Genomic DNA, 57,671 nt, shown 5'->3' on the forward strand with positions numbered 1-57,671 from the left:
TAACACAATCAGGCTTAATAGAAGAAACCCAATTGTTCGATATCTATTCTTTCTTTAAATCGAGGCTTACCGCTACGTTTTCCATTTTATCTCCCTTGATATAACGACTAAAAGCTAGATCGACTCGTTTGACCATATCTTGCAAAACATGAGCATGGATGTCTTTATACCAAGGTCGCTCTTGTTTTAATTGAACAAGGGATCTTTTTTGTTTATAGTATTCTGGTTGTTCTCTAGGTTCAGCAATACTACAAACTAAAGGACAAGAATTAACGTAATTTCTGTTGTTTTCCCACCAATCAAATCTATCAGCTAACAAATAATTGTACTGACACCTTAATTTTTCTAGCCAACTGTTGAGACGACAACGTTGTTCGTAATTAGGTTTTAAACGATATTGGTAAGAAATTATCATGGTAAACCTCGACCTGTTACAATGACTGTAACATAAAACAGGCACGGTGACAACATGAAAGATGATTTTGTCTCTAGCGGGAGAGCAATATCAGACTTAAAAGCCCACTTGGTTTTGACAACTAAGTATCGACGTAAAGTGTTTACAGGAGCTATAATAGAGCGACTTCAAACCATCATATGGGAACGCCGTAAATGGGATTGTCAGATGATTGAAGTTAATGGGGAAACAGACCACATTCATTTGCTTTTCCAATATTACCCACAATTAGAATTACCTAAGTTTGTAGGTAACTTAAAATCTATAACCAGTCGTCGTTTAAGAACTGAATTTCCAGAATTAGCTGATGTTTATAGAAAGTCAGTTTTATGGAATGAATCATATTTTATTGCTAGTTGCGGAGGTGTAACTGTTTCACAATTAAAAGAATATGTTGAGAATCAAAAAACTCCTAATTGACAAAATTTCGGACATCGAGTCCTTAATTTGTCGGGCTATCCTTCCCGACGTTCATCTTCGATAGAACGCGGGGCTGTCGCCATTAGCTCAACTACAACTCAACTCTAAAAGGAGAAAATCTCATGGCTTCTGAAAGCATCAAAATCAATAAAACCATGTCTGGCAGCCACGTTGCAAAAGACTCTAAAGGCAACAAAGGCTTCGGAAAAACTCCAGAAACAGCGACTCAAGCGCTGAAAATGGCTCAAGACAAGAAGAAGTAGCCGACAAAGTGAGAATCTAGCCTGTATTCTACCACAGGCCTGATTCTTCTCCTACTCTGATCAGATGGATGGGGCGAGGATTCTGACTTCTTGCCCACATCCCTATTATGCCAAGGCGTAGCTGTCCAATCAATTTATCAGAAAGATTAAATCTAATCAATAATCACCTGATCGCGCTTCAGGAAAAAACTGGCAATAATTATCCCAAAAATCGCCAACAAACCCATCGGATAAAAGGCATAAGTATAGCTTCCAAACCAATCGCGAATTTGTCCGGCGATCAGCGTTCCCAACAGCGCCCCGACGCCGTAAGCGGTAAACACAATCCCGTAATTTTGGGCGTAATTGTCGGGGTTAAAAAATCTCAAAGTTGTTGTCGGTGCGATCGCCAACCATCCCCCCAAACAAAACCAAAATAGACAAAACGCGATCAAATAAGTTGCAACTTGTCCCTCGCCCGCATTCACCATCAAAACACAAGCAATCAAAATCAATACATAAGTAGTAATCGCCACATACCGGGGGGAAAAACGGTCGCTCAACCAACCAAACAGGGGCCGACTCATCCCGTTAAACAGGGCAAATAAAGAAACACTGCTGGCGGCTAATGCCGGATCGATTTGAATAATTTCTTCACCAACCGGGCTAGAAATTCCAATCGCACTTAAGCCGACAAAAGTACCAATAGTGTAGCACACCCACAACCCATAAAACGAGCGACTTTTCAACAGATTTGCGGGGTAAATAACCTCTGTTTTAGATACCGTTTGAGAGGAGATTGGTTGTTGAGGATGCCAGTCTTTTGGGGGCAATTTTAGGGTGATGGAAATCGCGAGAATAATCACCGTAAACGCGATCCCCAAAATTAACAAAGTCGGTCTAACACTGTAAGCATCAATCAAAGTTTTTCCCAGAGGGGCGGTAATTAATGGAGACAGTCCAAAACCAATAATGGTTAACCCAACTGCCAATCCTTTTCTATCAGGAAACCACCGGGCAACCACCGCCATCGGTACCCCGTAAGTAATACCAACTCCCGTCCCGGCAATTACCCCGTAGGTGAGAGTCAGGGCTAAAATATTGCTGGCAAAGCTAGAAAGAATGTAGCCCAAACCGACAATAACCCCCCCGATAGCCGTCATTTTTCGGGTGCCTATTTTGGGGATATAAAACCCGGCGATGGGCATCAAGGTGGCATAAAAAACGAGGGCAATTGTATAAGGTAAAAGACTTTCGGTGGCACCAATATTAAGTTCAGCTTGTAGGGGTTTTCTAAAGATACTCCAAGCGTAAACCGTCCCCAGACAGAGTAAAACAATTATTCCCAGAGGAATCAGCAACCATCTTCCCTGATCGGGAGGTAATCCAAATATTTTTAACTGTGAACTTTGATTTGTGCTAGCCATTAATTACAACTCCTTTAACGAAATTCTCGCCCGAAGGGGAATAAAGCCATTGGAATTAGTTTAAAATGTTGTTGAGCAAAGGGAATACCAATAATTGTAATTAATAAAATTAGACCATGAATTAAATGAGAAAGGGCAATTTCCCAGCCAAAAAATATTACCCAAATCACATTAAAAATTAGGGTCAATGGACTAGAAAAACTATCTAACACTATATTTTGCTTTCCAAAAGGAGTCATCGTTGCAAAACCGAGTTTAATCGCTTGTATTCCAAAAGGTATCCCAATAATCGTTAAACAAGTTGCCAGCCCACCGACAATATATCCTAAACCCGAAATAAAACCGCCAAAAATCAACCAGATAATATTTCCGATCAAACTCATTTGTTATTCTCCTCAACAAGCAAAATTAACGGCATCTTACACCCATTCTCGTAACGTTTGATGCACCACAGCCAGATGCCACATATAATCCTCTAACGGATATTCAGATGCGGCTTTCATAATAAACTCTTTGGCTAGGGCTTCATTCTCTTGAGCTTCATAATACAATCCTACATAAAGGTGAGCATAAAATTCTCCTTGCTTTCCTAATTTTGTCCCCGTATTGATGACATCTTCGGGCTGACAATTTCCTGCAAAAAGTTCATAAACCTGTCGCATCACCTTGCGGGGATCATTTCTAACCGATAATAGACAATCTTTCGCCGCTTCATCTCCTAAAAGTTGAGCCATACAAAGATATCGCCAAATCGTTTCTTCTAAATCTTGTGCATTGACGACTAAATCCAGTTCAAATTGATTCGCTCCGGCTTGAAATTGTCGAGCATAATAGTAAGATAACCCCCGTTGCCACAAATAAGGCTGAAGGGTAGGTTCAAGTTTTTCGGCTTGATCAAAATCTTGAATAGATTCTTCGATTTGAGCCAATTTAAAATGAACCATCCCTCGCTGAACATAAGCTTTGGGATCAAAGGGTCGAGAAGCAATTTCATCGTTCCAATGAGCCAATTGATTTTGAAGAAAGTCTTGACGATCCATATAAAAAAACAGTTACGAGTCACTCAACACCCTAAACTTAGTCTCCCAAACAAATTCCCATACTACGAGCCGTTTTCACCAAAATATCATTGGGATCAATCGCCCGATATTGAGTGATCGCCTCAGCAATGGGGACACTATCGACCTCACGATTCTGCCAAATCACCATACGATCATATTTTTCTTCGGCAATTAAATCAACTGCGGCTACCCCAAAAGCCGAACCAATGACTCGATCTGTCATTGTTGGCGTTCCGCCCCGTTGAACATGACCCAAAACCGTGACTCGCGTTTCCGCCCCACTACAAGCTGCAATTTGATCCGCTAAATATTGACCAATTCCTCGCAGTCGAGATTCTCCATGAAAGTCTGTAATAGTGAGAGCATCTCCGCTTTCTGTACGAACAGCCTCCGCAACGACAATTAAACTATAGTTTTTACCCTGTTTTTGCCGATCGCGAATTCGGTCACAAATCTTTTCCAAACTGTAGGGAATTTCTGGGATTAAAATCACATCCGCCCCCCCTGCAATTCCTGATCGCAAAGCAATATGTCCGGCATCGCGTCCCATGACTTCCACAATCATTGCCCGACTATGACTGGCTGCTGTAAAATGTAAGCGATCAATTGCTTCTGTGGCAATCGTGGCTGCGGTGTGATATCCAATTGATAATTCCGTACTACCGACATCATTATCAATGGTTTTAGGAATACCGACCAGATTAAGATTTCCTTGTTGGGCAAGTTTTCGCAAGATGGCTAAACTCCCATCTCCACCAATCCCAATTAACGCATCTAGTTGAAGCAGACGATAGCCTTCTATGATTTCATTGGAGCGATCTTGTATACTTCCATCTGGCATCGGAAAAGCAAATGGATCGCCTTTATTTGTCGTTCCCAAGATCGTTCCGCCATAGGTCAGAATGGGTTCGACTTTCTCAATGTTTAAATTGATCACATTGGGTGGACGAGACATCAAACCATGAGTAGCTTGACGAATTCCCAACACTTCCCAACCGTAAGTTCCCACTGCTCGATAAACGACCGCTCGAATCGCTGCATTCAAGCCTGCACAGTCTCCCCCACTGGTTAAGATGCCGATGCGTTTGTGTTCTTTCATGGTTCACATCCTGCATTCATTCTATTTTAAGATTAAGTCTTCTTGGTTTCTATACCGCGAAATTTTCTTCTGACTTAATCTTTTGTAGATTAGTATCCAGTGGTTATAACCCAGCTTTCAGATTTTAACAGCAAATGGTCGTTCTGACGAGGAACTGATTTAAAAGTTTATAATCAATGGGAAATCCGGTAAATCTAATACTCTGAATCATTTGATCATCGCTTTATTCAACTTTTTTAAATCAAAGTCAATAAAAAGAGCAGACAAAACCTGATCAATACTGGCTTTATCTGCTGTTTATTGGTTTTCTGGATTAAGAGGTTAGAGTTGAGTGAATCTTAGAACGGACAGCTTACGGGTGGGAATTGAGTCCCTGCATTGATGCGGTTGTAGCCATTCAGGTCAAAAATTACACTCTTATAAACCACTTTTTTTCCTTCTTTTCTACCCCGACGAACGCGCAGAGAACCCGCCACATCCCAAACCACAAAATCTTCTCCACAATTTCTCAGAATTGCTTCATCAAAAGGTTCAGACAATTCTACCGCAGCACCTGTGATCGTATTACCATTAACTTGACCGCTAATACAAATGCTATTGGAACTATTCGCTTGACTCAATTGACCTATAATATTATTTCCTTTCTTCCGGAATAAAAAGATTAAAGATTCAGTTTGAGCCAGTTCTGCGTCAGTAATTGGAGTGCTAGCGGTTACATAGCGATAGTTACCATCCGGTAAGCTAGAAACTTTGGTTTGAGTTTGAGTTTTAGGTTGAAATTGTACCATGGTTAAAGCTCTTTTTTGGGTTAACTTGTTTACTTCATTACAATCTAACTTCTCAAGTTTCAGGATAACAGTCACTTTTTTGAGTGACATTAGAGTTGGATAGTCTTTATGAGCGAATTTTTTTAACTTTTAAGACCCGATCTCGCAGACTGTAGTTTTGGCTGTTCGTTAGGATTTTCTTGAATTAATTCGACTTTTAGAGATTTGAAATTCTCCCGAATTTCTTCGAGATCATCTTCAGCTTCTACCTCAAATTCAAGATCGCTGCGTAAATTATCCGCCTTTACTAAAACTCGTTCATAGAGAGAAACTTTCTTACTCATTGGAACAGAAGCAATCCAACCATTTATAGTTACGGCTAAAGTTCCTAAAGGTGCTACTAATCCTTGTATTTTCTCCTCCTGGGAAGAACCACAAATAGTCGTTGCTGCGGTTAATACCAGTGCGATTCCAATCGACCAACGATTTAACTGTTTTGCCCTGGTCAACTCTTGTGCTTTTTCAGCTTTATAAGTAATAAGTTCCTTAACCAATTTCTCTTTTTTATTGACTAAATTATTACTAATATTCTGATTTGGAAAGGTTTTTTCTAAATGAAGAATAGGAGTAGAAGACTGAGTTGATTTTTTCGGTTCGGTGTGCTTTTCAACTGAGGTAGACTGCATTGGAAATTCCTCCTATATCAATCGCTTAAGGGTTAACTGAACTGTTATTTCTAATCTAACGTTTGGGTTTATCTGTGAACAGTCGCTTATTTGAGTGAAGTGAGTCGTTACTTCCTATACCTGACTTTTTTCAATACTTTGCATCGCTAATCGAGCGACACCATAAGCGGCGGCGGTATGTCTCGGCTGAACCATTGGTACTTTGAGATAACGTCCTCGAATTGTGGTCCAAACTGAATTTTTTGCCCCACCTCCGGCTGTATAAATGTGAGTCAGGGGTGTCGCGCCTAACTCTTGTAGTCGTTGATAACCTTTGGCTTCAATCCGAGCAATACTTTCGAGCAAACCGTGTAGAAATTCGACTGAATTATCGGGACGAGGTTCAAGACGGGGGAGAAGTTCGGGATCATTAATCGGAAAGCGATCGCCTTTTTTTAATAAGGGATAATAATCTAGGGGACTGTTAATATTGGGATTAATGTGCTGACTGAGCGTTTCTAATTCCTTATCGCTAAAAAATGCTCGCAACACCGCCCCTCCTGTGTTTGACGCACCTCCAGTCAGCCACAAATTCCCGAGGCGATGGCTGTAAACCCCGGAGTGAGCATCATTAACCGGGGTATGGCTGAGAAGCTTTAACACCAAAGTTGAACCCAAGGATGTCACCGCTTCACCGGGAGAAGTGGCACCACTGGCGAGAAAAGCGGCTATACTATCGGTGGTTCCGGCACAGACAACACATTGTTTTGGTAAGTTTAATTGTTTTGCTATTTCTGAGGTAATGGGGCTGATTGGGGTTCCCGGTGTAACGACTTTGGGTAATTGTAACTTCAGCGGGTTTGACTCACGATTAACTGCATTTGTCAACCAACTTGGGTAACAGAAATCAGTAACATCGTAGCCAAGTTTCAGAGTGTTATGATAGTCGCTAATACCTAGTTTTCCATGTAGCAAAAACCCTAACCAGTCCGCTTGATGCAGGAAATAAAGGGGCTGAGAAGGGATGTTTAATTCATTGTGATGATGTTGCCACCACAGCAGTTTTGCTAAACTAGAGGTTGCACTGAGAACGAGATGATTTGTTGGGGCGATCGCTTTGATTTTTTCGATCATTTCTACCCCTCGTCCATCGTTGTAAAGCAAAGGGGATGTAATCGGTTTTCCCTGTCGATCGCACAACAGCGTGGTTCCTGATGTACCATCAATAGCGATCGCGCCCGTTTGACGACGAAGTTCTACAGGAATTTGAACAATTAAATCAAATAAAGTTGTTTGCCAAGCAATAGGCCATTCATTAGGAGAAGAAGATTCTGGAAATTGAGATTCAACCTCTTGATGGATATCACCCTTTTGATCGAGGATGGCCAGTCGTGCGCCTGAAGTTCCGAAATCAATTCCGATATAAAAGTTCATGCTAATTCAACCTAAAACTATTGTCAATTTGCGATTTTATAGTATGATTAAGAGTTGGAGATTAATTTTCAAAACAGAGCCTGTATTAACTTTTTATAAAAAGTGTGCAATTTAGGTCTATTAACTCTAGACGTTTAGTTCATTTATAGTTATAAAGTAAAAGATACAGGGGAAATCCTCAAGGATTAACCCCTGAGGAAATGCTTCGAGGAGTTTGCAGAGGATTTTATGGATACACTCGCTTATAATCATTTAGTCTCCGCTTTTGAATCTCCGCGTCAGTCCAATGTTGATGGCAGCTTAGTTCTATTCCGGGGTATGAACTGGAACCAGATGTCAGGCGCTTGCTTATTACCGATTGTCTCCGTTGCAATTGGTGCAGCTATTTTAAGTGCAGGTAAACCCGCTCAAGCCTCACTGTACTATGGTGATTATGGTTCTGACGTTAAAGATGTTCAGCACAAGCTGGCTTATTATGGCTACTTCAGCTATAACGCCACTGGCTACTACGGCAAAGTCACCAAGCACGCGGTTAAAGCATTTCAACGGGACTACGGTTTACACGTTGATGGTGTAGTTGGCCCGAGTACAGCTTCCGCTATGGGCTTAAAGTGCTATGGTAGCTCCTGCTACAAGTCTAGCTCTCACAAGTCCCACTACAGTAAGCACCATTACCAGAAAGCTAGCTACCACAAGAAGTCTCACGGCTCTGGCCTCAGTCATGGTTCTAGCGGCTACAAAGTGACTAAGTTACAAGATCAGTTAGCTAACTATGGCTACTTCCATGCCAACTCTACGGGCTACTACGGTAAAATCACCAAGCACGCTGTTAAAGCCTTCCAATATGACTATGGCTTACACGCTGATGGTATTGCTGGCCCGAAAACCCTTCGTGCAATGGGTCTATATTAATTAGTAGGATATTTTTAAAGAGTTCAACTCTTAACAATTTCCTATAAATTTACCTGCATAACTATTAGGCAGATCTTCGCTTAATAGCCATGCAGGTTATTTTGAGTTAAAATAAGTTCTCAAAAACGTTTCACGAGAACTACTTTTTCATGTCCCGAGCCATTTTGCGGAACTCGTCTAAGTTCGTATCCGGACGACGCCGTTCTGTTTTGGGAGCTGAGAAAGAAGATGAAGGTGCAGAAGAAAAGGAGGATGCCGAAGAACCATTAGAAGACGGTTTGGACATCTCCATCGCGGCTTTAGCCACAGAGTCAGGGATATTCACAGGCTTTCCACCTGCCATTTTCGGGAAGCTTTTCTTCACCTGCTGTTGTTTACGCATAAACTCTACGTCACCCAAGCTTTGGGCATCGTCTGAGCCGAGGTAGAATGCACTAGATTCAGGATTTTCAGACTTTTTACCAAATAAACCAAATAGTCCTGCCATGTATTACTCCGAATAGCTGTGTGAGAATTTTTCATCGTTATGTAACATATTATCAAAATTTATGTTGAAATGAGTACAATATTAATTTTTGTCGGTTAGCTTCTGCTTTTAACCCAAGAGTTGCAAAAAGCCGATATAGGTTTAAAATCACTTAATTGATGGCGATTTCAGCCTAAACAGCATCGTAATATCTGCACAGAAGCCAACAGAACAGACCAACAAAAAATGAGAAAAATTAACAGATGATCAAATTATGATTAATATTTGGATTCAACATATCGCCTGGGGACTCGGTACCGTACTCGGAGTTGAACTCGTTCGAGATCTTTACCATGTCCTTTCCCACGTTTGGCAACCGTTATATCGCTGGCACGTCTGGCATCATCGAGTCTTTCGTCAAGACTTTAGCGTGGTTAGCGATCAGATTTATCGTCAGGGAAACTGGTATCACGATGTCCCCGAAGCGATCGCCATGTTAATATTTAGTTTAATCTTTGGAATCATCGCCCATTATTTCGCCCCTGAACATCAATGGTTTGCTCTTGTGGGTTGTGTATATACACTATTGTTTTTAGTTCCCGCAATTGCCCGAGGACTCGGTATTCCCAAAGTCGATCAACTCACAGATATTACTCATCTTCCCGGCGAATTTTCTCAGCCGCCCTCTCACTGGTTTGTTAACCGTCCTTATCACTGGCGACATCATTTTGACAACCAAAACGCTTATTTTTGTGGTACGCTCACCTTCGTCGATAAACTGATGGGAACAGCACTTTCTCTCAAAGGTAAAACAGTTGCAGTCACAGGCGCATCTGGAACATTAGGGCAAAGTCTTTTATTGCAACTTCATCAAGCCGAAGCAAAAGTTATCGCCCTCACTTCTAAAGATCAAACCGTTAGTATTAATCTCAATGGAGAAGAATATCCCGTCAAAACCATCACCTGGAAAGTTGGTGAAGAAGAGCAACTCACTCAGTTATTGAAAAAAGTTGATATTCTGATTTTAAATCATGGCATTAATGTTCATGGAGAACGCACCCCCGAAGCAATCACTAACTCTTATGAAATAAATGCGTTTTCAAGTTTGCGGTTGCTCGAATTATTTCTGTCAACCGTAGAAACAAACACAGATATTGCTCGCAAAGAAGTCTGGGTGAATACCAGTGAGGCTGAAGTCAGTCCGGCGTTGAGTCCGTTGTATGAACTTAGTAAACGAACTTTAGGAGATTTAATTACCCTCAGACGTTTAGATGCGCCCTGTGTAATTCGGAAATTAATTTTAGGGCCGTTTAAGAGTAACCTAAATCCGATTGGTGTGATGTCACCTGACTGGGTTGCCAAACAAATTATCAAACAAGCCTGTTCAGATATGAGAACAATTATTGTAACGATTAACCCGATTACTTTTATTGCTTTTCCGGTGAAAGAATTTTTTGTTTCCCTCTATTTCAAACTCTTTACTCACAAATCAACCCCGACTGTCTTCGAGTCTAAAGATTCTTATAAACGAAATTTTTTATAGAGCCAATGGGGGTTAACCTTAAGCTTTAATAGGAAGCGTGATCTCAAACTCAGTCCCTTGACCCAAAGTTGATTGAACTGCTATTGAACCCTGATGTTTTTCGACGACAATTTGATTGGCGATCGCCAACCCTAACCCCGTACCTTTTCCTACACCTTTAGTTGTAAATAAGTGGTCAAAAATCTTTTGTTTGACTTCTTCATTCATACCTTTGCCATTATCAGCAATGGTAATTTTTACCTTTTCATTTTCTAATAATGTTTGAATGATAATGCGGTTAGGACTAACCCGAAGTTCGGCAAAACTGCGGCCGATATTGGATTCATCTAAGGCATCAATAGCATTGGCTATAATATTCATAAACACCTGATTTAATTGACCAGGGAAGCAATTAATCGCGGGGATATTACCGTAGTTGGTCACAACTTCAATCGCCGGACGTTTTTCATTTGCCTTGAGACGATGTTTGAGAATTAACAGAGTGCTATCAATCCCTTCATGGATGTTAAATGGCACTTTGTAATCTTTGTCAGCACGGGAAAAAATACGAAGACTGGTACTGATATTTTGAAGGTGATCGCAAGCTATGATCATAGAATTAATCATCTTGGGCAAGTCTTCTAAGCTATAATCTAAGTCAATTTCTTCGCGATGTTCGATGATTTCATCACTTTTATTGGGGAAACTTTCTTGATAGAGTTTTAGGTGTTCAATAATATCTGCAATAATGGGTTTAGTTTGTTGGAGCGTAGCAGAAATAAAGCCCAAAGGATTATTCATTTCATGGCCAACTCCCGCCACTAAATTACCCAAAGCCGACATTTTTTCACTTTGAACGATTTGGAGTTGGGCATTTTGTAAGTTGTATAATGCCTGTTCTAATTGGTGGGCATATTGCTGAGATCGCTCATAAAGTCGAGCATTTTCTAGGGAAATAGCAGCTTGAGCGCAAAGTAAATTCAGGAGTTCCACGCGATCGCGCGTAAACACTCCCCTGGCTAAATTATTTTCTAGATATAAAATGCCCAGTAACTTACCTTGATGTAAAATCGGGCTACACAAAATACTTTTAGGCTGCTGACGGATAATATAAGGGTCATTTGCTAAACTCAGCTCGTGACTCGCATCAAATAACACAATAGTTTGCTTGTCATGTTTCACTTGATCAATTAGCTTCAAAGGAATCTCTTGACTCTCCTCAATGGGAAGGCGTTGTAACACGACTGGCTCTGTTCCCACAGTAATTAACCCTTTGATCAACAGGCGTTTCTCTTTTGTTTCTGCTAGCGAATCATCTTGAAAAAGCATTAACACGCATTTATCAGCCCCCGCATTTTCAATCACGATCTGCAACAACGATGAAAGTAGTTTTTTGAGTTCGATTTCACTAGAAAGGGTTTGAGAAGCTTTGAGAATTGCAGCTAAATCTAGCGCGACAGAAACGTTACTACTCGATGTAGCGGAATTGGTAGAGGTGACACTTCCCAGTGAAAAGATAGTTTCGCTAATAGAGAAAGAAGATCGGGTTTGCTGTAATATAGGAGCAAGCAGTTGGGGATAGCGGATTTCTAAATCATCAGTTTTGGCTTTAGCTCCCCATCGGGCATAACAGTAGTAGGCTTCCTGCATATATACAGCAGCAATTTTTTCCTTTCCCCAATTCAAATAAAATTTAGCTGCAAGTTCGTTAGCTAAGGCTTCCTCTTGAACATAACCGTTTTCCTTAGCACCTTGAATCGCTAAGTCGTAAAATTCTAGAGCTTCTGTTTTGCAATTGAGAACGCGATGTTTTTCAGCTTCAACTAAATGATATTTGTGCAAGTAATTCATGGAGCCATAATCAGCCCATTCTTTCAACTTAGTTTGATTTTCTTGCATTCGCTGCCATCGAGAGTCCGACTCGGTTATCAATTCGGGAAGGGTAGCAAGCACAGTCAAAGAATCATAGAAATAGAAGACTGGTTCAACAATATTTCCGATTCCCCCCGCCAAATACTGTCGGTTTTGAGCAGCATCGTGTTCGGCTTTGGCAAAGTCTTCCAGCCAGTAATTCAATGTAAATCGATACAGATAAAAATAGGATAATCGGTAAAAATCGTGTTCGGCTTTGGCTTCCGCCAAGACTTTTTCTTCATAGGAATCTTGGCGAAAGGGAACCTGATCTTCTGACTCACCCAACAGAATTTGAGCAGCTTGCCAGTAAGCCAAAACACAGTTAGCCGCCGTAAATTGGTTGAGGTCGCATAACTGTTGATAATAGGCACTAATTTGGGGTTCGAGTTCGGTAAGCGGTTGACCGCACCAATAGGCATTTAAACAGTACAATTGTGCATCATAGCCCATAAATTCTAGATTGCCCGTTTCTAATCCGGCTTGATAGCCTTCGAGAAGAATGGGCAGTGAATCTCGGAGATGGGTCGTCCAATGACCAACATATCCCCCCATTAACAGCGCTGTTGCAGCTCGAATATTTTTGGCACCCGGTTCTGAAGCGAGTTGGTATCCCAATTGCCCAAACTGAGTCACCTTTGTCATATCTCCCCACAGCATCCTCAGTTGGAAGGCGTAACCCGTGTAACAATAAGCCGAAACCGGACTATTTCCAAATTGAATTGACAGCTTCACCTGTAGCGCTACGATTAGAAAATAAAGCTTCGAGCCTGTCATGTAACAGACGGGTGTGAGGCGAGCCGCATTTTGCATAATCGCTAATTGCTGGGGATCGGTCATTGGCGGCAGATGAAGAAATGACTCAATGGCGCGACCCTCAATTAACTCATCAATTTCTTGCTTAATAGGCCGAATATCCTCTAGGGTTGGGTTGTCTGGCAGGTTCACGCCCAACATTTGAAAGACCGATTGACCGATAGCGATCGCCTCTAAAAATTGATTTCGGGCGACCATTGCCTGAATTCTAACTTGATAAACTTGCACCCGTTCTAAAGGCGTTTTTGCATGATGAATGACCGCTTCAATCCACCGATCCATCTGCTCAAAATCGCCAACCAAAAAAGTCACCTCAGTCGCTAAGTTGTACAGGGATAGGGTCATTTCGTATTGCCGTTGCCAAGCGTCTGTTCCCAGCAGTTTCAGTCCAACTGTGGCATATTCATGTGCGGCTTGATAAGCAGTTGCAGCTCTCGCTTTTTGACAGGCAATTAGGTTGAGTTGGGCTAATTCTTCTCGCTCTTTGGGTTGACTAATTAAAGCAGTTCCGTAATTTAATTGATTGACCAGTTCAAAAATACGATCTTCTATTACTTCTGGGGAAATCTGTTGCAGGAGCAGTTTTCCAATTTGGTAATGGGTGATCTGTTTCTGGTTATCGGGAATTAGGAAATATGCGGCTTGTTGAACGCGATCGTGTAAGAATTTATATTTGGCTAATTGTTTATTGTTATTCTCATTTTCTATCGTTAATCCCTGCTGATCTTCTCCCTGATAAAATTTATAAACATCACTAATGGGTAAAATAAACCCTTCTTGTAATGCTTTCCATAAACTTGCTGCTGTTTCTATCTCCGATTGTTCCGAAATAATTGCTAAAGTTGCTAAATCAAACTGATTTCCAATACAAGCTGCTAATTTGAGGCTATTCTGGGTTAAGGATGGTAATTTCTCTAACTGCAACGCCATAAAGGCAACAACATCATCTGTGAGTGCTTGCTGATTTACTTGTGCAATATCACATTGCCAACACCCTAACTTAAAATCAAATTGAATCAGTTCTTCTTGATGTAATGATTTGAGAAATTGTGTTGTAAAAAATGGATTTCCTTGAGTTTTTTTATCGACTAATTGAGAAAGTGGAAAAGCTAACTTTTCTGTGCATTTCAGCGTATCTGCAACTAATTTGTTAACTTGTTTTTGACTCAAGGGTGCTAAAGTGATTGTGTTAATCGTTGCTTGTCTTTTTTCAATTTCATTCAAAGTTAACATCAATGGATGAGCTGGATTAACTTCGTTATCACGGTATGCACCAATAATAAAAAGATACCCTGTATCAGCCATTAATAACTGCATTAACTTCAATGATGCTGCATCTGCCCATTGTAAATCATCCAAAAATATGACTAATGGATGTTCAGCAGTAGTAAAAACTTGGGTGAATTTTTGAAATAATAAATTAAATCGATTTTGTGCTGCTGTTCCTGATAATTCCACTGCTGGTGATTGTTCACCAATAATACGTTCTAATTCCGGAATAACTTCAATAATGACTTGCCCATTCTCCCCAACAGCATCTAATATTTTTTTCTTCCACTGTTTAATTTTAGTCTCGCCTTCTGTTAACAACTGCCCCATTAAATCTCGGAAGGCTTGCACAAATGCTGAAAAGGGAATATTACGATTAAATTGATCAAACTTACCTTTAATAAAATCACCTCGTTGTCTGACAATAGGTTTATGAACTTCGTTGACAACGGCTGTTTTCCCAATACCCGAAAAACCGGAAACTAGCATCATTTCCGATCTTCCTTCTTCCCCGTTAACAAGGGGAGTCTGGGGGGGATTACTGACTCTTTCAAAGGCTTGGAGTAGGGTTTCTACTTCAGCTTCTCGTCCATAGAGTTTGTCGGGAATAATAAAGCGATCACTGACATCCTGTCGCCCAATTTCAAAGTCTTCAATCTTACCAGTTTCTTGCAGTTGAGTTAAACAGTTTTCTAGATCATATTTTAATCCTAATCCACTTTGATACCTTTCTTCTGCATTTTTTGCGATTAATTTTTTAACTATTTCTGATAGTACAAATGGTATTTTTGAGTGTTTGTCATGAACTAAGGGTGCTGACTTGGCGATATGACAATGTACTAATTCCATCGGATCACGGGATTGAAAGGGTAACTCTCCTGTGAGTAATTCATAGAAAGTTATACCCAAAGAATAGAAGTCAGTCCGATAGTCAATTCCCCGGTTCATTCGACCTGTTTGTTCAGGGGAAATATAAGCCAATGTACCTTCTAAAACATTGGGATTCTCAATTCCTGGAGCTTCTTTCGGTAATCGAGAAGAAATGCTAAAGTCAATCAACTTGATTTGTAACGTTTCAGGTTGAATAAGAATATTAGCGGGTTTAATATCTTTATGAATCACTCGACAACGATGAAGTCCCCACAGCGTTTCAGACAGTTGCAGCCCAATGCGGAGAAAGTCCGCAAGGGATAGGGGAGTTAAGTGATCAGCGTGATGAGCTGCTGTTTTTTTCAAGTAATCTGCCAAGGAAATACCCCCCACATCTTCCATCACCAGGGCATAGCTCTGGCGATACCGCTCTAGTGCTAAGGATTTAACCACTGTGGGCAGTGCTAGATTTTTGGTAATCACGTACTGGTTGCGAAACCGAACTAATTCTGCGAACGTTGGATATTCCTCTCGCAACACTTTGAGGACAACGGGGAGTTGATCAGTTTCTCGAATTGCTTGATAAACCAGGGTACGTGACCCAGCATAGAGCTGATTGGTGATCCGATAGCCTGGTAAACTAATGTTAATATTCTTCATCCCCAACCCTCAAAGCAGCTACTATTACGTCAATTATACTTTCTCTATTTTTCAACTATACAAAAGTTTCGATTTATAGAAATTAAGAATGATTAATGAGATCGCCGGGGATAATAACTCAGTGAGATCGGTAATTATATCTCATAACTCACTTATTTATGATCGCTATATTTGTGGATTTTAAAATCAATCAGTTCATACTTTTTTTGACTTTGGGTGCCAAATAACGAATAAGCCAATCAGTGAGCAATTGCTTCTAATTGGCTTTCCCTATTTCTTCTTTTTTTATCAAACGTTTGTTAAGTTTTTGTTCTAATTCTTGACTTCAGACATTTCTAGTACACGTCCCTCTAAATCTTTCACCAAAAAATTAAGGGGTCTTTCGCTCCGAATTTTAAACTTGAGTCCGCGTGTTTGTACTCGCATTAAGACTTGTTCTAAACAGTCGTGATCAAAGCAAACATGACGATCACGGTTCTTTGTTCCGTAGCTTGCACCGCTAATGATATGTAACTGAGTATTTTTCATCAGTTGATACCACAAACCCTCAGAAGCACCCAGATCAGACGGATTGCTGGCAGAACCGCCAACTGTGGTAGACATATACAAGGGATCGATTCCTGTTGCTCCTAAGGTTTGTTCATAGTTGTAATAATAATGCAGAGGAACATCGGCAACGGGCAAATCGAGCAAACCCTCATAGAATTGCCGAGCAACGTTGAGATCGCTCACCATGATAGTGTGTACTTTTGGCGCACTGGTGAGAAACATCCACATAGCGCCTGCATAGGCCGCAAGCAGCATGACCATCACGCCTTGAGTGGATAAAATACTGTCAAGTGCGGGGAAAAAAGCACTCAAGGGTAAATGGGGCAGCGAAAAATCAATTAGACGAATGGCTAGCATGAATGATACAAAAGTAAACTAGACTTAACAGTAGAGTCGGGACTGAAACTGAAGCCTAAATGTTAGGCTAGTTCTAATGTTAACAAAAAGTTATTCAAACACTCCCCGACAAGCTTTCTTGTTTAAACTATTGACAAATATTTATAAATATGTTAATAATCAGGCTTTTAAAGAACAATCAGGATTGAGATTGGAGTGAATGTCAGAGAATCTAATTCACATTTTTGTATACGGCACACTCAAACCGGGCGAATGCAATTATCAGCGCTATTGCGCCCCTCGAGTGGTTCAGGAACGTTTGGCGATCGCAGAGGGCCAACTTTTCCATTTATCGTTAGGGTATCCAGGGATGACGGAAGGAGTCGGTTGGGTTTCGGGTGTGATCCTCTCATTCCCCAACCCCTCAATTTTTGAGGATTTAGACTGTTTAGAAGATTATCAACCCCATCGCCCCCCCGAACAAAACGAATACCAACGCCAAGAAATTCAAACCTATACTCCCGACAAACACCCCTTAAAAGTAGCGTGGGTTTATTGGATGAATCCGGCTAAAATTCAACAGTATCAAGGCGTTTATCTTCCAGATGGAAATTGGAATTCTCACATCAAAAGCAAAAAAAGCTCAAAGGGAAGATAGACTTAGTAGAATACCTCTAAACTTCCCGACTTCTATTGAGGGTTAGAAATTGGCGACTTCGGAATCTCAATAATCGGTTGATTGACAGTTATACTTGCTGCATCAGAACGAACAATTGGAATAATCGGTTCATTCAGGGCAATTTTGAGGGGTTCAGGATCATTATTAGGTCGAGAGGCGAACTGCGGAATGCGAGAAAAACTACCGAACGATACACTAGAAATTGTCGCCACAAACAAAGCCGCAATAGCCGTTCCACCCCAAGCCACCCGGCGATAAGTCGTGCGACGATCAACCTTCTCAAAAACCGCTTCAGCGAGGAAATCAGGAGCCGTTTGTTGAGCCGTGGGTACAGGTAGACTCTGCCATTGAGAACTAAGCTGGAGCAATTGCTGATAGCAACTTTTCACTTGAGGATCAGTCGCTAACCATTTTTCGACTTGGCGGCGTTCTTCTGGGTTCGCCTCACCATCAATATAGGAACTGAGCAGTTCATAATGATAATCGCTCAGATCACCGTCTGACGGATGTTGCATTTGTTCTTCCGTATTAAATGCTGAGTGAGAGTTTATTTCTTGATGGTTATTAGACTCAAAGTTAGGCTTCATAGTAACACCTCCCCGTAAACTTTAGGTGAATGCAATGCAAATCATGAGATGAATCTGTTGTTTGTGAAAATGGGGGAGAAACGCGCTTTAGAGATGCATTTCTGGTTTTAACACTGTTATTAAATAGTGTATCAGTCTCGAATTCTGACCACCTGAGATTCACAGGCTTTCCTAACTATTTAGATAAGGTTGTAACTGACTTTGTAGCCGTTGACGCGCTCGAGCAATTCTAGATTTCACCGTTCCGAGAGAAACACCTGTAATTTCAGCAATTTCCTCATAAGCTAGACCTTCAATTTCTCGCAAAACAATCGTTGTGCGAAAGACTTCCGGTAAATCAGCGATCGCCTCATTAAGACAATCATAAAATTCTCGTGTACTGAGATCATCATCAGGGCCAGGAAGTTCCGCCGGAATTTCCCACTCGACTTCACCATCATCAATACAACGCGGTGCATCAAGCGACAGAGGGGGTTTAACCCGTTTACGCTTGCGGAGTTCATCGTAAAATAGGTTGGTTGCAATTCGACTCAACCAGCCCCGAAATTTAGCGGGTTCTTGTAGGCGTTTGATATTGCGATAAACGCGAATCCAAATTTCTTGAGCCAAATCAGAACGATCTTGCCAATCAGGAGCCAAATGGTACAATACCTTATCGACATGAACTTGATACCGACGCAAGAGTTCAGTAAAAGCTGCTCGATCAGGCTGTACTCCTTCCTGACATCGCAAGATTAAGTCATAGTTGGAGAGCTTATCAGGGGGCAATAGCACTTCTTGAAGAACATTCACCTTAGCCGCAGACCAGGATATAGATATAGTTTCGCTCATATTATGGAACTTGGCTCATCAGACATTCCCTTTCACTAGACGTCTACCGAGTTCCGAATGTTCCAAAAATTTGGAACTCAGGTTTAGGGTTCACAGTCAGTCTGACAAGCCCCAATACTTACCCAACTACTTGATCCATCCACCCAATGCTCTTTTTTCCAAATCGGAGCATTGTGTTTGAGGGTATCAATCGCATATTGACAAGCTTCAAACGCTTCACGACGATGGGGACAACCGACTGCAACCAATACACTAATTTCCCCAACTTGTAAGCGCCCGATACGATGATGAATCGCAACCTGACTCACCTCTGGCCAGTTTTGGCGAATTTCAGCCGCTATCCCCTCAAACACTCGTATTGCCATCGGTTGGTAAGCCTGATATTCTAAGGCTTCCACAGCTTGACCCTCGGTATTGTTACGAACCATTCCACTCATTACTACCACGGCACCATTAGCAGGTTCATCCACTAATGCGTAAATTTCTTCTATAGACAGAGGGGCTAGAGTAATCGCAAAATGGTCTGGGGATGAGATCGATTCAGAAGAAGTTTGAATAGTCAGGCTAGAATTAAACATTACTGCTATCGTTAACATCTATCTATCTGTTTTTACACAAATAGCCTATTGCCACGATAACCGATTATTTATTCGCTGGCTTCCCTATCTGAGTTGAGATCTAAACTGGACTGTTGTTGCACTTGACTTTCTTGTTTAGCGATCGCTTGATCGGCGATTTCCAGCAATTCCGGGATAGTCACAAACCGATAGCCTTTTTCTTTGAGTTCAGCAATAATATCGGGTAAAGCTTTCACCGTCTCTGAACGATTTCCACCACCATCATGCAACAACACAATCCGACCCGGTTTAATCGAACCTAGAACATTACTCTTAATACTAGAAGCTGAACTTCTCCAGTCTTTAGAATCAGATGACCACATAATATTCACGTAGTCTCGCGTAAAAACGTAATCAACTAAACCGTTATCTTCAACTCCACCCGGTGGACGAAAAATTGTTGTCTTAACACCGATTAATTCTTCAATTAAATCCGCCGTATCTTCAATCTCTTTAGCGGCAACAGAGCGACTATGTTTGTGATAACGATGATTCCAAGTATGATTAGCAACGACATGACCATCGGCTGCTACTTTTTTACCAATCTCTTTGTGATTGTTTAACGCTTGACCGACCCAAAAAAATGTCGCTTTAATATTATTTTCTTTGAGAATATCTAAAATTTGTTCTGTTGTTTTTGGCCAGGGGCCATCATCAAAGGTCAACGCAATCACTTTTTCATCGGTATTAAGATCGACATATTTAATTGTTTTTCCTTTGAAACGATCCGGTATAGTATTGTCAAACCGTTGAGCTTTTAGCCGAGTAATTGCGGTTTGTACACCCTCAACCCGTTGAGTCATCGCTTGTCCGACACTGGGTAATTCTCTCGGATTTATCGCAGATGATGGTACGCTAGGCAAGCTAGACTCTTGACGTTCCTGTTGATTTTTACTCTGGGATGAAGGATCAGAAGATTGTTCGGGAATAGGGGAGACAGGCGCTTGTTGAGAGGAGTTTTCCTCGGGTTTTTGAGTAGATTCTGGACTAGGCGCAACAATCTCTGGCGAAGACCGACGAGGTACAGACGGCACCTGAACTTGACGAGTTGTACGCAGATTCAAAGGCAACATTACGCCGATCATAAAACTTCCCACAGCCGAAATCAATGCAAAACGAGTGATCCGCTGCTGTTGCTGTTGCTGACGAGTTAAACTCGGGTTTTGTACCACACTATTTCTCCTTCACACCTAAAAACTTAACCTCAAAGATGATTCCTTGATTAAAAACTCAGATTGACCCTGATCCACTCTGAAAAAGTGAATTGACGCTTATATCATATCTTGCCAAAAATGTCAAGCGTTAAAATTATGTCCTTAGAGGGTTGCGCCAGCAGAAGCAAATTACTTCTCTAAGATATTAGGGCAAATTTGGGTTAATCTGTCAAAATTTTATGTTAGTTGAGTAATTTTCTGGTGATAGAGACGAATAATTTCCTCTGTGACCTGTTTGATGGTCAAGCCATCGGTTTGAATTTCAATTGCATCTGCGGCTTTTCGTAGAGGAGCAATAGAGCGAGTGCTATCTTTATAATCTCGTTGAGCAATTTCGAGTTCTATCTGTTCGAGACTAATATCTTCCTGGCCCTGCTGTTGGAGTTCAAGTTGCCGACGCTGAGATCGCTCTTTCACCGAAGCCGTTAGAAAAATCTTCAGTTCCGCATCCGGAAAAACAGAAGTCCCAATATCCCGTCCTTCTGCCACCACACCCCCAGTCCGACCATAAGCTTGTTGCTGCTTCACTAACGACTCGCGCACCACAGATTGAGCCGCAATTGCCGAAACATTTGCCGTCACCTGGGTTGAACGAATTTCGGCGGTAACATCCCGACCATTAATACAAATACCAAGATGGTCTGGGTGAGGAATCAATTCAATCTGGCATTGATGAACCAACTCAGCAACAGCAGGTTCGTCGGAGATCTCAATTCCACTTTCTAGTACCAACCAAGTCACCGCCCGATACATCGCCCCTGTATCCAAAAACAACAAATTCAATTGTTGAGCAACTTGGCGCGTTACCGTTGATTTCCCCGCTCCGGCTGGCCCATCAATCGCCACAATCGGTTTACGGTTGCGTAAAATCAGATTATCAATCAAACGGGTTGTATTCACACGGGCTGCTATAGCCAACAGTCCCACCTCCTGAACTTCTGTTAACGGTGTCATTGTATCTGGATCAACAAGCTGTAAATATTCCAACTGAACCTCGGGTGTGGTGGCCAGTTCAGCTTGGACTGCCGAGAGTATAGCCGACTGATGATAATTCCCATCTAAAAAAACTTGCTTCCCTTTACACAGAGCGCGATAGAGTACCGTTGCCTGAGTTTGTTGTTGAGGGGTCAAATATTGATTGCGAGAACTATAAGCGAGTCCTGAAGCCTCTCTAACAATCGGACAAGCCACAATTTCAATCGGCCAGTTGAGATCTCTAACCATGCGTCGAATAATGGCTAACTGTTGAGCATCTTTGCGGCCAAAATAAACACGATGGGGTTCAATAATATTAAAAAACTTAGCCACAATCGTCGTCACACCTGGAAAGTGACCGGGACGAGCAGAGCCACACAACACCGAGATCAGATTAGACGGCGGAACAACACTGGTTTGGGGTTCAGCCTCTAATTCGCGATGATCCGGTTCCGAGATCCCTAAAATTTTCTCTACACTGGGCATAAACACAAGATCAACCCCCGCCTGTTTACAGAGCAATAAATCGTGATCTACAGAACGGGGATACTGTTTCAAATCCTCCTGCGGCCCAAACTGAAGAGGATTGACAAAAATACTCACCACCACAATTGCATTTTCAGCTCTAGCCCGCTCAATCAAACTCAAGTGACCTGGATGTAGACTGCCCATCGTCGGGACAAATCCGATGGTAGCCTGTGGGGTCTTTGAACTCAGATGGTTCAGGTCGCAGCGGACTGCTGCAATTGTCGTAAACAGGCGCATGATCTACAGTGAACAGTCTTTATAGTCAACAGTTTACAGTGATCAGTAAACCGTTTTTTCAGAGAAAAGGGAATAGAGAAGCGTTTTTCTTCTCTCCCTCTGTCCCGAACCCGTTTACTGTTGAGGGGCGAGAACTTCAACTTTAACCTGAGCAACACCACTGCTAATCATACCGATCTCTTGGGCTGCGGCTACTGATAAATCAATAATCCGACCTCCAGAAAATGGCCCGCGATCATTAATCCGCACGACTACAGAACGACCATTATTTGTATTGGTGACTCGTACTGCTGTCCCAAATGGTAGGGAACGATGGGCTGCGGTGAGTTCATATTGGTTAAATCGTTCTCCGTTGGCCGTCAATCGACCGTGAAAACCGGGGCCATACCAGGATGCCAGACCTTCAACGGCTTCCAACACACGGCGATTAAACGCATTTTTAGCGTCATTCAATTGATTATTTAAAGGGGATTTGCCTTCGATTTTGCGGAGAGGCGCTGCATAGCCCATTTGTCGCCGAAGTCGGTTTGTTGCTTGTAAGGCGTCTTCTGCGAGATCTTGGGTTGTGTCGGGCAGAATTGTTTCAGAATCAATGACAACGAGGGTTTGACCTTCGATTTCTATCGTGTAGTTTTGTTGCTCTTGGTTCCAGCGTACACTGATGCTGTTAGCATCAACTTCGTAGCGGTTCAGTTGATTGAGTTTCGCGGCAACTTCGCTGGCTCGGGAAACCGGATCTTGATTGTCTTGTAATGGGCGCTCAGAACTCGGCTTTTTCAGCGATCGCGAAGATTCTGAGACGGTTCCAATTTTAACGAGATTACCTTGATTGGCTGCTTTGACCGGATCTGCTTTTTCCACAAAGGTCAGAACCGGAATATTTCGCACATATAGGGTTGCTGCTTGGCGATTATTCCACTGATGGGCTTCGATAGTGGCAATCATCGCGCTTTCTCTATCACTGCCTGAATTAGACTGATATTCTCCCACTTTGACGGCAGTGCTGCCTGTTGCTTGTTTTGTGGTTTCTCCAACAGAGGTTTGAGTCTCCGTGAGTTTAGATGCTTCTACCTCTGGCAATTGTGGGGATTGTTCGGCGAGACTCGATAAGGAGACGCTAAAACTTGATGCCAACACCATCGCGGTTAAACCACTTAAAAGTTTGTGCTTCATATGCCAATTAACAAAAATAACCTTTGAGTCGAGTTTTCAGGGTTATCCCTAAATGAGTCAACTTTGGAGATCAACTCATACTCGGAACGTGTTCACCTTTGCAAAAGCAACTGCAACACAGTAACACGAACTTTGAATAATCGGAATCAGTATCAGTGATCACTTTTTGCCTTTGAGGTCAAACTAAACGGTATAGTTTAGCTTAAACTTCCCTTTAGATAGGCATTCTAAGAATTTTTACTTACCTGATTTTGGACTGATAAAATTTTCTGATAGATGACAATTGACCTCAAAATCCGTAGATAGACGTAAAAATCAACCATTCAGACCAGATATCTGATCCCTAAACTTGGTAATCTAAACAGTTGAGAACATCAAAGCGGACAACGGGTAAATAGACATATGGATTATCGAGAAGCAGGTGTCGATGTAGCAGCAGGTCGAGACTTCGTAGACCGTATACGAGACTCATGCCAATCAACTTATAGACCAGAGGTAATGGGAGGTTTAGGGGGTTTTGGCGGTTGCTTTGAAATTCCTCCCGGCTACAAACATCCAGTATTAGTCTCAGGAACCGATGGCGTGGGAACCAAACTCAAACTCGCCACTCAACTCAACTCTCATCGAACCGTTGGTATTGACTTAGTGGCGATGTGCGTCAACGATGTTCTCACCTGCGGCGCCGAACCCCTCTTTTTTCTGGACTATCTAGCAACCGGAAAACTCAACCCCGAACAACTCGCCCAAGTCGTCGAAGGAATTGCGGGCGGCTGTAAACAAGCCGGATGTGCCTTAATTGGGGGAGAAACCGCAGAAATGCCGGGATTTTACCCGGTTGGAGAATACGATCTCGCCGGATTTTGTGTCGGAATTGTTGAAAAAAGCCAAATTCTCAATTCTTCTCAGGTGAAACTGGGGGATGTAGCCATTGGTCTGGCCAGCAGTGGGGTTCATAGTAATGGATTTAGTTTAGTGCGAAAAATCGTCAGCGATCGCCAACTAAGTTGGTCTGAATGTCCGCCCGAATTTGCAGGTCAATCTTTAGGAGAAGTTTGTTTAACGCCGACTCAAATTTACGTTAAACCTGTTTTAACGGCTTTACAATCCGAGTTAGAAATTCATGGCATGGCACATATTACCGGAGGCGGTTTACCTGAGAATTTACCCCGTTGTTTAGGCAAAGATCAATCGATTCAGATCTATCCAAATAGCTGGCCAAATTTACCGATTTTTGAGTGGATTGCTCAAACCGGAAAGGTGAATAAAACCGCCATGTGGGAAACTTTTAATATGGGCATTGGTTATGTGGTGATTGTGCCACCCGAGCAAGCACAAACAACAATTAAATGGTTTGAATCCTGCCAAATATCAGCTTATAAAATTGGTGAAGTTATCAGCGGCTCAGGAGATTTAGTAATGGATTAAAATACCAGAATATATGAGAACAATTTCCAAGTCAATTGAGATAACTTTAAACGAAGGCAGAAAATAGAAGACAGAAGCCTTGTTAAAATTCTACTCCGGTACTTAGAATTTATTACGGTTTTAAATTACTACGGTTTTAAAAATGTCTATAGAATGGCAAACGGCGAAAACTTACGAAGATATTTTGTATCACAAAGCAGATGGGATTGCTAAAATTACGATTAATCGTCCCCATAAACGCAATGCTTTCCGTCCCGAGACTGTGAATGAACTTTGTCATGCGTTTAGTGATGCTCGCGAAGACACTCAAATTGGGGTGATTTTACTGACTGGAGCGGGGCCACATACGGATGGTAAATATGCGTTTTGTTCCGGTGGAGATCAGAGTGTGCGCGGAGAAGCAGGATATATTGATAATGCTGGAATTCCTCGTTTAAATGTATTAGATTTACAACGATTAATTCGGTCAATGCCGAAAGTTGTGATTGCTTTAGTTGCAGGTTATGCTATTGGTGGGGGTCATGTTTTACATTTAGTTTGTGATCTCACAATTGCGGCTGATAATGCAATTTTTGGGCAAACTGGGCCGAAGGTTGGGAGTTTTGATGGGGGGTTTGGTGCGAGTTATTTAGCGCGAATTGTCGGTCAGAAAAAAGCGAGAGAAATTTGGTTTCTCTGTCGTCAATATACGGCGGAACAAGCCTCAGAAATGGGATTGGTTAATTGTGTGGTTCCCGTTGAACAGTTAGAAGCAGAAGGGGTTCAATGGGCAACCGAAATTTTAGAGAAAAGTCCGATTGCAATTCGCTGTTTAAAAGCGGCATTTAATGCGGATTGTGATGGTCAAGCGGGGTTACAAGAACTGGCGGGAAATGCCACACTGCTGTATTACATGACCGAACAAGGCGCAGAAGGAAAACAAGCATTTTTGGAAAAACGAAAGCCGAATTTCCGTCAATATCCTTGGCTTCCTTAGAATTAAAAAATATCAGAAGTTCTTAGCAGAAAATGTTTGCCGGGGTGAAAATTGAGAGTAAATAACCTAAGATGCGGACAAATTTGTTTTCTTAAAGTAGAACTTGATTGCAACTCAAACCTGTTAAGAACTTCTGCTTCGTAATTGAGACTGATACTTAGTTTTCCGTCATTAGTGACTTCGTAAAAAAGAATGATTTAATTCGTAACTGGCTTCACTTCAGAGATTAAACAGCAACGGGAACAGTTTCCGGTAAAGCTTCGGTGGTCTGGGGTAAAATGACCATTCTTTGGGCTTCTTCCCAAGACGAAAACGCCAGCATCGCTAAGTTACAAGTTTTCCAACTGCCTTTAACGGGAGCATGAAGCTGGCTACAATGTCCACCTCTTCGGCCTTCTGGTGTGTAATGTTGGCAGCAACGACAGTATGAGGTCAAAGTGTGTGGGGCTTCCATGAGGTTCTCCTGTGTGAATCCATTTGATACTCTTTATTCTCCTAGATCGAGCCACCTGTATTAATTATCGATCAATCATTATTCCGTCTAAGTTTGAGCGATCCCCAACTCACAACTGAATTTTATATTTTTTTAAGATTTGGTTTATAAACAGATACAATTAAACCCTAAAATATTGAGAACTGTAAATAAAGGCGGATTGGCATAACAACAAGCTAAACCAAATGGGGATCAAGCTAAACACCTCAAGATACAATACAAATTAGACAATAAAAAGAGGTTTATACATCTGGATTTTGGTATAATAAATGGTCAAGCAAGACCGAGAAAATCTCTATCCGGGGACAGAGCCAAATCCGGGGATCGGACACTCTCTCAGGTAGAAAGTCAGAGTCGTTTCGGTCAGGGCTGTTTCCCAGAGGACGACCCAAAAACCTCAGATCGATGTCCAATCAATCTCAAACTAGGGATGAAGGCGTTGTTGACTAAAACACATCGCACAAACCGACCAACGCTGCAATTCTCCGGTCGGGGTTGGACAATGACAACAGGGACATTCAGGTAAAGATTGCGATCGCCGTTGAATCACTTCCGCCCAATTTTGAAAAGCAGTCTCAGGGGTGACAGCAGCAGAGGAACCCTCAGACGAGGCGGTAGGAGTCGAAGCCGGAACAATATTTGTAACGGAACTGGGATGGTGTTGAGGCTCGTCACCCAAATCATCCTCCGATGTTGAATAATGAGATTGACTGTGCCACAGAGCGGTAGAAAACTTGATATCATTCAAAGGATTAGAAAGTCTTTGATTTAACTGTCGAAGCATTTGCGATCGCCTGAAGGTGAGCTGCTGTGACCAGGTAGCACTCGAAGTCGCAACCCTCAAAACTCCCCGACTGATAGAAATCGGCCGAGTGTGAGCGATCGCCCGTTGACCGACCACAGTAGTCCAAAGATCAAGAATCGATTGGAGTTGCTGCTGTTCAGGAGTTAACAGCTGAACTTGTAAACAATCTAAAATCTGATTTAGCGATTGAAACATTAGTAAAAAAACTCAGCCCTAAAGAACTGCTAATTTTAATTTCAAGTCATCATTAACATTAAAAAACAGCGAGGAGTTCCCCGAATGAGTAAATCTTCTGTCGTCAACAGTTCCAAAACCTCAGATTCCCTGGAACCTGCATTAAAAGACGTTTTAGGGAGTCTAGATATTCAACTCGAAGACGAACTTTCCCGATATCGACGTTATCGACGTAAGACAACCCCCGCAACGACGGCTAAAAAGCCTTCTAACTCCTACACCCAAAAACCCTCAGAAGTGTTGTCAGTCTCAGACGGTGAAAATAATATAGAACCCAGTTCGACACCTTCTTCCCAGTCTAAATCATCGAGTTCTCAAACCTCATCGGGTTGGGAATCAGTGGTTTTACCGGGTTCTGCACCTCTCGCCCCTCGTTCTCCCAAAACCCAGTTACAGTCAGAACCCACTTACTCCAACTCATCGGATTCTTCTTTCACTTCATCCTCTGATAATACCAATGAACCCGATGGCTATCTCGAATCTTCTCAACAACTGGTTACAAGCTTAGAAGAACGTCGGGCGAAGCGTCGGCAACGGAGTTGGGCAGCGAGTTTGTTTACGCCTGTTGGAATTGGCTCAATGTTGCTGTTTCTCTTTTCCTGTATTGGTCTAGGCTATGTTGTGATGTCTCCGTCAGGAATGGCAACTTTAGGGTTAAATCGTTGGTTGAGTAAATTGAACCCCAACGCCCAACAAACAGACAAAACAACTGACCCCAATACAATTGAATCAATTGAACCTCAACCGAACTTAGCCGCTCGTGAATTTGTCGATCTCGATTTAGATACACTCAGTAATATTAATCCTAGTCCAAATCCGATTCCGGCTCCGGCGACTCAAACTCCGACTCCAACCAATGGTCAGAGTTTAACCCCTCCGAGTCCGTTACCGAGTGGCCCCGGAATGAGCAACCTCACCAACGAACTGCTTCCAGATCCGGTTCCACCAACGCCCAAACCCATACCCCAAACCGCGCCCGCACCCGCTCCCGTTCCCAAACCCGCAGCCGGAGCCGCTACCAAACCCAATACTAATCCGGTGAGAGCGAGTGATAGTCTGTACTACGTGGTGACATCTTACACTGATGAGCGAGGGCTAGAAAAAGCCAGAGAAGTGGTACCCGATGCCTATGTGCGAGAGTTTAAAACGGGGGTAAAAGTGCAAATGGGGGCGTTGGATAATCCAGAAGCCGCCAAACGGTTAGCTGAAGAACTGCGGGTACAAGGAATTTCTGTACAGTACGACACCCCGAAAGCAGGGCAATAGGTTGGGAGAAGATTGAATTATGGGCTTTTTTGATCGCATTTGGCGAGTGATTCGTGCCAACATTAATAGTTTGATTAGTCAAGCCGAAGATCCAGAGAAAATTCTGGAACAAACGGTGATGGATATGCAAGAGGACTTGGTGCAACTCAGACAAGCCGTTGCTCAAGCCATTGCCACCCAAAAACGCACCGAACGACAATGTTCTCAGGCGAAAACGACCGCCGAAGAATGGTACAGACGAGCGCAACTGGCTTTGCAAAAAGGGGAAGAACGACTCGCCCGAGAAGCGTTAACTCGTCGCAAATCCTATCTAGAAACCGAAGCGGCAATGTCGTCTCAACTCGAACAGCAAGCTCAAGTTGTTGATCAGTTACGGAAAAATATGCGAAAGCTAGAGAGTAAAATTAGTGAGGCGAAGGCGAAAAAAGACTTGTTTATTGCTCGGGCGCGATCGGCGAAAGCTTCGGAAAAACTCAACGAGATTCTCGGCAATACTAGCACGGGTGGGGCAATCAATGCCTTTGAACAGATGGAAGACAAGGTGATGCAGCTTGAAGCCCGTTCTCAGGCGATGGCTGAACTCTCGGCTAATGATCTCGAAAAACAGTTTGATGCTCTCGAAAGCAGCGATGATGATGTTGATGCGGAGTTGGCTGCAATGAAAGCAAAAATGTTACCCGGAAATAGTGATTGACGGAGAATCTAAAAAATTCAGTACCCAGCAAGAGGGCTAGATCCGGTAATAGGGTTAAACTAGAGGTAGTAGCTAGTAGAAGTTGGCTTTGAGCAACTGACTCTATACAGGTCGGTTAAATTGTCAACCTACTGCAATTAACTTTATAAACCGCTAAAGGAAAAACAACGTTATGGGACTATTCGATCGGATTAGCCGTGTCGTGAGATCGAACCTAAACGATATGGTGAGCAAGGCTGAAGATCCAGAAAAGATCTTAGAGCAGACTCTTATTGAGATGCAGGAAGACCTGGTACAACTCCGTCAGGCTGTGGCTCAGGCAATTGCTTCTCAAAAACGCAGCCAACAGCAATATAACCAATCTCAATCTCAATCCAACCAGTGGCTATCTCGCGCTCAATTGGCTCTGCAAAAGGGAGATGAAAACCTGGCTCGTGAAGCTTTGCAGCGCAAAAAGAGTTATGAGGAGCAAGCCAACACCGTTAAGTTGACTCTCGATCAGCAAACCGCTCAAGTCGATACCCTTAAACGGAACTTAATTCAGCTAGAGAGTAAAATCTCTGAAGCCAAGACTAAGAAAAATATGCTCAAGGCTCGGGCGCAAGCCGCGAAAGCGAATGAGCAGTTACAGGGAATGCTAGGTGGTATTGATGCAAGCGGCGGAATGGCAGCTTTTGAACGGATGGAAGAAAAAGTTCTGCAAATGGAAGCTCGTTCTCAAGCCGTAGGAGAATTGGCGGGTGCAGATTTAGACAGTCAGTTTAAAGCGCTTGAAGCCGGAAGCGGTGTTGATGATGAGTTGGAAGCGCTCAAAGTGCAAATGCTCGGTGGCTCGGCTCAACCCCAAGCTCAACTTCCCGCAGGTGAACAACCGGCTTCTACTCCTCAAACTCCCGCCCAAAAAGCAGAAGTCGATAGTGAGTTGGAAGAGTTACGCAAGCAACTCGATAATCTATAACTGGAGATGCAGGGAGTTGCGAGACAGCATTCAACTTTAGCTGTTTAAACTCTGCCTACCAAAACAGAAGTTGATAGCGAGTGGAAAGACTAACCTCAGCAACTCAACAAAATCGAATTGGGGAGACTTAGAGTTTGGAAATTGTGTTGAACAATGGCTCTCTGTTAAGAATGGGTTGAGGTTGTCGGAAAATTAACGACTTCGCACTCATAGAGAGCCATTGTTTCCAACTCTCCTCGGAATATTCCCTGACTCCGAAAAAATAAGAGGGTTGATTCTGACAGAAATTACAGAAAAGACTTGAACTTTCGGGGGGAAATCAGGAATAATAGGTTGGAGTCCTGTCATTGATCTGTTCTCAACTTAACAATGTCTAAAGTGCGTTTACTGATTCTCAGTTCCTTTGCTTCCGGCTTCGGTTTATGTTCCATTGTATTTTCTGTGTTTACAATGGCTTCTGAATTGAGCTTTGGGACAATGTTTCGGTTTCTCTTGACTTTGATTTTTTTCGGAATTAATCTTTTGTTTACCGTTCACTATTATGCTTTGATGCTCCGAGATTTTAAGCGGTTATCTCGCGCTCAAAACCAAATTCAACAAGTGACAACAACGTTTTAACTGAGTCGATTTCATCAAAAAAATAACATCATAAAACCCTAAATTATGTTTGATTTTCTTAATCCTATCCTGGGACGGCATCCTGAACAAGTTAAAGCTAATGTTGAAATTTATACTTGGCAAACCTGTCCCTATTGTATTCGAGCTAAGTTATTATTGTGGTGGAAAGGGGTTAATTATACTGAGTATAAAATAGATGGTGATAATACTGCCCGAAACCAAATGGCTGAACGGGCAAATGGGCGTCGTAGTGTTCCTCAAATTTTTATTAATCATCAACATATTGGCGGATGCGATGAGCTTTATCAACTCAATAGTCAAGGAAGTTTAGATCCGTTGTTAGCGGAAAGTGTTGCTATCTAAGACTCTAATTCAGTTGCTAATTGATTGAGTGTATTTTGCCGCCATTGTGCGTCTTGTTTGCGGTTTGTAGGAATTTCTAGCACTCGAATTCCTTGGGTTGGTAATGGGTTTAGATGTTGTTGGAGTTGATGCCAAGACTCGATTTTTTGATACTCTACTCCATAAGTTGTGCAGAGTTGAGAAAAATCAATATGTTGAGGTGTTGCAAAGAATTCTTCAAAAGGTGGATTAAATTCGGCAATGGGTAACAGTTCAAAAATTCCGCCTCCGTTATTATTAATGAGAATAATGGTTAAATGTCCGATCAATTTATTTCTGAGTAAAAATCCATTAGTATCGTGAAGTAAAGCGAGATCTCCTGTTAGTAATACACTGCTTTGATGACGATGAGCGATGCCTAAAGCTGTGGATAATGTCCCATCAATTCCATTTGCACCTCGATTAAAAAAGGGTTGAATTTCTAAAGAATTGGGCATCCAGAAAAATTCTACATCTCGGACAGGCATACTATTAGAGATAAATAATGGGGTTTTATACGGTAATATTTGTGGCAAAAGCCAAGAGATTTTTGGTTCTGTTAAGGCTTCAAGTGTTGTCATTTCTTGTTCTAATTTTTGTCTCACAACAGCTTCTTTATTCTGCCAGAGTTGGAGATAAGTTTTGTTATTTTTATGAGGTTTTAAGTCGGATAAACTCTCAGCAATTTGTTCGATATAATACCGCAAATGAATCGCTGAGTTGTGTAGAGAATTGAGGTTTTGATAGGTTTGATCGATAATAAAGGTTTGAGGGGAATTGTTTTTTAACCACGTTCTCAGTTGTTTACTGGTTGGTAAATCTCCAATTTGAATCACAATTTTAGGGGCGAGTTTTTCGGCACCGTTTGGATGGCGTAAAATTAAGTCATAGGTTGAAATTAAGTTCGGGTTAATGTGATGATAATTTCTCAGGGGAGATAACCCTTCTGCCAACACTGGCCAGTTTAAAAACTGGGATAGTTTAGCAACCGCTTGACTGTATAATTGAGGAGACTGGGGTTGAGCGACTCCCGAAATAATTAAGCCTTGTTGACAAGATTGCCATTTTTCAAGATAGGGGTTTAAATTAAGAGTAGAATGAAGAAGTTGTTCTGAAGAAACTATCGAAAAAAAATCGGAGGGAAACGTTGCTTCTAATGCTAAAGCTGCGGGTTGGGGGACAGGGATTAAAGGATCACGAAACGGACAATTTAGATGCACTGGCCCCGGTATCGGAACCTGCGTTCGTTCCCATCCATAGATTAGCGTTTGTCGCAGATAACCTAACAGTTCAAGCTCTAAAGAAGGGGTTGCAAGTTCGCTCTGCCACGTGGGATAATGACCGTATAATTTAACTTGATCAATTGTTTGTCCAGCGTGACAATTTCGTAATTCAGGCGGACGATCTGCTGTTAAAATTAATAACGGAACTCGACTTTCTCGAGCTTCGATAACAGCCGGATAAAAGTTTGCTCCTGCGGTTCCCGAGGTACAAACCAAAACAGTAGGTAAACCTGATTTTTTAGCGATTCCCAAGGCAAAAAAAGCCGCAGAACGTTCATCTAAAACGGGAATTGTTTCAATTTCAGACTGTTGGGAAAAGGCAAATGTTAGCGGGCTAGAACGAGAGCCAGGGCTAATAATAGCGGTGGTTAATCCTAGTTTGTATAGGGTTTCAACAATAATCGAAGCCCAGATGGTATTTATATTACGAAAGTCGATCATTATTCTATCATACTGAAGTTAACAAATCTATTCAATTTCTACGGTTTAAAGTCTCTATAAAATCTCTGGAAAATAATTATGTCTTTTGTAGGGTTGCACATTCATAGTGATTATAGCCTGTTAGATGGAGCCTCTCAATTACCTCAATTAATTGAACGAGCCGTTGAGTTAAAAATGCCGGCGATCGCTGTAACCGATCATGGTGTTATGTACGGTGCAATTGAGTTAATTAAACAGTGTCGAAGCAAGGGAATTAAACCCATTATTGGGAATGAAATGTATGTCATTAATGCTGATGTTACTCAACAGCAGGGTCGTTTAAAAAAATATCATCAAGTGGTTTTAGCTAAAAATACAAAAGGCTACAAAAACCTCGTTAAACTGACAACAATTTCTCATCTCCAAGGATTTCAAGGAAAAGGAATTTTTGCCCGTCCCTGCATTAATAAAGAGCTTTTAAAACAGTATCACGAAGGGTTAATTGTGACAAGTGCTTGTTTGGGAGGTGAACTTCCCCAAGCCATTTTACAGGGACGCTCAGATGTCGCTCGCAAAGTCGCTAAATGGTATCAAGATGTATTTGGGGAAGATTATTATATAGAAATACAGGATCACGGTTCTCCTGAAGATCGAATTGTTAACGTAGAGTTAGTCAAAATCGCCCGGGAATTTGACATTAAAATTATTGCAACCAATGACTCTCATTTTATCTCTTGTTATGATGTAGAAGCTCACGATGCGTTACTTTGTATTAACACCCAAAAACTAATTACCGAAGATAAAAGAATGCGGTATTCGGGGACTGAATATCTCAAATCAGCCGAAGAAATGGCGCAGTTATTTCGTGATCATTTACCGGATGATGTGATTCGAGAAGCGATTGCAAATACAATAGAAGTTTCTGAAAAAATTGAACCCTACACAGGAATTTTAGGTGAATCTCGTATTCCAGATTATCCCATTCCACCGAATCATACATCCGATACTTATCTCGAAGAAGTGACCTGGAAAGGGCTAATAGAAAGATTACAAGACCAGATAAAAATACAGACTCGTTCAGAAATTCCACCTGTTTATCGGGAACGTTTAGAATACGAACTGAAAATGATGCAAAAAATGGGATTTTCCACCTATTTTTTGGTCGTTTGGGATTATATTAAATATGCTCGTGATCATCAGATTCCCGTCGGCCCAGGTCGAGGTTCTGCCGCAGGTTCTTTGGTAGCTTATTCTTTAGGAATTACTAATATTGATCCGGTTCATCACGGACTATTATTTGAGCGTTTTTTGAATCCAGAACGGAAATCTATGCCTGATATTGATACTGATTTTTGTATCGCTAGACGGGATGAAATGATTCGATATGTAACGAACCAATATGGCGAAGATAAAGTTGCTCAGATTATAACATTTAACCGCATGACCTCGAAAGCGGTTTTAAAAGATGTTGCTAGAGTGTTAGGAATTCCTTATAGTAAATCCGATCAAATGGCAAAATTAATTCCGGTTTCTAGAGGAAAACCCGCCAAATTAAAAGTAATGATTTCTGATGATACGCCCTCGCCGGAATTTAAAAGCGCCTACGAAACTGAAGATGTTCCAATCAAAAATGATCTGGGAAATGAAGTCGGAACGATTCCTGTGCGTCAGTGGATAGATATGGCAATTCGGATCGAAGGTACTAACAAAACTTTCGGAGTTCATGCTGCGGGTGTGGTGATTTCTAAACAGCCTTTAGATGAAATTGTTCCTCTACAACGTAATAATGATGGGGCTGTGATTACTCAATATTTTATGGAAGATATTGAGGCACTCGGACTCTTAAAAATGGATTTTTTGGGCTTAAAAAACCTCACGATTATTCAGCGAGTTGTGGAATTGATTGAAGAAAATCATCATTTTAAAATGATCCCTGATCAACTTCCTTTCGATGAACGGAAAGCTTGTCAAATTTTAGCAAAAGGAAAGATTAAAAAACTGCCAGAGGATATCCAAAAAACCTATAAATTATTAGAACGAGGGGATTTAGAAGGTGTATTTCAGTTGGAATCCTCGGGAATGCGGCAAATTGTTCGGGATTTAAAACCCTCTAATATTGAGGATATTTCCTCTATTTTGGCTTTATATCGACCTGGCCCCTTAGATGCGGGATTAATTCCTAAATTTATTGATCGTAAACATAAAAGAGTCCCGATTGAATATGAACATCCGTTGTTAGAATCGATTTTACAAGAAACATACGGGATTCTCGTTTATCAAGAACAAATTATGAAAATGGCGCAAGATTTAGCGGGATATTCGTTAGGTCAAGCGGATTTATTACGTCGGGCGATGGGGAAAAAGAAACTCTCAGAAATGCAGAAACAAAGAGAAGCATTTATTGATGGTTCAACGAAAAATGGTGTGAGTAAACAAATTGCTGAACATTTATTTGATCAGATGTTAGCATTCGCAGAATATTGTTTTAATAAATCCCATTCGATGGCTTATGGATTTGTCACCTATCAAACTGCTTATCTCAAAGCCAATTATCCTGTTGAATATATGGCAGCATTGCTCACCGAAAATAGTGATAACACAGATAAAGTTCAAAAATATATTGATTCCTGTCAACGCAGTTTAAAGATTAAGGTTGTATCGCCAGATGTTAATCATTCAAATGTTGATTTTACGCCTTCAGATGGTGAAATTATCTTTGGTTTATCTGCTATTAAAAACGTAGGAGAAACAGCAATTGAGAATATTTTAGCAGCTCGAAAGGAGGGGGGGAAGTTTAGTGATTTACCTGATTTTTGTAGTCGAGTTAGCTTACATATCGTCAATAGTCGGGCTTTGGAATCTTTAATCAAATGCGGCGCGTTAGATAGTTTACATCAAAATCGAAAACAAGCAATTGAATATTTAAACTTTTTAATTCCCTGGGCGCAAGGAAAAGCGAAGGATCGAGAAATTGGTCAGAGTAGTATTTTTGATTTGTTAGGGGATACAACCACAAAGAGTACCAATGAGGGCGCTCCTAAACCTCCAAAAACTGATGATTTTTCGACTCCAGAAAAGTTACAATTTGAGAAAGAATTACTGGGTTTCTATGTTTCTGAACATCCTCTCCAATCTGTAATTAAAGCCTATCCTGTCGAAGATGCAATTACTTTACAAGATTTAGCGGAACACAAAGGAAAAAAAGTTAAAGTATTTTTGGTGATTGTAGAAGTCAAACGCCATGTTACCAAGAAAGGGGAAACGATGGCTTTTCTAAAAGTTGAGGATATGAGCGGACAAGCGGAAGCGATTGTTTTCCCTCGAACTTTTCAAGAGATTCTAACTTCTCTCGAAGAAAACAAGTCTTTCTTGGTAACGGGTAAAGTCGATAAGCAGGAGGAGAAAATTCAGCTTATTATTGAGGAAGCGGAATCCGTTGAACACCTTTTGCAAAGCGTAAAACCTACCGAAAAACTACCCTCAGTTAGACTCTACCTAACACCCGAAGAAATCGAACAAACATCAAAATTAGATAATCTGAAAACGATTTTAGAGGATTATAATGGAAACCCAGACCAGAAAAAATACCCCGTTGAAGCAGTCGTCTCCAACCAATATTTAGTGAGATTTGGTTCTCGTTTTTGGGTCGAAGATCGAGAAGGAATTGTTGATCGCCTCAAAAGTAGTCAATTTCAAGCGAGTATTTATAACAATGACTAGACGGTGAGTTGATCGAGTTCAGTTAAGAGTTTATCAATCCCTGCATTCGACTCAAAAAAGGAAAATAAATGTTGATAACGAAGTATTCCTTCTCGATCTAAAATCAACTGAGCAGGTAAAGGCGCTCCTAACGCTTGACCCAATTTATATCGTCTAAATGTGTTGCAGTTGGGGTCACACAATAAGGGCATTTTTAAACCCAAATCTTTAACCACCGTTTGGCTTTGTTGCTCGTCGGTGCTGGTAATCATCAAGACCTCAACTCCTCGCTGCACAAACTCTTCGTAACGTTCATTTAGTGCTTTAATATGAGGATAACAGAGCGGACAATATTGTTTTTCAGTAAAAATGCGAGTAAACGCCAAAACTACTGGACAGTTTCCCCGATAGTTTGAGAGACGAACGGACTGGTTATTGGTAAGATCTGGAAGTTGAAAATCCGGTGTCTTTAAACCCATTTGCAAATAATAGGTCGCCGGAATGGGTAAAAAGTTATTGAAAAAGCGGCGATTGAGTAAACCGCTAAAATCAGTAGAAGTTAGCATAATTTTCACAAGTGAACGACGAAAGAATGAGTTGAGGTGATGGGTTATCGGTACACTGCCTCGGAATTGGCGGTGTCTGCGATGACTCGATTCCCGAGTTAAAGACGAACCATTATATTTAGGTTGATATAATTGTCCCTAATTTTCCCATCCCTATAACTCATTCTCAAGGATCAACTCAGATTAGACCGCAGCAAAGAAGTCTTTAGACTTGACTGGATCAGGAATCATCGTTTTTTCACCTGGCTTCCAACCCGCAGGACAAACCTCATCTGGATTCGCCTGTACATACTGGATGGCTTGCAAGGTGCGTAGGGTTTCATCCACGTTGCGACCAAATGCGAGGTTATTGATAGTCGCGTGTTGGATAACGCCTTCCTTATCGATGATAAATAATCCCCGCAGTGCGATTCCCGCTTCAGGATCTAAGACGTTGTAAGCGGCACTGATATCTTTCTTGATGTCAGAAACCAGGGGATATTTTAAGTCACCAACTCCACCCGATTTGCGATCGCTTTGAATCCAAGCTAAATGGGAGAATTCACTGTCAACGGAAACACCCAGGATTTGGGTATTGAGTTTAGTAAATTCTTCAGCGCGATCGCTAAATGCTGTAATCTCAGTCGGGCAAACAAAAGTGAAGTCCAGCGGATAAAAGAAAAGGACAACATATTTGCCGCGATAGTCAGACAGCTTGATGGTCTTAAATTCTTGATCGATGACAGCAGTTGCGGTAAATTCCGGTGCAGATAAACCAACGCGAATGCACTCTTCTGCCATAACGTATTTCTCCTTGACTTGCTCTAAGATGATGTCCCACTCAATCCGATCGGGAAGTGAATCCTCTGGATACTTCCTCGGGTTTACGAATTGTTACGAGGATATCATACTCGAAATGACTACAACTACGCAACCTATCAAAAAAGTACGCTCTAATTCTTTAGAAACGTACTTTTTTAATTGATATTTAGATGGCTCCGGCTGGATTTGAACCTGCGACCTTGGGCTTATGAGTCCCCTGCTCTAACCACTGAGCTACGGAGCCAGATTTTCATCAACGGTTACTAATTATAGCAAAAGTCGATGAGAGATTGCAAGTTTTTGACTGGCTAAATTTTTCAGCGGATGGGGAATCAGTTGAGAGTTATCCCTAACCTGTTCACTGTTCCCTCGTCACTGAAAAAGTCGCCCTATCGTTGAGAAAGATTATCCCGTTCGCTCGGAAGCAAAGCCATCGGATTAACAGCACCTTGTCCAGAGGGATGAATCTCAAAGTGTAAGTGGGGGCCTGTACTTCTGCCTGTACTGCCCATTTCCGCAATTTGATGACCCTGAGCCACCTTCTGACCTTTATTAACCAGAACACGACTGTTATGAGCGTAAAGGGTTAAACTGCCGTCGGGATGCTCAATTTCCACCAAGTTACCATAGCCGCCACTATTCCATCCGGCATAAGTGATCACACCAGGCGCCGCCGCAAAAATAGGTGTACCAATGGGAGCCGCGATATCAATTCCTCGGTGCATCCGTCCCCAACGCCAACCATAACCCGAACTTAAAATGCCTCTCGACGGCCAAATATAGCCATTAAACCGCATGGTTCCCCCCGGCAGATAAGTATCCGGGCCAGCAAGGGGCGGTAAATCTGGAGAAACAATACGTCCGAGAGCTGGATTTTGCAACGGATCATAAGCATTGGGGCCAATCGGTGCAGTCGCCACCACTGACTGATCATCACGTTCTGCTTCCAGTTCCTGCTGAGGTCGCAGAGAAGCAGCACTGCTAGGAGCCGTTAACTCCGGTGAGGGGGCAGACTGTTCCGGAGGCTGAGTATTTCCGCCTGCGGCTTCTTTTTGCCGTCGATAAGCATCAGGATTGAACTCAGGGTTAATCCGGCGCAATAATAACGGCTGTTGAGGGTTAGTCGGTGTCACATCTTCTGGAGTTGACGACTCCTCAGAGGTTTGTTGAGAGGCATCTGCTAGCTGTTGGGCTTGCTGAATCTTGTACTCTTGACGCAATCGGTCAACATCTGCCCGCAACCGACTGGTATGGAGTTGAGAAGACGAGTCGCTCTTAACCCCGGAAGACTTCGAGCGGAGATCAACAGTAGAGGAAACCAGTTGAGTCTGGACTTGATCACGAGCAAAGGGGATTTTAGAAGAAATCGCCGTTGGTTCGGTGATTGCACCCGAAGCCTTGATCGTCGCCAGTTGATCTAAGGAAAACTGACTTTCAGCTTCAGAATTGGGAGTCAGAGTATAAGGCTGCACTCGACTCAACTGATTGCCGATGGGTTTCAACGTTTTGGACTTCAGCTTCGAGGACAACTCCGAAGGCGTGACCGAATCACCAAAGCGAGACTCGTTTGTAAAGCGTGAAAGAGATTGCTCTCTAGATGGAAATTCTGTGGCTAAATTTTGAGAATTTCCAAATTTATCAGGCTGATTTGAAGAGGGATTTTGAAAAAGGGAACGATGAGAAGCTCGTTGAGGAATTCTGAGATTTTGATTGGCTTGTATAAAATTAGGGTCAGTAAGATTATTGGTTCTGATAATCTCATCGACAGACACATGATGACGACGGGCAATCTGAGCCAGTGTCTCCCCTGAATTAACACGATAGACCACTGAAACCGAGTTATCGGTTAACTCAGATTCAATCACAATCGCTCCAGGCACTTCAGGTGTTGCGTAGGGCTGATTTGTACCTGCCGCTTCCGATAAAGCAGAGTTTGATTGAGCAGATCGACGACGAGGGGTTGCCAACGACTCTGATGAGTCTCCTGAATTATTTAAAAGAGCGTCCTGAGATGCTGATCTTGATGAATTCGGCTGAACAGTAGATGGGGATGTTGCCGAATCGGGGCGGGATTCTGAACCCACCAGAGGAGTTTGAGACTCGGACTCGGACAACTCAGTTAAACCCGATTTCGGTGATTTAACAGACTCTACTCCTTGATCTGAGGAATTAGCCCGATTAGAGTTGTCGTTTAGCTCAGACAAATTCCGCAGCAAAGAGGGTTGCCATTCGGAATCGTTTGCAGGTGCCGTTGCCTGCGCGGCCCCCTCTTGAGAGTTTGAAACTCCATCAGAGGTGGGCTGCATTTCCGGAGTGAGTGTCGCCACAGAGGATACTGTATTAGCTCGACTCCCTTCAGGCCAGAGAATACCGGAGGCAATTGCTAAACCGAGGAAAGCGGCAGAAGTGTATGCCTTACTGCTACCTAAGAAAATTGCCTGCTGTGCGAAAACTACTTTAGCCTCTTGCTTTTTGGCTTTCGTGGCAGGTTGGTCTGAATGTGGAACTGTTCCTTTCAAAGAACGACCTCCTATGGAGAAGCGTTTAACTGTCCTTGGATAATTCAAGGGATTCAAATCAGTGATATCAATCACTTTTATAAATTGATATACGTCACTGACAGTCATCAATGCTTACGCCAGGTTACCCTGCTTTGTTGATTTCGGCAAGCGTTTTGTTCATTCTATCTATTCCTTTGAGTCAGAATCGATGATCAACAATACCAGCCTAACTGTTCAGTGATGTTCACAATTGGACACATAATGTATTAATTAAGAGTCCAGATGTGAATCTACACTAACTCTTGAGAAAAGTACAACTCTCTTTTCTCTTGGGTCTAACTCATAAGCTTGATGCTCACCTCAAGTTTATTGACTTTACTCTAGGATCAATTCCCCGAGGAGTAAAGCGTTGAGGCTGATCACCTCGACAAAAGAGCGATTTTTAGATGAATAAAATCTATCACGAATCAAGGGAACCTAAATCCGGGTATTTATAAAAAAAAATTATCTATCCTGGCCAATTCTGGGGTGGGAATCACCCCTCTTTTCTGCAAAATTCCCTCACTTTCGGGGAACTATTGATCCAAAAAACCCAATTGGCGACCTGCTTCTAACAAGCCAATTGCAACACTCACAGACAGATTTAAGCTCCGCACACCCGGTTCACGCATCGGAATTGAAGTGGTCACATCACAAGCCGAGAGGAGTTCGGGGGATAACCCTGTGGTTTCGGGTCCAAACAATAACCAGTCATCGGCTTGATACTGAAACTGAGCGTAATTCTGCTTACCCCGCTTACTAAAGCCGATCCAGCGTCCTCCCCAATATTGGTGATAGTGTTTAAAGGCTTCAATCGAGGAATGTATTTTTAAGGGAACATAGGGCCAATAATCGAGGCCAGCTCGCCTTAAATCGCGATCGCTAATTTCAAATCCTAACGGCCCAACCAGATGTAACTCTGTACGGGTGGCGGCACAAGTTCGAGCTACATTGCCTGTATTTGGGGGAATCTGAGGTTGAATCAAAACAACTCGCGGCATGGATAATTCAGGATCAATCTTTTACTCTCAGCCCGTAACCTCTATGAAAATAGAGGAATAATAAATTCTCCGTTCAGAATGCGTTCATTTTGACCGGAATTCATAGTTTTTTTTTATATTTCAAGAATCAACCCACCGATAAGATATTCTAAACGATGATCACGCTCAAGCCACAAGAGGCGGTTGACACAATTTGTCTTCAAATTCTTCTTCCTGTTTTTCCATCTCCGCGATCGCTTGTTGGATGACCTGGCGACTGCTTAATCCCTGTTGATGCAACTTTAACCACTGTTGAGCTGTGTTTCCCTCTTGTAAGATTTTCTTCACCGGAGACAAAAAGCAGCTAAAGCCTCGCCGTTTAGCGACAGGCCAAACTTCTTGATAGAGTTCGGTAATCCAATCTTGAGCTGAAATCACTTGACCGTTTTTCCAATGTCGTAGAGAAGCCTCTAAACTCTGATGCGCTGCTGCTGCTTCGTTTTCTTCGGTTAAGGTCACTAAGTCTGAAGCTCGGGTACTGGCTGGAAAATTACTTTGTTCGAGGGGGTCAAGACTCGGATCTTCAAACATTTGCCACAGTCGCGCTTCGATCAAGGCAGTGACAGCTAGTAAAGCCACGGGGTTGACAATCAGATCACAAATTCTCAGTTCTAAGCGGTTCAGGTTGTAGGGACGGCGATCGCCATTGGGTCGTACCGATGACCACAGATGACGCACATTGTACATGGTTCCTAGAGCCAGTTGTTCCTCTGTCCAGTCAATATAGTGGGAATGACTTTCAAATAGGGGAACGTGTTCAGGGGTTTGCGGAAAGACAGACCAACGGGTGGAATGGTTGCCTGTGGGTTGACCATCGAGAAAGGGAGACGAAGCACTCAACGCTAAGTAGAGCGGTGCTTCCACTCGCACGAGGCGAATGGCTTTCATCAACAGTTCTGGGTCACTAATGCCAATATTGATGTGAATACTAGCGGTGACGACCGTGGTGCCGTAGGTTTCCTCGATATGAGTATGGTAAGGATTATTGGGATCGGAGCGATAAAAACAGTCACTTTCACCCAGAGATAGGGTACTTCCTGGAATGAGCGTATAGTTTCCCCATTGCTTGAGAGCCGATCGCAGCGATCGCCGAGGCTTGACTAAAGCACATAATAGGCGATCATAGTTACACAAAGGCGCGGTGGTATACTCGACATTACGACTATCGGGTTCTCGCACAAATCCCTCAAGTTCAGCGACAATCCGATCTGAAAGGCCGACTACTTCTCCTTGAGGAGTGCCAGTATACATTTCTACTTCAAAGCCTTTTGACAATAGCACGTTAGTTCCTCAGTTCTGCGTTTCCGGGCCGGAGGTTGGGGCGCAATCTGAACTTAGAGCGAGGTAGAGGGATCTTGATTCAGATGTTATGGATTCTCGCCTTTGTTCTCTCGGCGTTAACTCTAATTATCCTATCATGGATTCACATTCCCAAGGAAAGATACTTTCTGATTCCTCCACTGCATTGAATACATAGTCATAGTCAAATTCTACAGAACGAATATGACGGGTGACAGAAAAGCCACAATTGATCACCTGATCGGTTGTAAAGGTAACCAGAATTAGTTCCGTGAGTTTGCGGGGAGAAATATCGGGTTTCTTGACAAAATAATCTCTCCGAGCAAAGAATATTCGTTCATCTTTGGGAACGACGATACCATTGAGTTTGTGTGTATTCTGAATCGGTTTAATATAGTTTCGGATGAAATCATCCGGATTTTTTTGCAGTCGGGATAAGCGTTCATGCTGAAGCCAGCTCATATTAAAGATTAATTTTAATAACTCAAACCCTAAAACATAATAGAACACTTTATCTTTGTCTTCGGGGTTTAAAGCCAGTCTCAACGCAGATTCGAGATATTCTTCAGGCTGACAACGAGCATCTTGAGCGGAGTGAACATAAAACTGTTTGATATAGTTTCTTAAAAGAGATTCATTCAAATTGGTGTCGAGTTTAAACCAGGTTAAATACCGTTTGATTCGTTGTAAGGTATCAACATCTTCTAAAAGTTTGGACACCAAACCGTCGGCTGTATATTCGTCTAAAAACTCGGCTTGCTTCTCCGGAGAGGAACCGCACAATATATAACACAAGGATAGAACATAGCGCCGTTCGTTCCAGGGTAAACTCTGCGCCCATTGCTGCACCTCTGGGGGCAACCGATCAAATAACGCATTACTTTTTAAGGGTTCAAAGAAATTCTTTCTTTTGTACTTTAACATGGCTCTCACTTAAAGCTTTCTGTGGTTTTTTATGGGATAGAAATTGTGAACGGTTAGCAAATTTTATGGAGATTGAATAGCTTGTTTGATCGCCTGGGCAGACTCTAGGTGTGATATAAATCACAAGTTTTTGTGTTTTTGATCGCTTTAATCTTTTCTTGTAGATTGACCCTCAACTCACTTCCTTTTAGCGAATCCGTCTTCATCTCACTTAAACTTCTATTTATATTTATTCATCTCCAATTCATTTATTCTTAGCTGTTCATTTTTTTTAGATTCTAACATCATTGTCTCAAATAATACAGCTTAAAGTCAAGTAAATTTTCTAGATATTTATACTAGACTTGAGTTGTTAATTTTATACCAAACCCTAGCTGGTAAAATTAAATACATCAACTCTAAGTATTTTCAAGGAGAAATCAAAAATGACCGCGATTATTGCTGCGGATCGGAGTGGATCAGGTAAAACAACCATTACCCTTGCGCTTTTAGCCTATCTCCAACACCACCAGTTCAATATCCAATCTTTTAAAGTTGGCCCTGATTATATTGATCCCATGTTTCATCAATTTGTGACTCAAAAACCCTGTCGCAATCTCGATCCCATTCTGACATCAGAACCCTATATTAAACAGTGTTTTACTCGTCATACTCAAAATACTGATTATGCTCTGATCGAAGGCGTTATGGGATTATTTGACGGAGTTTCAACCCTCATTCATCAAACCCCTACAGGCTCTACCGCTCACATTGCTCAAATACTCAATTTACCCATCTTATTAGTCATCGATTGTAGTCGCTTATCCGGTTCAGTCGCCGCGATTGCTCATGGTTTTACCACACTCAATCCTCAACTTAAATTTGCAGGTTTAATCTTAAATAAAGTCGCCAGTGATCGTCATCTAGAACTTTTAAAATCAGCACTAGAACCTTTAGATATCGACATTCTTGGCATTGTGCGACGACAAGATCAAATCCATCTCCCCGAACGACATTTAGGCTTAGTTCCCACCGATGAACTTCCTCAATTACAAACTTTAATTCATCAACTCGCTGATTTAGCTACTGACTGTTTTAACTGGGAAAAACTCCTTCCCTTATTCAAAACTCAAAAAACAGGATATATTCAATCCAATCTTACAAAACCTGATCTTGATAATCCCGTTAAAATTGCTGTTGCTCGTGATCAAGCCTTTAGTTTCTATTATCAAGATAACCTCGATATTTTACAACAACTCGGAGCAGAATTGGTTTTTTGGAGTCCTCTAAATGACTCTCAAATTCCTAACAATATTCAGGGTTTATATTTTGGGGGTGGTTTTCCCGAACTCTTTGCAAAACAGTTATCCGAAAATTTATCAGTTAAAAAAGCAGTTCAAAATCTGATCTCAGTAGGAATACCAACGTATGCTGAATGTGGAGGTTTGATGTATTTATGTGAAGAAATCATTGATTTTGAGAACAAATCTTGGTCAATGGTGGGGATTCTTCCGACAAAAGCCTTGATGGGAAAACGGTTAAAATTAGGATATTATCAAGCCAATACACTACAAGAAAGTTTCTTATTACCCAAACAAACCACTATTTTCGGACATCAGTTTCATCGTTCAGAACTCACCTTAGAATCCCCAAATCCCCTCTATAAAATGAAGCGTTATGGTAAAACTCTAGAATATGAAACAATCACTGAAGGATGGCAATTGGTTAATCTTCATGCGTCTTATCTACATCTACACTGGGGAAGTCGTCCCGAAATTCCAGCGAGATTTTTACAGCAATGTTCGATGTTTAATTCTGCTGAATCTGCAACAATTCAGGAACAGTAACAAAGCGATAGCCTTGTTGTTTCAAAGTATAAATGATCAGAGGTAACGCCTCAATTGTACGATGACGACTTCCTCCGCCATCATGGAGTAAAACAATAGCACCCGAATGAACTTGATTAATAACCCGATTTGCTAACACTGTTACTGAGGGTTGTTGATAATCTTTTGTATCAATTGACCACATCACAACTACATATTTTTGACTTTTTGCATAGTCAACCACACCATTATTTAAAATTCCCCCTGGAGGTCGAAATAACTGAGTTTTAGCGCCTGTTAATCGTTCAATCACCGCCGTTGTATTGTCGATTTCAGCAGCAGCTTTAGCAGTATTCATCGGTTCATAGGGATGATTCCAAGTATGATTGCCAACGGCGTGACCTTGATTAACCACTTGTTGAGCAATTTCTGGATGTCGAGACAAATTTTGTCCTAGAAAAAAGAAAGTTCCTTTAATATTATGTTGTTGTAAAATGTGCAGAATCTTTAACGTATCTAGCCAGGGGCCATCATCAAACGTCAACGCAATGACTTTTTCATTTTGATTAATTTCTACTCGATAAATTGTGCTTCCTAGATAATGAGACGGGATTGAAAAATCACCGGGTAAAGGTATGGGTTCAGACTTTTTAGGAAGATAAGGAGTGGGTTCGCCGAGGGGAGGAATAAGGGGTTGCCAAGCCGGAAAAATGATACGAATAGTAGGTTTTGGTTGAGGTTGAGGTGTTGGAGAGGGTTGAGTTGGAGGTTCTAATATAAAAGTCGATGCACCTACTTTTTCTAAATTCCAACTGAGTCCCATTAAACCAGTCAGATACAACAGCAAAATCTGAAAAATCAGTCCTTGACCTCGGCTAACCATCAGTTTGAACCTCAATTTTAGGGGGAATTGAGTATAGTGTACCTCGATGTTGCTATTATATTATGCTTGAAATCCAATTACCATGAAAACCACTGGGAACCCGAACCGGAAGATGAATTTCAGCCAGAGGTTCACTAGCAAAATTAGCGGGGTCAAGAATTACTAAACTACTGGTTGCTGTATTTTCATCAAAGACAAATGTGACCACATATCCTTGATCTTCAGCTTCTTGTCCTTGTTTGGGAATAAAACTCGCTTCACCACAATAACGTCCCGGTTTAAAGCGATGAACATGAGAAACTTTCCGTTCTAAATCATATTGAATTAGTTCTGAGAAGTAGTTGGGAATTTGCTTTTGTGCGACTAATTCAACATCAATGTGAGGTGTATATCCAAACCGATAGGGTTGTCCAGTTTTACGGAAATCAAAGGTTGGGAAATCAACGACTCGATCATCTAAAGGTTCATGTTTAGCTGTTTTTTCTTCGGGATTAATTATTAATCGTTGTAGATGAGATTTGACTTCTTTTCCAGAATTTACAGTAGCGGGATCTAATTTTATTTGATTATGATAGGCAAAATCAACAACAACTTCTCCTTCTTGTTCATAAGCATTCATAAAATGCCACATCCACAAGGGTTCTGTTTCTATCCAAATTGGTTTTTGATCAACATTCTTGCGATGAATTAACCCGATTTTTGTACCATATTCCGGTTTCCATTCAAACGGAAGTCCACCCCCGAGCGCTTGAAATACATTAAAAACTAGAGGACAATGAAAGAAAATGATGTAATTTTCAGTAATTGCCGTATCATGTATGAGTGCGGGAGATTCCATTTCAATGGGAGTTTTACGAATTATTTTCCCCTGTTTATCGGCAACATAATACACTAAGTAAGGCGCAGCTAACAGAGAATAACGATAAAAATGTAACTCTCCTGTGTGTGGATCAACCTTCGGATGTGCGGTCATTGCTTCTTCAAGTTCGCCATCAAAATCCCACTCTCCTAAAGTTTCTAATTCGCTAGAAATTTGATAGGGTAATCCGACTTCATACAATGCTAATAAATTATCTCCATAGGGTACAATATTAGTATTAGCAAAGTTAACAAGCGGCATATTTTGTCGTTCTTTTCCCTCCATATCTTGCTGTAAAGTCTTGGTCACAATCCAGCGATTTCGATAACTGGCTTTTCCTTCTTTGAGATAAACCGCATGAATCATTCCATCCCCTTCTAAGGGATATTGATAATTCGTTGGTTTTAAGTAAGGATTGGGGCCGTTTCTCATGTACATTCCATTCAAATCTGCTGGAATTTCCCCAGTTACTTTTAAGTTTTCAAGATCGAGTTCTTTAAAAACAGGAGCGTTAATTCCTTGTAAAAAAATGTTATCACTTAACCATTCTTGGGTTGAAATTAATTTTCGACTGGGAGCAGACAAAGCTAACAGAGAATGACCTCCAACAGTCGAAAGAAAAGAGGCAAATGCAGCGGCTTTTAGAAAATCTCGTCTGGAAAAGTTCGACCGTTTCATATTCAAAAAATAATATCTCTAGAGGTGGCTAAGATTTTAAACCAAGAATCTAGAGATCAGGAAAATTATTTATTCTATTTTAAGAACAATCTAAATTTTATTTTAATCTGTTATCAAAGATACGATTTGAACTTAATTAAAAACCAATTTAGACTCAAAATTCAGTAACAAATCAAACAAAAATACAAAATTTAAAGTAAAATAGGGGATGTAAATTTTCTCAGACAGTCAAATCACTGCGGAAGCACTCATCCCCTTGACGCTTACCTAACTTGCGGTGACATCAACAACCGTTTTTTCAGTATCAACAACCTCAGCATCAGCAACTTCCGTAGAGGCTGAATTCTGACTACTCTTAAGACGTTCGAGTAATAATTGAGAAATTTCGCTTACAAACAAAGTTGCAACAATTCCATCATCAATCCATCCTATAATGGGGATAAAATCAGGAGCAATATCAATCGGACTCAACAGATAAAGTAACGTTCCGAGAATCAATACCCAACGATATTTTGTATTACGCAGTGTGTGACGATACCAATTATAGAAGGATTGAACTAAGTTTTGCATCCGGCTACCTCGTTGAAATTTCGTATAGTTCTATAATTACAGTTTGTCTGTCTCCTCGGAAGTGTAGATTTTCCCCCACAAGAGTCGGGATACTTCACTTGGTACTTTCCGGAATAAAACCCAAAGCAGTTGTAGTGCGATCGCCTCTTGCTGTTGTAATATAATAGGTGTTATAGAAAAATGAGGGTCGAATATTTTGAGTAATCACATTCAATATTGGAGAGAACGTCAAGCCAAGCAAAAAGCGCAAAATCAGCGAATGGTAATGCAAGCTCGTTCACAGTTAGTTGATATTGTTAATGTTCTAGTGGATAAATTTAAGGTCACAAAAGTGATTGTGTTTGGGTCATTAGTTAAAGATAAATTTACGGCTGAGTCTGATATTGATATTGCAGTCGAAGGGATTAGAAAGCAGGATTTTTTCACCGCATTATCTGAAGTAAATCGCCAGACAAATAGATGGGTGGACTTGAAGCCAATCGAAGATTTAGAACCTCATTTTCGCCAACGAGTTTTTGAGACAGGAGAATGTATTTATGAGGCAGATTTCAGCAAGTCAAATTCGGGAACTGACAACTGATATTGAAGTTGAGTTAGAACGTTTAGGACGTTTAGAAAGTGGGATCAATCAAGTTCAGCAAGAGATGAGTCGGACTCCAGAACTTGCTACTATTTTTTATGAAAGCGTTGCTTTAAAATTACATAATTTTTATACGGGTTGTGAACGTATTTTTCAATTAATCGCGTCTGAGTTGAATGGCATATTACCCTCTAGTTATGATTGGCATAAACGACTCTTAAATCGCATGGGAGTTGAACGAGAAGGACTCCCTCAAGTCTTGAGTCAAGACACAATTAATCGCTTACAAGATTATTTGGGTTTTCGGCATATTGTTCGCAACCTTTACGGTTTTGAGTTAGATCCAGTTCGACTAGAACGACTCATGGAACAGTATCCTTCTATCTGGCATCGATTTCAAGAGGAAATCCGACAATTTTTAAATGCGTTACAGAAATTAGCCGAACAGTTAGAAGCAGGGGATGAGTTGTAAATAGACTCTAAATTTTATTGAGAATTCCGAACAACCTGCCGATAAAACTCCTCTAATGCTTTAACACAAGTTTCATCCTCAAATAAGTTATCCTGTTGTTGACTCATTCGTTGAGAAATATCCTGTCGCCAAGCAGAATCCAAGCCTAATTTAACCGCAATATTAATATATTCCGCTTCATTTTTAGCAATTGTATCCGTTACTCCCAACAGTTTTAAAAAACTATCTGCATGACGACCTCGCATAAATTCACCCGGACAAGTTACAATCGGTAAATTGCAGGCAATCGCTTCTAAAGACGTATTCCCACCCGACCAAGTAAAGGTATCTAAAAACACGTCTGAAAGTAGATTTAACATCAGATAATCTGAACGTTCAGGAATGCTAAGATGAATACAATAATTTTCGTGATTTAAACTCGCAGCAGCAAAAGCACGTTCGAGACGAGGGATTAAGATTGTTCCGCGTAAAAAGAGAAACTTCGCGTTAGGAACATTTAGGGCAATTTCGGGTAAAATATAATCGTATTGTGGCAAATATTTAAACGGCGCTTGACAGCAAAAATAGAGAACAGAGTCTTCTGAAATATTAAAGTATGAACGGCTTTTGGTTAAATTTGGAATGTCTTTGGGTTGGGGATAAGCAACCCCAATATTCGGTAAACGAACGAGGGTTTCTGAGTAATGTTCCTGTGCATTTTCAGGTTCCATTAATTGACTTGATAAAAAGTAATCAATCGTTGGGAGTCCCGTTGTTACCGGATGTCCCCAAGCCGTACATTGAACGGGTGCTAAACGTAACGCCGCCATTTGCATTGTCGGTGCATCCATGCCAATTTCAGGATACACTAAAATATGCAGTTGATCATCAAGGATTTGTTGACAAACGGCTGCAAAGTTTCCGGGGATGTGATGAAAAATATCACTATATTGACGAAATATTTGAGTGATTGGATCGGGAGTATTGCTGGTATAATAACAGTAAACTTCAAAGTTGTTATGATTACAAAATCTCAACCATCCCGTTAACCAAAGAGTGCCACTATAGGAATGTAAATAATGGGAGACATATCCCACTCTAATTTTTTGTTCAACCTTTGGTATTGTTAACGGTTTGACCCAGTTGGGATAGTTAGCCGCCATAATATTATGAACTAAATTACCATAATTTTTTTGCGATTCCACAACGTTATGGGCTTGATAGGCTAAATAAAAATTTGTCCATCGACTTAAACCCCAAAATGCACTTTCTCTTTCTGCGGGAGTTTCTAAACGAGTGGTTTGAATTAAGGTTTGGAGTTCTTGTTCAAATCGTTTTCTGTAATAATTGATTGATTCAGGATGATGATAGATTATTGGAACAATTAAATGTTTGAGGAGTTTAAACGTATAATCATTAGGAAGATAATTAAAAGCGGTTTCGGCTTGAGAGATAGCGGCTTCTGTTTCTCCCTGACGAAGTAACTGTAGAATTAAAGAAAAGTGGAGTTGTCCAGAAGTTGGATGAACTTGAGTTCCGGTTTGTAGAACTTTAATGGCTTCTTGAGGTTGATGAATTTGATTAAAACAATCACTCAGGGTTGCATAGAGTTCAACTTCTCCGGGTTGGAGTTCGAGGTAGTTTTGAAAAAATTGAATGGCTTTGTTGTATTTTCCCTGTTGATAATATTGTTGAGCAAAGGTATAATAAATAGGTGCTGGATTTTCTTTTGCAGCTTCAGCAAGATTGAGATTTTGTTGGACTTCTACGGCTTCAGGATTCAAGGTTAAAGCGGTTTGATAAATGGCGATCGCATCTTCAAAATGAGTTTGTTCTAAGAGAATATTTCCTAAGTTGAGATAGCTTCCCCAGTGGTTCGGGTTAACCTCAATTGCTTTTCGATAAATGGCTTCGGCTTCGGTGAGTGAACCCTGCTGTTTAATCAAATTTCCTAAGTTTTGATAGGCGTAGACTAAACTATTATCAAGTTCAATAGCGGTTTGATAGGCGGTAATAGCTTCTGAGTATTTCTCTATTCTTTCTAAACCCAATCCCAGATGATAATGTCTAACTGCAATAGAGGAATCTATTTCTAAAGATTTCAAAATCGCTTGAACAGATTCTCGATAATTTTCGACTTCATAATAAAGGATACTGAGTTGATGCCAAGCTTCAGCATGATTGGGTTGCCATTGAAGGAACTTTTTATATTTTTGTTCGGCAATTTTGTATTGTTTTTGTTCGTGAGAGTTAATGGCTTCATTATAAATTTGGCTAATATTGACTTCGGGTTCTAACTGTTGTAAACTTTGAATGGCATGAATAACTTGTTCAGATTGTTGATCCTGAAAATTTGAAACAGAATAGTTAAACGTTTGTTCAGCATTCCAACTTAACACTTGAATTTCAGTTCCTAAAATTTGATTCAGGTTAATTGAGTCACAACCGTCTAATAAAATTTTACATTGGGGATAAGCTGCCATAAAATCCCAAATCGCTTGTTGTACCGTACCTTTATCCGCAGAATTAACCAAAATAATTGCTTGATTGGCTAAAAAAGGCCGAACCAAAAGCAAACTCATCAAAACCGAACGATAATCCGATAAAGCTTGATAATAGTAAACTCCAATTTGAGAATCGGTTTCAACTTCCCGCAGTTCCAATAAAAAAGACTCAAAATCTTGATTACAAAAAATAATCTGTTCTTCTAAATTAAAAAGCTGTACATTTTCTACAAGTTGTTCTAAACTATCATTATCGGAAATTTCACTAACAGCATAAGCCATCTTTTCGGGATGACCCAACAATGCAGCAATCAATGAAATACCGTCCTGAGTTCCAACTTCACAATACATTTCCGAGGCTTCCAAACACTCCACAGCAACGTTAAGCAACTGCATGAAATTAACAGAAACTTCTGGATTTATTTGTTCAAGTCGCTGTTGAAATTGATCGGATTTGGGCTGAACCGTCTCATGTTCCCAGTTTTCATAGAAGTTCGGGAGTTGTTGAATAAATTTTTGAACGTCCATTTTCGCGGTAAAATAAGTAAAAGGCGATCGCACATCATCTATGATAGTTCAGGCAGCGGGTTGAGTTCGAGGCGTGATTTGTCGGACAGCGCGATCGCTTTTGAGAACAAGTTGGGTAGTTTAAGGAAGTAGGCAGTTGTAGCAACCCGAGAGAGGAAAGTATGACCAGTTCAGAACGAGAATATATGCAGTCGCGTCAACGCAGTCTTCAGCGCAAACAAAAGCTCATTGCATTAATTGGGACAATTGGGTTTGGTGGTTCAATGTTATTTACTCTTGTTCCCCTGTTTAAGAGTGGTTTGCAGCAACAAAATCAACCAGAAATTATAGAAGTTGAGTCTGCTGAAGTGCAGTTAAAAGCACAGGAGAAAGGCTATCAAAGTGTGTTACAGCGAGAACCTGAAAACTTAACTGCGTTAGAAGCTTTGGTTAATGTTCGGCTACAACTGAATAATACAAAAGGAGCGATTGAACCTTTAGAAAAGTTGGTTAAATTGAGTCCAGAGAGAGAAGATTATCAGGCGTTATTGGAGCAATTGACTGCAATTTAATATTTTTTGGATGAACGAACGAGTTTTTTGAAAAAGAAATAAGAATATTATGGAATCATCTACTGAAGTCAACTTTCAAAAAATTGAAAACCTGATCAATAATTTACCTGAGGTTTATCAATCTATCTATGTGAAAGGAAATTTAATTCGGCAAGGAGTCCGTCAGAACGAGTGGGAAAGACTAGAAGTTATCAAAAATTATATTAAGCCGGGTCAAACCATTTTAGATGTTGGTTCTAATGTTGGTTTTTTTACAATTCAGCTAGCTAAACTTTTTCCTGAAAATGTATTTTTAAGTGTTGAAAAGCAACCCAGTTATGCTAAACTTCAAGCAGAGCTATTAAAAATTGAACAATTAGAAAATATTATTCTAGTTCAGTCTGATATTAGTATTGATTGGTTAGTTCAAGCCAATCAAGCCTGTACTTATTTTGATGTCACTCTTTTACTTTCAGTTTTGCATCACATGGAAGATGCAGAACAATTTTTATCAGAAATTAGTAAACTCTCAAGAGCTTTGTTAATTGAGATGCCACATCCTGATGAATCAAAAGTTTGTGGTAAACAAGTTTTAAAAACTCAATTAACCCTTGAAAAAATAAGTCAATTTAAACAGTCATTTAATAAACTTAGCTATCAGTCGGATACTCATTGTGACCCCCATTTGAAAAGATCTTTTTACTATGCAGATTCACCAAATTACGAAAGAGAATCTATTTTTCCCTATATTGGCTATCCTTTGGCTCCTAGAAAATATATTTTAAAAGCAAGTAATGAAGGAACTGTTCTACATAAATCACACCTCAATCAAGATATTCAGTTAATTCCTGGTGTGTTGCTATACGATGTTGCTAAAATAGGACAAATCCTATATCCGCTTCAAGAAAACGTTATCAATCATATTTATAAAGAATTTGAAAAACTCGACAAACTTAACAATGTAGCAGATGTTAGACCTTGGAATTTACTGTTTACATCCCAAGGTTTAAAATTAATAGATTATCAGTATACTAATGATTTAGATTCCGAATTGAAGTATGATAAAGATAGAGATTTTCCGATTATTTTAAATTATTTACAGGGAATGTTTCGAGATGAAATTAAGCCGAAAATAGCAATTGACGGGATATTTTTTCAATATTATAAAACAGGTATTTTTAGGGTCTGGAAATCTTTGTTAGAAACCTGGAAAAATCAAGAATTTTCCCGAAATATTGTCGTGCTTGATCGAATGGGAACAGCACCAAAAATACCAGGAATTAGATATCGAAAAATTTCCGCACATAACTATCAAAATAGTGAGCAAGATCGGATGATGTTGCAATATATTTGTGACGAAGAAGGGGCAGATTTATTCATCTCAACCTATTACACAACCCCCATTTCAACGCCATCGGTTTTCATGGCTTATGATATGATTCCTGAAGTGTTGGGTGCAGATTTCAACGAACCCATGTGGCGAGAAAAACATCATGCCATTCGTCATGCTTCCGGCTATATTTCCATTTCAGAAAATACCGCTTCTGATTTGGTGAAGTGTTTTTCGGGAATTTCACCCGAACAGGTAACAGTTGCTCATTGTGGGGTTTCTCCTGTCTTTTCACTCAATAGTCAAGCCGACATTAATCAATTTAAAATGAAGTATGGAATTACCAAACCCTACTTTATTTTAGTCGGTGCTGGAAGTAACTATAAAAATGCGGGTTTATTCTTCCAAGCATTCGATCAACTCTACAGCAAACAAGGATTTGAGATTGTTTGTACAGGTGGAAGTAGTCTCTGGTTAAGTGCAGAATATCGACAGTTTACATCCGGTTGTGTGGTTCATCCTCTCCAACTCAGTGATGAAGAACTTGCGATCGCTTATTCGGGTGCCGTTGCATTAGTTTATCCTTCATTATACGAAGGTTTTGGGATGCCTGTAGCCGAAGCAATGGCTTGTGGTTGTCCGGTAATTACTTGTAAAAATTCCTCTATTCCTGAAGTAGCTGGAGAAGCAGCAATTTATGTGAATGAGACTGATATTAATGTCATGGCGAATGCGCTTTGTGAGATCCAAAAACCCGAAGTTCGTCGCCAACTTATCGAAACAGGACTGCAACAAGTTCAAAAATTCACTTGGTTAAAAATGGCTGATAGAGTGAGTTCGGCTTTAATTAACGCAACTTTGCTGCGTTTAAACTTAAGGGAAATTAACCTGATTATTTTTCCAGATTGGACTCAAGATGAAGAATCTCTCGGTTCAGATTTAGCACAAGTTATTAAATCAGTTCTCACCCATCCTAAGAGTAACGAGATTACTTTACTCATAGATAGTAGTAATATTTCTGGGGAAGAAGCGGATTTAGCTCTTTCTAGTATTATTATGAATCTGATGATGGAGGAAGAATTAGAAGTTTCCGATGAACCCAATATTTCATTAATTGGACAATTGAGTGATATTCAATGGTCAGCTTTGATGCCTCATTTACAAGGTCGAATTGTCCTAGAACATGAGAATCAAGACGTGATTAAACAAACTCAAGTTGAGAATCTTCCTTTGGTTGAATTAGACAGTTTAAATAAAGATACATAAGATAAAGATAGAAGGATAGAAGGGTGCAAGCCTTGCACCCCTACAGTTCATAAAAAATTATAAAATGAGTCATGTAAGTTACGATTAAAAATCCTGATAGTATCTTTAAATCTCTGCAACTGCAATCAAAAAATCTATCTGATTAAAACTGCTTTTTTCTGGAAAAACCATGACTTTAACCACGACTAAAAAACTAACCTTTATCGATTTTTTAGAACAGTATCCCGATGGTTTCGGACAGTACGAACTGGTAAACGGAGAAGTCGTAAAAGTGGAACCCACTCGCGCTCATAAAAATGTGGCTCGGTTTCTAGTTCGTTATTTTGATCGAGAAAGCGAACGCCTAAATTTAGACTATATTGTTGATAAAGATATCATTATTAAAACCACAACTCAAGAGGGAGAAGAACGGGGAAGAAATCCTGATGTTGGTGTAGTGAAAGCGGAAGTTTGGAATAGTAACGTGCGAACTTATGGCGCGTTAACAGAACCTATTCAACTCGCTGTAGAAGTGGTTTCAACCAATTGGGAGGATGATTATATCGATAAACGAGATGAATATCAACGCTTAGGAATTCCTGAATATTGGATTGTTGATTATTTGGCAATAGGTTCTCGCACCCTTTTAGGAAATCCCAAACAGCCGAAAATTTTTGTTTATCAGTTGGTTGAGGGTGAATATCAAGTCCAGTCTTTTACCGGAAGCGATTGCATTGTTTCTTCTACTTTTCCCGAGTTAGAATTAACTTGCGAACAAGTGTTTGCATCGAGTCAAATTCGGGAGTTATAGTATTAAGTAATTTCCCTAAATCCCGTGACCTCTCCCCCAGCCCCTCTCCACCTCTCCCTAACCCTCTCCTACCTCTCCCTAACCCTCTCCTACAAGGAGAGGGAAAAGGTGTCCCTAATGGGACTATTTATTAGTCGAGAGGGGAGTAATTAATCTGATATGTCATTGGTGAGCCTAGAGAAGAAGTAGTGCATTGTTATTTGATATCCTTTAAGATAAAAATATTATCGGAGACTTGTCATGCAAAGTATTCAGTTAAAAACTCACATCGGCTCAGATGGAATCTTACAAGTGCAAATGCCAACAGAGATCAGAGATACAGATATAGAGGTCACAATAGTTTACCAGTCATTATCTCAAAATTCATCCCAACCCCGCTATAACGTTTGGGGAAAGCTTGTCACTCGAAAATCGATTCAAGATACTATTGCAGGAATGCGGCAACTCCGACAAGAAATATCTATTGATCGGCAATCAATTCAAGAGATGATCGAAAAATAATGACAATAAACTCCCCTCGCCTCGTAGGAGAGGGGTTGGAGCAAAGGTCAACATCAACCCCTAGAATCTAAATAAATTTGCCACATTTGTTCGTAGGCTTTTTCCATCTCACGGGTGAACTGTTTCCCATTCCACAACGGCGCCGTTTGTTTTGATTTTCGCAATTTCCAAGTCACTTGTTGTCTCAACGCTTCATCGGTTCCTAGACGAATACCCCACTCAACATACTCCTCATCCGTCCAAGCTATTCCCT

Annotated in this window: 51 protein-coding genes and 1 tRNA gene (1 of these 52 running past the window's edge); 20 read left to right on the forward strand and 32 right to left on the reverse strand. The window is 41.0% G+C overall.

All coding sequences use genetic code 11. The annotated features are described in order from the left end of the window. Positions 1-43: 43 nt before the first annotated feature. On the reverse strand, positions 44-415 hold the full coding sequence (locus L8106_RS12395; RefSeq protein ID WP_009784650.1) for a helix-turn-helix domain-containing protein: 372 nt from the start codon (positions 413-415) through the stop codon (positions 44-46). A 54-nt stretch (positions 416-469) separates the two neighbouring features. Here L8106_RS12395 and tnpA point away from each other — a divergent pair, with 54 nt between their 5' ends. Together tnpA and L8106_RS32135 are read left to right on the forward strand one after the other, a co-directional pair. Further along, complete coding sequence (gene tnpA, locus L8106_RS12400; RefSeq protein WP_009782306.1) at positions 470-874, forward strand: IS200/IS605 family transposase; 405 nt, start codon at positions 470-472, stop codon at positions 872-874. Positions 875-996: 122 nt separating this feature from the next. Further along, positions 997-1,137: a hypothetical protein gene (locus L8106_RS32135; RefSeq protein WP_009784651.1), complete on the forward strand. Its 141-nt coding sequence runs from the start codon at positions 997-999 to the stop codon at positions 1,135-1,137. 152 nt (positions 1,138-1,289) lie between these two features. Here L8106_RS32135 and L8106_RS12405 read toward each other — a convergent pair whose 3' ends face one another. The 7 genes from L8106_RS12405 to L8106_RS12435 all read right to left on the reverse strand — a co-directional run bounded on the left by L8106_RS12405 (position 1,290) and on the right by L8106_RS12435 (position 7,569). Next, positions 1,290-2,543, reverse strand: a complete 1,254-nt coding sequence (locus L8106_RS12405; RefSeq protein WP_009784652.1) for an OFA family MFS transporter — start codon at positions 2,541-2,543, stop codon at positions 1,290-1,292. A 14-nt stretch (positions 2,544-2,557) separates the two neighbouring features. Next, positions 2,558-2,926, reverse strand: a complete 369-nt coding sequence (locus L8106_RS12410; protein ID WP_009784653.1) for a YccF domain-containing protein — start codon at positions 2,924-2,926, stop codon at positions 2,558-2,560. 36 nt (positions 2,927-2,962) lie between these two features. After that, on the reverse strand, positions 2,963-3,583 hold the full coding sequence (locus tag L8106_RS12415) for a tetratricopeptide repeat protein (protein ID WP_009784654.1): 621 nt from the start codon (positions 3,581-3,583) through the stop codon (positions 2,963-2,965). A gap of 37 nt (positions 3,584-3,620) precedes the next feature. Continuing rightward, positions 3,621-4,703, reverse strand: a complete 1,083-nt coding sequence (locus L8106_RS12420) for an ATP-dependent 6-phosphofructokinase (RefSeq protein ID WP_009784655.1) — start codon at positions 4,701-4,703, stop codon at positions 3,621-3,623. A gap of 338 nt (positions 4,704-5,041) precedes the next feature. Then, positions 5,042-5,491, reverse strand: coding sequence for a hypothetical protein (locus L8106_RS12425; RefSeq protein WP_156803657.1), 450 nt, complete (start codon positions 5,489-5,491; stop codon positions 5,042-5,044). Between the two features lie 122 nt (positions 5,492-5,613). Next, entirely contained in the window at positions 5,614-6,156 is a 543-nt protein-coding gene (locus L8106_RS12430; protein WP_009784657.1) for a hypothetical protein, read from the reverse strand. Between the two features lie 114 nt (positions 6,157-6,270). Continuing rightward, complete coding sequence (locus L8106_RS12435) at positions 6,271-7,569, reverse strand: FGGY-family carbohydrate kinase (RefSeq protein WP_009784658.1); 1,299 nt, start codon at positions 7,567-7,569, stop codon at positions 6,271-6,273. A gap of 333 nt (positions 7,570-7,902) precedes the next feature. Here L8106_RS12435 and L8106_RS12440 point away from each other — a divergent pair, with 333 nt between their 5' ends. Further along, positions 7,903-8,481, forward strand: a complete 579-nt coding sequence (locus tag L8106_RS12440; protein ID WP_232228472.1) for a peptidoglycan-binding protein — start codon at positions 7,903-7,905, stop codon at positions 8,479-8,481. Between the two features lie 139 nt (positions 8,482-8,620). Here the strand turns inward: L8106_RS12440 and L8106_RS12445 are convergent, their stop codons facing one another. Then, entirely contained in the window at positions 8,621-8,968 is a 348-nt protein-coding gene (locus L8106_RS12445) for a hypothetical protein (protein ID WP_009784660.1), read from the reverse strand. Positions 8,969-9,221: 253 nt separating this feature from the next. Here L8106_RS12445 and L8106_RS12450 point away from each other — a divergent pair, with 253 nt between their 5' ends. Next, entirely contained in the window at positions 9,222-10,490 is a 1,269-nt protein-coding gene (locus L8106_RS12450) for a bifunctional sterol desaturase/short chain dehydrogenase (protein WP_009784661.1), read from the forward strand. 18 nt (positions 10,491-10,508) lie between these two features. Here L8106_RS12450 and L8106_RS12455 read toward each other — a convergent pair whose 3' ends face one another. After that, complete coding sequence (locus tag L8106_RS12455; protein WP_009784662.1) at positions 10,509-15,995, reverse strand: ATP-binding sensor histidine kinase; 5,487 nt, start codon at positions 15,993-15,995, stop codon at positions 10,509-10,511. A gap of 312 nt (positions 15,996-16,307) precedes the next feature. Beyond that, positions 16,308-16,901, reverse strand: coding sequence for a hypothetical protein (locus L8106_RS12460; protein ID WP_009784663.1), 594 nt, complete (start codon positions 16,899-16,901; stop codon positions 16,308-16,310). 199 nt (positions 16,902-17,100) lie between these two features. On the opposite strand from L8106_RS12460, the gene L8106_RS12465 reads away from it, so the two are divergent. Then, positions 17,101-17,538, forward strand: coding sequence for a gamma-glutamylcyclotransferase (locus tag L8106_RS12465; RefSeq protein ID WP_009784664.1), 438 nt, complete (start codon positions 17,101-17,103; stop codon positions 17,536-17,538). A 32-nt stretch (positions 17,539-17,570) separates the two neighbouring features. Here the strand turns inward: L8106_RS12465 and L8106_RS12470 are convergent, their stop codons facing one another. The 6 genes from L8106_RS12470 to L8106_RS34350 form a co-directional block, all read right to left on the reverse strand. Then, positions 17,571-18,146, reverse strand: a complete 576-nt coding sequence (locus L8106_RS12470) for an anti-sigma factor (protein ID WP_009784665.1) — start codon at positions 18,144-18,146, stop codon at positions 17,571-17,573. 171 nt (positions 18,147-18,317) lie between these two features. After that, entirely contained in the window at positions 18,318-18,977 is a 660-nt protein-coding gene (locus L8106_RS12475) for a sigma-70 family RNA polymerase sigma factor (protein WP_009784666.1), read from the reverse strand. Positions 18,978-19,060: 83 nt separating this feature from the next. Next, positions 19,061-19,555, reverse strand: a complete 495-nt coding sequence (locus L8106_RS12480) for a molybdenum cofactor biosynthesis protein MoaE (RefSeq protein WP_050779116.1) — start codon at positions 19,553-19,555, stop codon at positions 19,061-19,063. A 68-nt stretch (positions 19,556-19,623) separates the two neighbouring features. Then, entirely contained in the window at positions 19,624-20,766 is a 1,143-nt protein-coding gene (locus tag L8106_RS12485; protein ID WP_009784668.1) for a polysaccharide deacetylase family protein, read from the reverse strand. Between the two features lie 219 nt (positions 20,767-20,985). Beyond that, positions 20,986-22,548, reverse strand: a complete 1,563-nt coding sequence (locus L8106_RS12490) for a bifunctional pantoate--beta-alanine ligase/(d)CMP kinase (RefSeq protein ID WP_039896177.1) — start codon at positions 22,546-22,548, stop codon at positions 20,986-20,988. 114 nt (positions 22,549-22,662) lie between these two features. Next, positions 22,663-23,721, reverse strand: a complete 1,059-nt coding sequence (locus tag L8106_RS34350) for a septal ring lytic transglycosylase RlpA family protein (protein ID WP_009784670.1) — start codon at positions 23,719-23,721, stop codon at positions 22,663-22,665. 402 nt (positions 23,722-24,123) lie between these two features. Here L8106_RS34350 and purM point away from each other — a divergent pair, with 402 nt between their 5' ends. Continuing rightward, positions 24,124-25,146 carry a phosphoribosylformylglycinamidine cyclo-ligase gene (gene purM / locus L8106_RS12500; RefSeq protein WP_009784671.1) on the forward strand — a complete coding sequence of 341 codons (1,023 nt, stop codon included), beginning with the start codon at positions 24,124-24,126 and terminating at the stop codon, positions 25,144-25,146. Positions 25,147-25,288: 142 nt separating this feature from the next. Then, positions 25,289-26,122, forward strand: a complete 834-nt coding sequence (gene menB / locus L8106_RS12505; RefSeq protein ID WP_009784672.1) for a 1,4-dihydroxy-2-naphthoyl-CoA synthase — start codon at positions 25,289-25,291, stop codon at positions 26,120-26,122. Between the two features lie 226 nt (positions 26,123-26,348). Here menB and L8106_RS32140 read toward each other — a convergent pair whose 3' ends face one another. Both L8106_RS32140 and L8106_RS12510 read right to left on the reverse strand, forming a co-directional pair. Continuing rightward, positions 26,349-26,576, reverse strand: coding sequence for a hypothetical protein (locus tag L8106_RS32140; RefSeq protein WP_156803658.1), 228 nt, complete (start codon positions 26,574-26,576; stop codon positions 26,349-26,351). Positions 26,577-27,039: 463 nt separating this feature from the next. Beyond that, the gene (locus L8106_RS12510) at positions 27,040-27,615 is read right to left on the reverse strand and encodes a DUF721 domain-containing protein (protein ID WP_009784674.1); all 576 of its coding nucleotides are present in this window, start codon (positions 27,613-27,615) and stop codon (positions 27,040-27,042) included. 84 nt (positions 27,616-27,699) lie between these two features. On the opposite strand from L8106_RS12510, the gene L8106_RS12515 reads away from it, so the two are divergent. The 5 genes from L8106_RS12515 (at position 27,700) to grxC (ending at position 31,553) form a co-directional block, all read left to right on the forward strand. Then, positions 27,700-28,920 (forward strand): hypothetical protein, encoded by a 1,221-nt coding sequence (locus L8106_RS12515; protein WP_009784675.1) that lies wholly within the window; start codon positions 27,700-27,702, stop codon positions 28,918-28,920. A gap of 19 nt (positions 28,921-28,939) precedes the next feature. Further along, a complete protein-coding gene (locus L8106_RS12520; protein WP_009784676.1) occupies positions 28,940-29,614 on the forward strand; it encodes a PspA/IM30 family protein in 675 nt (224 codons plus the stop codon). Positions 29,615-29,786: 172 nt separating this feature from the next. Continuing rightward, entirely contained in the window at positions 29,787-30,572 is a 786-nt protein-coding gene (locus L8106_RS12525; RefSeq protein WP_009784677.1) for a PspA/IM30 family protein, read from the forward strand. Positions 30,573-30,941: 369 nt separating this feature from the next. Then, complete coding sequence (locus L8106_RS12530; RefSeq protein WP_009784678.1) at positions 30,942-31,190, forward strand: hypothetical protein; 249 nt, start codon at positions 30,942-30,944, stop codon at positions 31,188-31,190. A gap of 45 nt (positions 31,191-31,235) precedes the next feature. After that, positions 31,236-31,553, forward strand: coding sequence for a glutaredoxin 3 (gene grxC / locus L8106_RS12535; protein WP_009784679.1), 318 nt, complete (start codon positions 31,236-31,238; stop codon positions 31,551-31,553). Here grxC and menD read toward each other — a convergent pair. Beyond that, positions 31,550-33,295, reverse strand: coding sequence for a 2-succinyl-5-enolpyruvyl-6-hydroxy-3-cyclohexene-1-carboxylic-acid synthase (gene menD / locus L8106_RS12540; protein ID WP_009784680.1), 1,746 nt, complete (start codon positions 33,293-33,295; stop codon positions 31,550-31,552). The genes grxC and menD overlap by 4 nt on opposite strands. A gap of 78 nt (positions 33,296-33,373) precedes the next feature. On the opposite strand from menD, the gene L8106_RS12545 reads away from it, so the two are divergent. Beyond that, the gene (locus L8106_RS12545; protein ID WP_009784681.1) at positions 33,374-36,994 is read left to right on the forward strand and encodes a DNA polymerase III subunit alpha; all 3,621 of its coding nucleotides are present in this window, start codon (positions 33,374-33,376) and stop codon (positions 36,992-36,994) included. On the opposite strand, the gene L8106_RS12550 is transcribed toward L8106_RS12545, so the two are convergent. From L8106_RS12550 to L8106_RS12580, 7 genes are all read right to left on the reverse strand, one after another. Then, on the reverse strand, positions 36,991-37,539 hold the full coding sequence (locus tag L8106_RS12550) for a peroxiredoxin family protein (protein ID WP_009784682.1): 549 nt from the start codon (positions 37,537-37,539) through the stop codon (positions 36,991-36,993). The genes L8106_RS12545 and L8106_RS12550 overlap by 4 nt on opposite strands. 183 nt (positions 37,540-37,722) lie before the next feature. Then, on the reverse strand, positions 37,723-38,319 hold the full coding sequence (locus L8106_RS12555; RefSeq protein ID WP_009784683.1) for a peroxiredoxin: 597 nt from the start codon (positions 38,317-38,319) through the stop codon (positions 37,723-37,725). A 192-nt stretch (positions 38,320-38,511) separates the two neighbouring features. Continuing rightward, positions 38,512-38,584 (reverse strand) — tRNA-Met (locus L8106_RS12560). Between the two features lie 145 nt (positions 38,585-38,729). Further along, positions 38,730-40,859: a peptidoglycan DD-metalloendopeptidase family protein gene (locus L8106_RS12565; protein WP_039896202.1), complete on the reverse strand. Its 2,130-nt coding sequence runs from the start codon at positions 40,857-40,859 to the stop codon at positions 38,730-38,732. Between the two features lie 557 nt (positions 40,860-41,416). After that, positions 41,417-41,881, reverse strand: a complete 465-nt coding sequence (locus tag L8106_RS12570) for a tRNA (cytidine(34)-2'-O)-methyltransferase (RefSeq protein ID WP_009784685.1) — start codon at positions 41,879-41,881, stop codon at positions 41,417-41,419. Positions 41,882-42,046: 165 nt separating this feature from the next. After that, positions 42,047-43,201: a glutamate--cysteine ligase gene (gene gshA, locus L8106_RS12575; protein ID WP_039896181.1), complete on the reverse strand. Its 1,155-nt coding sequence runs from the start codon at positions 43,199-43,201 to the stop codon at positions 42,047-42,049. Between the two features lie 126 nt (positions 43,202-43,327). After that, positions 43,328-44,143 (reverse strand): hypothetical protein, encoded by an 816-nt coding sequence (locus tag L8106_RS12580; protein ID WP_009784687.1) that lies wholly within the window; start codon positions 44,141-44,143, stop codon positions 43,328-43,330. 425 nt (positions 44,144-44,568) lie between these two features. On the opposite strand from L8106_RS12580, the gene L8106_RS12585 reads away from it, so the two are divergent. Beyond that, on the forward strand, positions 44,569-45,969 hold the full coding sequence (locus L8106_RS12585; protein ID WP_009784688.1) for a cobyrinate a,c-diamide synthase: 1,401 nt from the start codon (positions 44,569-44,571) through the stop codon (positions 45,967-45,969). On the opposite strand, the gene L8106_RS12590 is transcribed toward L8106_RS12585, so the two are convergent. The 3 genes from L8106_RS12590 to L8106_RS12600 all read right to left on the reverse strand — a co-directional run bounded on the left by L8106_RS12590 (position 45,932) and on the right by L8106_RS12600 (position 48,938). Then, positions 45,932-46,831 (reverse strand): polysaccharide deacetylase family protein, encoded by a 900-nt coding sequence (locus L8106_RS12590; protein ID WP_009784689.1) that lies wholly within the window; start codon positions 46,829-46,831, stop codon positions 45,932-45,934. The two genes, L8106_RS12585 and L8106_RS12590, sit on opposite strands and share 38 nt — an antisense overlap. 55 nt (positions 46,832-46,886) lie before the next feature. After that, a complete protein-coding gene (locus L8106_RS12595; protein ID WP_009784690.1) occupies positions 46,887-48,368 on the reverse strand; it encodes a carotenoid oxygenase family protein in 1,482 nt (493 codons plus the stop codon). Between the two features lie 267 nt (positions 48,369-48,635). Beyond that, the gene (locus L8106_RS12600; RefSeq protein ID WP_009784691.1) at positions 48,636-48,938 is read right to left on the reverse strand and encodes a YkvA family protein; all 303 of its coding nucleotides are present in this window, start codon (positions 48,936-48,938) and stop codon (positions 48,636-48,638) included. A 196-nt stretch (positions 48,939-49,134) separates the two neighbouring features. On the opposite strand from L8106_RS12600, the gene L8106_RS12605 reads away from it, so the two are divergent. Continuing rightward, positions 49,135-49,518 carry a nucleotidyltransferase family protein gene (locus L8106_RS12605; RefSeq protein ID WP_009784692.1) on the forward strand — a complete coding sequence of 128 codons (384 nt, stop codon included), beginning with the start codon at positions 49,135-49,137 and terminating at the stop codon, positions 49,516-49,518. Further along, positions 49,475-49,990, forward strand: a complete 516-nt coding sequence (locus L8106_RS12610; protein ID WP_009784693.1) for a hypothetical protein — start codon at positions 49,475-49,477, stop codon at positions 49,988-49,990. The genes L8106_RS12605 and L8106_RS12610 overlap by 44 nt, the downstream gene beginning before the upstream one ends. Positions 49,991-50,004: 14 nt before the next feature. Here the strand turns inward: L8106_RS12610 and L8106_RS12615 are convergent, their stop codons facing one another. Next, complete coding sequence (locus L8106_RS12615; protein ID WP_009784694.1) at positions 50,005-53,001, reverse strand: tetratricopeptide repeat protein; 2,997 nt, start codon at positions 52,999-53,001, stop codon at positions 50,005-50,007. 161 nt (positions 53,002-53,162) lie between these two features. Between L8106_RS12615 and L8106_RS33620 the strand changes: the two genes are divergently transcribed. From L8106_RS33620 to L8106_RS12635, 4 genes are all read left to right on the forward strand, one after another. After that, the gene (locus L8106_RS33620; RefSeq protein WP_009784695.1) at positions 53,163-53,552 is read left to right on the forward strand and encodes a tetratricopeptide repeat protein; all 390 of its coding nucleotides are present in this window, start codon (positions 53,163-53,165) and stop codon (positions 53,550-53,552) included. Positions 53,553-53,601: 49 nt separating this feature from the next. Next, positions 53,602-56,127 (forward strand): glycosyltransferase, encoded by a 2,526-nt coding sequence (locus L8106_RS12625; RefSeq protein ID WP_009784696.1) that lies wholly within the window; start codon positions 53,602-53,604, stop codon positions 56,125-56,127. Positions 56,128-56,296: 169 nt separating this feature from the next. Further along, positions 56,297-56,917 carry a Uma2 family endonuclease gene (locus tag L8106_RS12630; protein ID WP_009784698.1) on the forward strand — a complete coding sequence of 207 codons (621 nt, stop codon included), beginning with the start codon at positions 56,297-56,299 and terminating at the stop codon, positions 56,915-56,917. A 240-nt stretch (positions 56,918-57,157) separates the two neighbouring features. Next, positions 57,158-57,418, forward strand: coding sequence for a hypothetical protein (locus L8106_RS12635; protein WP_009784699.1), 261 nt, complete (start codon positions 57,158-57,160; stop codon positions 57,416-57,418). A gap of 53 nt (positions 57,419-57,471) precedes the next feature. On the opposite strand, the gene L8106_RS12640 is transcribed toward L8106_RS12635, so the two are convergent. Then, a protein-coding gene (locus tag L8106_RS12640; protein ID WP_009784700.1) for a hypothetical protein crosses the window boundary here: on the reverse strand, positions 57,472-57,671 show its end. 2,035 nt of this gene lie beyond the right edge of the window; only the last 200 of its 2,235 coding nucleotides appear in the window; its start codon lies beyond the right edge, outside the window; the stop codon is at positions 57,472-57,474.

It is taken from the genome of Lyngbya sp. PCC 8106 (genome assembly GCF_000169095.1).
Classification (GTDB): domain Bacteria; phylum Cyanobacteriota; class Cyanobacteriia; order Cyanobacteriales; family Microcoleaceae; genus Capilliphycus.

Excerpts from the sequence above, each read along its gene's own strand:
- L8106_RS12395 (WP_009784650.1), bottom strand. The coding sequence starts at position 415 with ATGATAATTTCTTACCAATATCGTTTAAAACCTAATTACGAACAACGT.
- tnpA (WP_009782306.1), top strand. The coding sequence starts at position 470 with ATGAAAGATGATTTTGTCTCTAGCGGGAGAGCAATATCAGACTTAAAA.
- L8106_RS32135 (WP_009784651.1), top strand. The coding sequence starts at position 997 with ATGGCTTCTGAAAGCATCAAAATCAATAAAACCATGTCTGGCAGCCAC.
- L8106_RS12405 (WP_009784652.1), bottom strand. The coding sequence starts at position 2,543 with ATGGCTAGCACAAATCAAAGTTCACAGTTAAAAATATTTGGATTACCT.
- L8106_RS12410 (WP_009784653.1), bottom strand. The coding sequence starts at position 2,926 with ATGAGTTTGATCGGAAATATTATCTGGTTGATTTTTGGCGGTTTTATT.
- L8106_RS12415 (WP_009784654.1), bottom strand. The coding sequence starts at position 3,583 with ATGGATCGTCAAGACTTTCTTCAAAATCAATTGGCTCATTGGAACGAT.
- L8106_RS12420 (WP_009784655.1), bottom strand. The coding sequence starts at position 4,703 with ATGAAAGAACACAAACGCATCGGCATCTTAACCAGTGGGGGAGACTGT.
- L8106_RS12425 (WP_156803657.1), bottom strand. The coding sequence starts at position 5,491 with ATGGTACAATTTCAACCTAAAACTCAAACTCAAACCAAAGTTTCTAGC.
- L8106_RS12430 (WP_009784657.1), bottom strand. The coding sequence starts at position 6,156 with ATGCAGTCTACCTCAGTTGAAAAGCACACCGAACCGAAAAAATCAACT.
- L8106_RS12435 (WP_009784658.1), bottom strand. The coding sequence starts at position 7,569 with ATGAACTTTTATATCGGAATTGATTTCGGAACTTCAGGCGCACGACTG.
- L8106_RS12440 (WP_232228472.1), top strand. The coding sequence starts at position 7,903 with ATGTCAGGCGCTTGCTTATTACCGATTGTCTCCGTTGCAATTGGTGCA.
- L8106_RS12445 (WP_009784660.1), bottom strand. The coding sequence starts at position 8,968 with ATGGCAGGACTATTTGGTTTATTTGGTAAAAAGTCTGAAAATCCTGAA.
- L8106_RS12450 (WP_009784661.1), top strand. The coding sequence starts at position 9,222 with ATGATTAATATTTGGATTCAACATATCGCCTGGGGACTCGGTACCGTA.
- L8106_RS12455 (WP_009784662.1), bottom strand. The coding sequence starts at position 15,995 with ATGAAGAATATTAACATTAGTTTACCAGGCTATCGGATCACCAATCAG.
- L8106_RS12460 (WP_009784663.1), bottom strand. The coding sequence starts at position 16,901 with ATGCTAGCCATTCGTCTAATTGATTTTTCGCTGCCCCATTTACCCTTG.
- L8106_RS12465 (WP_009784664.1), top strand. The coding sequence starts at position 17,101 with ATGTCAGAGAATCTAATTCACATTTTTGTATACGGCACACTCAAACCG.
- L8106_RS12470 (WP_009784665.1), bottom strand. The coding sequence starts at position 18,146 with ATGAAGCCTAACTTTGAGTCTAATAACCATCAAGAAATAAACTCTCAC.
- L8106_RS12475 (WP_009784666.1), bottom strand. The coding sequence starts at position 18,977 with ATGAGCGAAACTATATCTATATCCTGGTCTGCGGCTAAGGTGAATGTT.
- L8106_RS12480 (WP_050779116.1), bottom strand. The coding sequence starts at position 19,555 with ATGTTTAATTCTAGCCTGACTATTCAAACTTCTTCTGAATCGATCTCA.
- L8106_RS12490 (WP_039896177.1), bottom strand. The coding sequence starts at position 22,548 with ATGCGCCTGTTTACGACAATTGCAGCAGTCCGCTGCGACCTGAACCAT.
- L8106_RS34350 (WP_009784670.1), bottom strand. The coding sequence starts at position 23,721 with ATGAAGCACAAACTTTTAAGTGGTTTAACCGCGATGGTGTTGGCATCA.
- purM (WP_009784671.1), top strand. The coding sequence starts at position 24,124 with ATGGATTATCGAGAAGCAGGTGTCGATGTAGCAGCAGGTCGAGACTTC.
- menB (WP_009784672.1), top strand. The coding sequence starts at position 25,289 with ATGTCTATAGAATGGCAAACGGCGAAAACTTACGAAGATATTTTGTAT.
- L8106_RS32140 (WP_156803658.1), bottom strand. The coding sequence starts at position 26,576 with ATGGAAGCCCCACACACTTTGACCTCATACTGTCGTTGCTGCCAACAT.
- L8106_RS12510 (WP_009784674.1), bottom strand. The coding sequence starts at position 27,615 with ATGTTTCAATCGCTAAATCAGATTTTAGATTGTTTACAAGTTCAGCTG.
- L8106_RS12515 (WP_009784675.1), top strand. The coding sequence starts at position 27,700 with ATGAGTAAATCTTCTGTCGTCAACAGTTCCAAAACCTCAGATTCCCTG.
- L8106_RS12520 (WP_009784676.1), top strand. The coding sequence starts at position 28,940 with ATGGGCTTTTTTGATCGCATTTGGCGAGTGATTCGTGCCAACATTAAT.
- L8106_RS12525 (WP_009784677.1), top strand. The coding sequence starts at position 29,787 with ATGGGACTATTCGATCGGATTAGCCGTGTCGTGAGATCGAACCTAAAC.
- L8106_RS12530 (WP_009784678.1), top strand. The coding sequence starts at position 30,942 with ATGTCTAAAGTGCGTTTACTGATTCTCAGTTCCTTTGCTTCCGGCTTC.
- grxC (WP_009784679.1), top strand. The coding sequence starts at position 31,236 with ATGTTTGATTTTCTTAATCCTATCCTGGGACGGCATCCTGAACAAGTT.
- menD (WP_009784680.1), bottom strand. The coding sequence starts at position 33,295 with ATGATCGACTTTCGTAATATAAATACCATCTGGGCTTCGATTATTGTT.
- L8106_RS12545 (WP_009784681.1), top strand. The coding sequence starts at position 33,374 with ATGTCTTTTGTAGGGTTGCACATTCATAGTGATTATAGCCTGTTAGAT.
- L8106_RS12550 (WP_009784682.1), bottom strand. The coding sequence starts at position 37,539 with ATGCTAACTTCTACTGATTTTAGCGGTTTACTCAATCGCCGCTTTTTC.
- L8106_RS12555 (WP_009784683.1), bottom strand. The coding sequence starts at position 38,319 with ATGGCAGAAGAGTGCATTCGCGTTGGTTTATCTGCACCGGAATTTACC.
- L8106_RS12570 (WP_009784685.1), bottom strand. The coding sequence starts at position 41,881 with ATGCCGCGAGTTGTTTTGATTCAACCTCAGATTCCCCCAAATACAGGC.
- L8106_RS12580 (WP_009784687.1), bottom strand. The coding sequence starts at position 44,143 with ATGTTAAAGTACAAAAGAAAGAATTTCTTTGAACCCTTAAAAAGTAAT.
- L8106_RS12585 (WP_009784688.1), top strand. The coding sequence starts at position 44,569 with ATGACCGCGATTATTGCTGCGGATCGGAGTGGATCAGGTAAAACAACC.
- L8106_RS12590 (WP_009784689.1), bottom strand. The coding sequence starts at position 46,831 with ATGGTTAGCCGAGGTCAAGGACTGATTTTTCAGATTTTGCTGTTGTAT.
- L8106_RS12595 (WP_009784690.1), bottom strand. The coding sequence starts at position 48,368 with ATGAAACGGTCGAACTTTTCCAGACGAGATTTTCTAAAAGCCGCTGCA.
- L8106_RS12600 (WP_009784691.1), bottom strand. The coding sequence starts at position 48,938 with ATGCAAAACTTAGTTCAATCCTTCTATAATTGGTATCGTCACACACTG.
- L8106_RS12610 (WP_009784693.1), top strand. The coding sequence starts at position 49,475 with ATGAGGCAGATTTCAGCAAGTCAAATTCGGGAACTGACAACTGATATT.
- L8106_RS12615 (WP_009784694.1), bottom strand. The coding sequence starts at position 53,001 with ATGGACGTTCAAAAATTTATTCAACAACTCCCGAACTTCTATGAAAAC.
- L8106_RS33620 (WP_009784695.1), top strand. The coding sequence starts at position 53,163 with ATGACCAGTTCAGAACGAGAATATATGCAGTCGCGTCAACGCAGTCTT.
- L8106_RS12625 (WP_009784696.1), top strand. The coding sequence starts at position 53,602 with ATGGAATCATCTACTGAAGTCAACTTTCAAAAAATTGAAAACCTGATC.
- L8106_RS12630 (WP_009784698.1), top strand. The coding sequence starts at position 56,297 with ATGACTTTAACCACGACTAAAAAACTAACCTTTATCGATTTTTTAGAA.
- L8106_RS12635 (WP_009784699.1), top strand. The coding sequence starts at position 57,158 with ATGCAAAGTATTCAGTTAAAAACTCACATCGGCTCAGATGGAATCTTA.